Origin of the sequence: Anatilimnocola aggregata (assembly GCF_007747655.1) — a bacterium.
Classification (GTDB): domain Bacteria; phylum Planctomycetota; class Planctomycetia; order Pirellulales; family Pirellulaceae; genus Anatilimnocola; species Anatilimnocola aggregata.
In genome coordinates, this window is record NZ_CP036274.1 from 2,248,412 (window position 1) to 2,306,082 (window position 57,671).

At 56.0% G+C, this 57,671-nt stretch carries 47 protein-coding genes (2 of these 47 running past the window's edge); 13 read left to right on the forward strand and 34 right to left on the reverse strand.

Annotated elements, in window-relative coordinates; all coding sequences use genetic code 11:
• The 4 genes from ETAA8_RS08610 to ETAA8_RS08625 all read left to right on the forward strand — a co-directional run.
• Positions 1-2,173 carry the 3' portion of an efflux RND transporter permease subunit gene (locus ETAA8_RS08610; protein ID WP_145087502.1) on the forward strand. 1,034 nt of this gene lie to the left of the window's left edge, so 2,173 of the gene's 3,207 nt are visible here — the last part of the coding sequence; the start codon falls outside the window, past its left edge; its stop codon occupies positions 2,171-2,173.
• Positions 2,174-2,209: 36 nt separating this feature from the next.
• Complete coding sequence (locus ETAA8_RS08615; RefSeq protein WP_145087504.1) at positions 2,210-2,710, forward strand: hypothetical protein; 501 nt, start codon at positions 2,210-2,212, stop codon at positions 2,708-2,710.
• A gap of 306 nt (positions 2,711-3,016) precedes the next feature.
• Positions 3,017-3,694, forward strand: a complete 678-nt coding sequence (locus ETAA8_RS08620; protein ID WP_145087506.1) for a hypothetical protein — start codon at positions 3,017-3,019, stop codon at positions 3,692-3,694.
• 81 nt (positions 3,695-3,775) lie between these two features.
• Positions 3,776-5,557: a serine/threonine protein kinase gene (locus ETAA8_RS08625; RefSeq protein WP_145087508.1), complete on the forward strand. Its 1,782-nt coding sequence runs from the start codon at positions 3,776-3,778 to the stop codon at positions 5,555-5,557.
• A 175-nt stretch (positions 5,558-5,732) separates the two neighbouring features.
• Here the strand turns inward: ETAA8_RS08625 and ETAA8_RS08630 are convergent, their stop codons facing one another.
• From ETAA8_RS08630 to ETAA8_RS08640, 3 genes are all read right to left on the reverse strand, one after another.
• Complete coding sequence (locus ETAA8_RS08630; protein ID WP_145087511.1) at positions 5,733-6,029, reverse strand: sulfur globule protein precursor; 297 nt, start codon at positions 6,027-6,029, stop codon at positions 5,733-5,735.
• A gap of 2,005 nt (positions 6,030-8,034) precedes the next feature.
• Entirely contained in the window at positions 8,035-9,480 is a 1,446-nt protein-coding gene (locus ETAA8_RS08635; RefSeq protein WP_145087513.1) for a beta clamp domain-containing protein, read from the reverse strand.
• A 93-nt stretch (positions 9,481-9,573) separates the two neighbouring features.
• Positions 9,574-9,762 (reverse strand): hypothetical protein, encoded by a 189-nt coding sequence (locus ETAA8_RS08640; RefSeq protein ID WP_145087515.1) that lies wholly within the window; start codon positions 9,760-9,762, stop codon positions 9,574-9,576.
• Positions 9,763-10,415: 653 nt separating this feature from the next.
• Between ETAA8_RS08640 and ETAA8_RS08645 the strand changes: the two genes are divergently transcribed.
• Positions 10,416-13,778, forward strand: a complete 3,363-nt coding sequence (locus tag ETAA8_RS08645) for a serine/threonine-protein kinase (protein ID WP_145087517.1) — start codon at positions 10,416-10,418, stop codon at positions 13,776-13,778.
• A 1,113-nt stretch (positions 13,779-14,891) separates the two neighbouring features.
• On the opposite strand, the gene ETAA8_RS08650 is transcribed toward ETAA8_RS08645, so the two are convergent.
• From ETAA8_RS08650 to ETAA8_RS08670, 5 genes are all read right to left on the reverse strand, one after another.
• Positions 14,892-15,080, reverse strand: coding sequence for a hypothetical protein (locus tag ETAA8_RS08650; RefSeq protein WP_145087519.1), 189 nt, complete (start codon positions 15,078-15,080; stop codon positions 14,892-14,894).
• 99 nt (positions 15,081-15,179) lie between these two features.
• Entirely contained in the window at positions 15,180-15,425 is a 246-nt protein-coding gene (locus ETAA8_RS08655; RefSeq protein WP_145087521.1) for a hypothetical protein, read from the reverse strand.
• 12 nt (positions 15,426-15,437) lie between these two features.
• Positions 15,438-16,382 (reverse strand): hypothetical protein, encoded by a 945-nt coding sequence (locus ETAA8_RS08660; protein WP_145087523.1) that lies wholly within the window; start codon positions 16,380-16,382, stop codon positions 15,438-15,440.
• A gap of 285 nt (positions 16,383-16,667) precedes the next feature.
• Positions 16,668-17,165 (reverse strand): zinc-ribbon domain-containing protein, encoded by a 498-nt coding sequence (locus tag ETAA8_RS08665; protein ID WP_145087525.1) that lies wholly within the window; start codon positions 17,163-17,165, stop codon positions 16,668-16,670.
• A 40-nt stretch (positions 17,166-17,205) separates the two neighbouring features.
• A complete protein-coding gene (locus ETAA8_RS08670) occupies positions 17,206-17,916 on the reverse strand; it encodes a hypothetical protein (protein ID WP_145087526.1) in 711 nt (236 codons plus the stop codon).
• A 162-nt stretch (positions 17,917-18,078) separates the two neighbouring features.
• On the opposite strand from ETAA8_RS08670, the gene ETAA8_RS08675 reads away from it, so the two are divergent.
• Positions 18,079-18,300 carry a helix-turn-helix domain-containing protein gene (locus ETAA8_RS08675; RefSeq protein WP_145087528.1) on the forward strand — a complete coding sequence of 74 codons (222 nt, stop codon included), beginning with the start codon at positions 18,079-18,081 and terminating at the stop codon, positions 18,298-18,300.
• An 81-nt stretch (positions 18,301-18,381) separates the two neighbouring features.
• Here the strand turns inward: ETAA8_RS08675 and ETAA8_RS08680 are convergent, their stop codons facing one another.
• The 22 genes from ETAA8_RS08680 to ETAA8_RS34480 form a co-directional block, all read right to left on the reverse strand.
• Positions 18,382-19,863, reverse strand: coding sequence for an AAA family ATPase (locus tag ETAA8_RS08680; RefSeq protein ID WP_145087530.1), 1,482 nt, complete (start codon positions 19,861-19,863; stop codon positions 18,382-18,384).
• Positions 19,864-19,955: 92 nt separating this feature from the next.
• Positions 19,956-20,090 (reverse strand): hypothetical protein, encoded by a 135-nt coding sequence (locus tag ETAA8_RS35570; protein WP_261343625.1) that lies wholly within the window; start codon positions 20,088-20,090, stop codon positions 19,956-19,958.
• A gap of 63 nt (positions 20,091-20,153) precedes the next feature.
• Positions 20,154-20,351: a DUF2997 domain-containing protein gene (locus ETAA8_RS08685; RefSeq protein ID WP_145087532.1), complete on the reverse strand. Its 198-nt coding sequence runs from the start codon at positions 20,349-20,351 to the stop codon at positions 20,154-20,156.
• A complete protein-coding gene (locus ETAA8_RS08690) occupies positions 20,348-20,614 on the reverse strand; it encodes a hypothetical protein (RefSeq protein ID WP_315851587.1) in 267 nt (88 codons plus the stop codon). Before ETAA8_RS08690 ends, ETAA8_RS08685 begins: the two co-directional genes overlap by 4 nt.
• Before the next feature lie 188 nt (positions 20,615-20,802).
• A complete protein-coding gene (locus ETAA8_RS08695; RefSeq protein ID WP_145087535.1) occupies positions 20,803-21,372 on the reverse strand; it encodes an efflux RND transporter periplasmic adaptor subunit in 570 nt (189 codons plus the stop codon).
• A gap of 423 nt (positions 21,373-21,795) precedes the next feature.
• Positions 21,796-23,751: a recombinase family protein gene (locus ETAA8_RS08700; RefSeq protein WP_145087537.1), complete on the reverse strand. Its 1,956-nt coding sequence runs from the start codon at positions 23,749-23,751 to the stop codon at positions 21,796-21,798.
• A 404-nt stretch (positions 23,752-24,155) separates the two neighbouring features.
• Entirely contained in the window at positions 24,156-24,818 is a 663-nt protein-coding gene (locus ETAA8_RS08705) for a tyrosine-type recombinase/integrase (protein WP_145087539.1), read from the reverse strand.
• A 471-nt stretch (positions 24,819-25,289) separates the two neighbouring features.
• Entirely contained in the window at positions 25,290-25,988 is a 699-nt protein-coding gene (locus ETAA8_RS08710; protein ID WP_145087541.1) for a response regulator, read from the reverse strand.
• Positions 25,985-28,696: a sensor histidine kinase gene (locus tag ETAA8_RS08715; RefSeq protein WP_145087543.1), complete on the reverse strand. Its 2,712-nt coding sequence runs from the start codon at positions 28,694-28,696 to the stop codon at positions 25,985-25,987. Before ETAA8_RS08715 ends, ETAA8_RS08710 begins: the two co-directional genes overlap by 4 nt.
• A 47-nt stretch (positions 28,697-28,743) precedes the next feature.
• Positions 28,744-29,325, reverse strand: a complete 582-nt coding sequence (gene kdpC, locus ETAA8_RS08720) for a potassium-transporting ATPase subunit KdpC (RefSeq protein ID WP_145087545.1) — start codon at positions 29,323-29,325, stop codon at positions 28,744-28,746.
• Between the two features lie 18 nt (positions 29,326-29,343).
• Positions 29,344-31,410 (reverse strand): potassium-transporting ATPase subunit KdpB, encoded by a 2,067-nt coding sequence (gene kdpB / locus ETAA8_RS08725; protein ID WP_145087547.1) that lies wholly within the window; start codon positions 31,408-31,410, stop codon positions 29,344-29,346.
• Positions 31,411-31,437: 27 nt separating this feature from the next.
• Positions 31,438-33,186, reverse strand: a complete 1,749-nt coding sequence (gene kdpA, locus ETAA8_RS08730; protein WP_145087548.1) for a potassium-transporting ATPase subunit KdpA — start codon at positions 33,184-33,186, stop codon at positions 31,438-31,440.
• Entirely contained in the window at positions 33,183-33,275 is a 93-nt protein-coding gene (gene kdpF, locus ETAA8_RS08735) for a K(+)-transporting ATPase subunit F (RefSeq protein ID WP_145087550.1), read from the reverse strand. Before kdpF ends, kdpA begins: the two co-directional genes overlap by 4 nt.
• Before the next feature lie 346 nt (positions 33,276-33,621).
• Entirely contained in the window at positions 33,622-34,671 is a 1,050-nt protein-coding gene (locus ETAA8_RS08740) for a TerC family protein (protein ID WP_145087552.1), read from the reverse strand.
• Between the two features lie 331 nt (positions 34,672-35,002).
• Positions 35,003-36,040 (reverse strand): universal stress protein, encoded by a 1,038-nt coding sequence (locus ETAA8_RS08745; RefSeq protein WP_145087554.1) that lies wholly within the window; start codon positions 36,038-36,040, stop codon positions 35,003-35,005.
• Between the two features lie 151 nt (positions 36,041-36,191).
• Positions 36,192-37,544 (reverse strand): magnesium transporter, encoded by a 1,353-nt coding sequence (gene mgtE / locus ETAA8_RS08750; protein WP_145087556.1) that lies wholly within the window; start codon positions 37,542-37,544, stop codon positions 36,192-36,194.
• Positions 37,545-37,717: 173 nt separating this feature from the next.
• Positions 37,718-37,897, reverse strand: a complete 180-nt coding sequence (locus tag ETAA8_RS08755) for a hypothetical protein (protein ID WP_145087558.1) — start codon at positions 37,895-37,897, stop codon at positions 37,718-37,720.
• 213 nt (positions 37,898-38,110) lie between these two features.
• Positions 38,111-38,722, reverse strand: coding sequence for a hypothetical protein (locus ETAA8_RS08760; protein ID WP_145087560.1), 612 nt, complete (start codon positions 38,720-38,722; stop codon positions 38,111-38,113).
• A 460-nt stretch (positions 38,723-39,182) separates the two neighbouring features.
• Complete coding sequence (locus tag ETAA8_RS08765) at positions 39,183-39,545, reverse strand: hypothetical protein (RefSeq protein ID WP_145087562.1); 363 nt, start codon at positions 39,543-39,545, stop codon at positions 39,183-39,185.
• Between the two features lie 351 nt (positions 39,546-39,896).
• Positions 39,897-40,325, reverse strand: a complete 429-nt coding sequence (locus ETAA8_RS08770) for a GreA/GreB family elongation factor (RefSeq protein WP_145087564.1) — start codon at positions 40,323-40,325, stop codon at positions 39,897-39,899.
• A gap of 58 nt (positions 40,326-40,383) precedes the next feature.
• Positions 40,384-40,878 (reverse strand): CBS domain-containing protein, encoded by a 495-nt coding sequence (locus ETAA8_RS08775; RefSeq protein WP_145087566.1) that lies wholly within the window; start codon positions 40,876-40,878, stop codon positions 40,384-40,386.
• A 180-nt stretch (positions 40,879-41,058) separates the two neighbouring features.
• Positions 41,059-41,208: a hypothetical protein gene (locus ETAA8_RS34480; protein ID WP_202921690.1), complete on the reverse strand. Its 150-nt coding sequence runs from the start codon at positions 41,206-41,208 to the stop codon at positions 41,059-41,061.
• Between the two features lie 375 nt (positions 41,209-41,583).
• Between ETAA8_RS34480 and ETAA8_RS08780 the strand changes: the two genes are divergently transcribed.
• Complete coding sequence (locus tag ETAA8_RS08780) at positions 41,584-42,813, forward strand: GAF domain-containing sensor histidine kinase (protein ID WP_145087568.1); 1,230 nt, start codon at positions 41,584-41,586, stop codon at positions 42,811-42,813.
• A gap of 8 nt (positions 42,814-42,821) precedes the next feature.
• On the forward strand, positions 42,822-44,267 hold the full coding sequence (locus ETAA8_RS08785; protein WP_145087570.1) for a sigma-54-dependent transcriptional regulator: 1,446 nt from the start codon (positions 42,822-42,824) through the stop codon (positions 44,265-44,267).
• A 118-nt stretch (positions 44,268-44,385) separates the two neighbouring features.
• On the opposite strand, the gene ETAA8_RS08790 is transcribed toward ETAA8_RS08785, so the two are convergent.
• Positions 44,386-46,320: a DUF4914 family protein gene (locus ETAA8_RS08790; protein WP_145087573.1), complete on the reverse strand. Its 1,935-nt coding sequence runs from the start codon at positions 46,318-46,320 to the stop codon at positions 44,386-44,388.
• Between the two features lie 574 nt (positions 46,321-46,894).
• Between ETAA8_RS08790 and glgX the strand changes: the two genes are divergently transcribed.
• Genes glgX through ETAA8_RS08805 form a run of 3 tightly spaced genes read left to right on the forward strand, consistent with a single transcriptional unit; the run spans position 46,895 to position 51,496 of the window.
• A complete protein-coding gene (glgX, locus tag ETAA8_RS08795; RefSeq protein ID WP_145087575.1) occupies positions 46,895-48,976 on the forward strand; it encodes a glycogen debranching protein GlgX in 2,082 nt (693 codons plus the stop codon).
• A gap of 4 nt (positions 48,977-48,980) precedes the next feature.
• A complete protein-coding gene (locus ETAA8_RS08800) occupies positions 48,981-49,787 on the forward strand; it encodes a hypothetical protein (protein WP_145087577.1) in 807 nt (268 codons plus the stop codon).
• A gap of 23 nt (positions 49,788-49,810) precedes the next feature.
• Positions 49,811-51,496, forward strand: coding sequence for a SulP family inorganic anion transporter (locus tag ETAA8_RS08805; RefSeq protein WP_145087580.1), 1,686 nt, complete (start codon positions 49,811-49,813; stop codon positions 51,494-51,496).
• Between the two features lies 1 nt (position 51,497).
• Here ETAA8_RS08805 and ETAA8_RS08810 read toward each other — a convergent pair whose 3' ends face one another.
• Complete coding sequence (locus ETAA8_RS08810) at positions 51,498-52,358, reverse strand: hypothetical protein (protein ID WP_145087582.1); 861 nt, start codon at positions 52,356-52,358, stop codon at positions 51,498-51,500.
• A 222-nt stretch (positions 52,359-52,580) separates the two neighbouring features.
• Here ETAA8_RS08810 and ETAA8_RS08815 point away from each other — a divergent pair, with 222 nt between their 5' ends.
• Both ETAA8_RS08815 and ETAA8_RS08820 read left to right on the forward strand, forming a co-directional pair.
• Complete coding sequence (locus ETAA8_RS08815; protein ID WP_145087584.1) at positions 52,581-53,660, forward strand: 6-phosphofructokinase; 1,080 nt, start codon at positions 52,581-52,583, stop codon at positions 53,658-53,660.
• A gap of 328 nt (positions 53,661-53,988) precedes the next feature.
• Entirely contained in the window at positions 53,989-54,366 is a 378-nt protein-coding gene (locus ETAA8_RS08820) for a hypothetical protein (RefSeq protein WP_145087586.1), read from the forward strand.
• A gap of 342 nt (positions 54,367-54,708) precedes the next feature.
• Here the strand turns inward: ETAA8_RS08820 and ETAA8_RS08825 are convergent, their stop codons facing one another.
• Positions 54,709-57,198: a DUF4838 domain-containing protein gene (locus tag ETAA8_RS08825; protein ID WP_145087588.1), complete on the reverse strand. Its 2,490-nt coding sequence runs from the start codon at positions 57,196-57,198 to the stop codon at positions 54,709-54,711.
• Positions 57,195-57,671, reverse strand: partial view of a sialidase family protein gene (locus ETAA8_RS08830; RefSeq protein ID WP_145087590.1) — the final stretch only. The gene runs 690 nt beyond the window's last position; 477 of the gene's 1,167 nt are visible here — the last part of the coding sequence; its start codon lies off the right edge, out of view — the gene reads right to left on this strand; the stop codon is at positions 57,195-57,197. The genes ETAA8_RS08825 and ETAA8_RS08830 overlap by 4 nt, the downstream gene beginning before the upstream one ends.

Consider the following 57,671-nt stretch of genomic DNA (forward strand, 5'->3'; position numbering starts at 1 on the left):
TGTGTTGGTGGTGATCATCTTATTTGTATTCCTGCTCAACTTTCGCACTACGTTCATCACCCTGACCGCAATCCCACTTTCGATGGTCGTGACTGGCCTGATCTTCAAGTGGTTTGGCCTCTCGATTAACACGATGACTCTCGGTGGTCTGGCGGTAGCCATCGGCGAACTGGTTGATGATGCGATTGTCGATGTGGAAAACATTTTTCGCCGCTTGCGCGAAAATAAACATAGTCCGAACCCGAAGTCGGCGCTGCGAGTCGTGTACGAAGCCAGCAGCGAAGTCCGCAATTCAATTGTCTTCAGCACCATTCTGGTTGTGCTGGTCTTCATTCCGCTGTTCGCGCTCGGCGGCATGGAAGGGCGACTTTTCACTCCGCTGGGCGTCGCCTATATCGTCTCCATCATTGCGTCACTCTTCGTATCGCTCACTGTCACTCCCGTACTGTCCTATTGGTTGCTGCCGAACGCAAAATTCATGGACCACGAGCAAGATGGCCTGCTATTGCGCGTGCTCAAGTGGGTCGCTGGTTTTGCTATTCGAATAAGCGTTAAGCATCCCTGGCCGATTCTGGGAACAGTTGCCGTGGCCGTTGCCATCAGCATATTCACCGTGACGCAACTCGGCCGGGATTTTCTCCCACCGTTCAACGAAGGGAGCGTACAAGTCAATGTGCTGCTCCCGCCGGGCACTTCGTTGGCCACTTCAGATCGCATAGCGAAGATGGTTGACGATCGAATCGGCAAAATCGAAGGAGTGCTGGCCTATGGCCGCCGCACCGGCCGCGCGGAGTTGGATGAACACGCAGAAGGGGTGAACGTATCGGAGATCATCATCAGCTTCGATCCGAAAGCACACCGGGGCCGCGAGGAAGTTCTGGCCGAGTTGCGCGAAGAACTGACCCAAGTGCCGGGGGTTGTTATTGCCGTTGAGCAACCGCTAGCTCACTTGATCTCACACATGCTCTCGGGGGTTAAGGCACAGGTAGGTATCAAGCTCTATGGCGAGGATTTGGAGGTTCTGCGTCGTACTGCGGAGGAGATGAAAGCGGCAATGACAGATGTCCCTGGTGTGAAGGATCTAATGGTCGAGCAGCAAATCGAAATTCCGCAATTGCAAATCGAACTCAATCGCGATCAACTCGCCCGTTACGGTCTGACGCCGGACTATGTCAATGAGTTCATCGAAACGGCGATGAACGGACGAACCGTCTCCGAGATCGTGCTCGGCGAACGGAAATTCGATCTCGTCGTGCGGTTAGACGACGAGCACCGTCAGAACTTGAATGAGATCGGTCGCCTATCGCTCAACTTGCCGGCGGGTGGGCGCATTCAACTTAGCCAGGTGGCCACGATTCGCCGCGGCAGCGGTCCCAATACGATCAATCGCGAGAACGTGCGACGACGAATCATCATTCAGTGCAACACGGCCGATCGCGATCTGAATAGCGTGGTAACGGATATTCAAAAGAAGCTGGCTCCCATTCAGACCCGGCTGGCGAAGGACCACCCCGGTTATCTCATTGAATACGGCGGTCAGTTCGAGAGCCAACGCAATGCGACGCGGATGATTGGCTTGCTGAGCCTCATTTCACTCGCGGCGATGTTCCTGGCACTCTATACGCTCTTCGGTTCCACAAACCTTGCACTGCAGGTTCTATCCGCCTTGCCGATGGCTGCAATCGGCGCAGTCGCGGCACTGGTGATTACCGGTCAATCTCTGACCGTCGCCAGCATGGTTGGTTTCATTTCACTATCGGGTATCGCTTCGCGTAACGGCATCTTGTTGATCGCGCACTATTTACATCTAGTCGAGCACGAAGGGGAACAGTTCACCCCGGAAATGATCGAGCGGGCGGGCAAGGAACGCCTTGCGCCGATGCTTATGACGGCACTGACCGCGGGAATTGCGCTCGTGCCACTGGTGCTCGCCGCGGGTGAGCCCGGCAAAGAGATTTTGTATCCCGTGGCGACGGTCATTATGGGTGGATTGATCAGTTCGACATTGCTCGACTTTTTTGTCCATCCCGCGCTCTTCTGGTGCTTTGGTCGCAAAGAAGCAGAGCAACATTTGCACGATTCTGACGAAGATGAACTCGATTCTGACGACCACACCGTACCGGTTACTTCTCCCGCTTCATCTGTCGCTGCTGGAACAGCCGTTCACACTTGATTTTCAGTTTTTGTTACCCGTTTTCAGGAGATTCTCATGATTCAGCGTTGTTTTCACCCGGCTTGGATGTTGGTTTTTGGCTTGGCGTTCACCTTAACGGGTTGCCCTGCAAAGCCGGCTGCACCGCCCGCCGCCGGACCAAAAGCCGAGGCGCATGCCGAAGAAGGCCCGCACAAAGGACATTTGATCGAACTCGGCGAAGAAGAGTATCACGCCGAATTGATCCATGAAGATGCGACCAAGACCGTGGCCATCTATCTGCTGGGCGCTGATGCTAAGACCGCCGTCTCAATTCCCGATACCGAGATCATGCTGAATCTGGTCGTTGCTGGCACACCAATGCAGGCCAAGCTGACTGCGGAAAAGCAACCGGGCGACCCCGAAGGGCAGGCCTCGAAGTTCGCGATCGTCGATGAAAAGGTCCTCGAAGCTCTGGAAGCCCCCAAGACCACTGGCCGCCTCAACGTGACGATTGCCGGCAAGAGCTACAGCGGCAACGTCGAACACGAAGGGGACCACGGGCACGATAAGAAGTAGGTCGAAGCATTAGGGACGCCTCGCGCATGGTGCCGCGCTCCGCTCCTCTCGCTAGGGTGGCCGCCCGCCAAAAGGCGTCAAAACAAAGACGGTATTCAGCATTCGATTCTGGTTTGCTCAAGGCGAGAAATGGAGTTCTCGCTTTATCATGCGGGGTTTGCTTTGGTCGAGAAGTCAAATCGCAGGGGCATCGACAGCGAGATTCTCATCGATTCGCAATCGGAGCGATGCCACTGCACCTCGTCTACGATGCACGTTTCACAGTCGTTGCTGTGAGGCGAGGATCATCGGACTCCCGAGTGACAAATGAAGATTGACAACACAAAACTTCGTTTTGGCAACTACCGCTCTCCACCTTTCAGGTATGGCGAAAGGGTCGACTGCCTCGCCCGCGGCGAAGTCACCATTTGGGGGCAATCTGACGGACGTATTCCCTGGCCGATTGGAAAGAAGGTTTCAGCACTTTCATTAGTTCTTTTCGGTGACCTGGCGAAAGCAGTTCGACGCGAGGCGGCTGTTGCCGTTCGCTATTGGTGGGGAGTAGGAAATCGGACTGTATGGATTTGGCGAAGAGCACTCGGCGTCACGCAGACTGAAGGTGATCGCAACTTAAGACAAGAGTACATGACGCCGAAGCACAATCGTCGGATGACAGCTGCAGCTACCGCAGTTGCTGATGCACCGGAACGCCGTCAGAAAATCGCGAAATCAAGGCGTGGCAAGCCATGTCCGCCAGAAGTTATTGCGAAACTACGGAAAGCTAATAAAGGCAAGAAAATGTCGCATGCCGTGAGAACGAAAATGTCAGAAGTTCACAAGCTTCGAGGTACACATCCGCCAGCAGCAGGAGTGCCGTGGACTGCAGAAGAAATTGAGTTGCTGCGCACACTGCGCCCGTCCGAGGTAGCAAATCGCACTCATCGCACAATGACGGCGGTTTACGCAGCACGACGAAAATTCGGTTTGGTGCGCAAAACCGACTGAAGCCAACACATCGATCGGCATTTCAATGTCGTATCGCCGAATCGCCTGGTAATAGACTGGCCCAACTCGTTCGGAGCCGACATGACAAGCATAATTGCGACTTCCAACGAGGATTTTTGCGGCTCGCCTGCGACGCCTCAGCAAGAAAACCCAACGGTTGACTTTGATTCTCGCAACTTCCCCTCGGCAGGCGAGCTTGCAATTGACTTTGAAGCTGTGCATACCGAAAGCCTAATCGGTGGCAAGTATGCGTTGTGTGAGAGAATCGGAGAGGGCGGTATGGGTACCGTCTGGCTGGCCGAACAGCAGATGCCAATTCAGAGAAAAGTAGCGATCAAATTCTTGCGGCCCGATAGACTGTCGGCCCCTGTTATTGCTCGCTTCGCGACCGAATATCAGGCGCTCGCACACATGAACCACCCGCACATCGCAAGAGTGTTCGATGGCGGTAGTACGGCAAATGGTCTACCGTATTTGGTCATGGAGTTCCTCCCTGGATTGTCACTAATAGCACATTGTGATGAACATCGTTGCCCCATCAAACAACGACTAAGACTCTTCGCCAAAGTCTGTTCAGCAGTCGAGCATGCCCATCAGAGAGGCATCATCCACCGAGACTTAAAGCCCTCCAACATCCTCGTGGCTGTGGACAATTGCATTCCCATTCCCAAAGTGATCGACTTTGGCTTGGCCAAGCCCTTACCTTGGTCGGAATGCGCCGCGGGGGAATCCGGACAAACGGTTCCAGGTGTTGCGGTCGGCACGCCCGCTTACATGGCTCCAGAGCAAATCATTGCGGGCACCCAAGTCGTAGACACGCGAGTCGATGTTTACGCTTTGGGTGTCATCCTCTACGAACTTGTGACAGGCACGCTACCATTCGAATTCGAGACTCGCGGCGATGGTTGGCTCGAAGCATATCGGAGGATTCTGCAGGAAGATCCCGATCGGCCAAGCCGACGGCTAAAAACGCTCAGAAACGGGGCACTGACTGCCAGCAACCGTCAAATTGAATTAGCTGGGCTCCAGAGAATTACACGCGGCGACCTTGATTGGATCATCCTGCATTCGCTGCAAAAACAGCCCGAACAGCGGTACGAAAGCGTTGCGAGTTTGCGACTCGACATTGAACGGTTTCTCAGCAACCGCCCCACTGAAGCCCACCCACCATCGCATATTTACAACATTGGAAAATTCATAAAACGGCATTCACTGGCAGTTGGCAGTGTCTGCGTGGTTATGCTGGCAATATGCCTTGGGCTGATTGGCACAACCTGGGGCTTTCTGCGTGCTTGCAAGGCGGAAAGTGAAACCCGTGCCGTCTTGACTGCGGAGTCAGAAGCAAAGGATCAGGCACGGCGCGCACTAGCGGCGTTAGCTGAGACTATCATTGAGTCCTCCCGAATCGACGGCTCGCGTGGTCATTCGCAAGAAGAGCCCGACTTACTTCGCCAGGCAATAAGTCTCCACGACGCGGCCGCAACTCGCGCATCATCGCAAATACATAACCGCTTGCGGCAGCTTCCTACTCCTGACCGAAAGGACGGACCGAAGGAAGAGAAACTCATCCAGGTTGTCGTCGTGCTTGAACACTTAGTTACAGAGCACCCCAGTAGCTTACACAGATCCGTTTTAACGAAAGTGCGGGCAAGGCTGGCCAGCACACTTGAAGACGTGGGACGACTGGGTGACGCCGAAGCGGAGTATCGAAAATGCATCATTGCACTTCAACAACTCCGCATTGAGGAACCGAGTGCTCCAGCGCACCGCCTACAAGAAGCTGAAACTTCTGAACGACTTCACCAATTGGTAGCCAAACGCCACACGATCGAAGGGAAGCGGCATGACTCGTGGGTTCGCTGACGATTGTCTTGAAAAATCGAAACTAAACGACGAAACATACGACTTCTAACCTTCGCCCAACTCTCTAATTTGGTGACTTCAAATTCACGGAGATCAGCAAGTGCGGGAGATTTGACCGCCCGCACTTTGTCGAAAACGAATTGCAAGGCGGAATCGCTGGAGCAACTTTGCGGGCTTAGAATCCAATTCGCACTCCGAAATTGCTACCGCGGAGGTACACGCCGTTCTGCTGATATTGATTGGGGTAACCCCCGTATCCGTAACCTCCACTGTAAGTTGGGTAGTTACCGCCGTGGTTGTGCTGACCGCCATGATTCTGGTTGCCATGTATATTGTGGCCGTGCCCACTTTTGTGACCATGGCCGCCATAATGGCCACCGTATCCGCCGCCAGCAGCCACAGCCGAAGTGGTAAACAGGCCACCGACTGAGAGGGCAGTGATAGCAAACAGGGTGCAGAGGAGACTTTTCATCGCAGATGTTCCTAAAACAGTGAGAACCATTTGATTTGCAAGAGCGAAGTGCTCCAAGGCAACGGATCACTAATAAAGCAGAGTGTGTGCCAGAAATCTTGGTTTTGCAGCAACCTGCTGCTGCTTCGAGACTTGCGTGATCCCACTTTTACGCGACCTGCAACAGACCGCCAATATCTGCCATCACATTGACGACAGACGGTTGTCGCTTTGATTGGAACGACATTCACGGAGGGGGTCCGGCTAATTAAGCCTGCAACTTGAACATTACGGAATCGTAAGCTATGCTTCCAACATGACGCGGTACACATCAGCTGGGATTGTCACATTTTGCCTGGGAATTCCGGCCCTATACGCACTCTCAGCTGGTCCTGTGGTGTACTTGAAGGCATCCGACCGGCTATTTCTGGACAATCAAGGTTTTGAGACGATTTACTATCCGTTGGTTGTCGCGGAACACCACATTCCGCCCTTCGGTGATTTGATGCACCGATACATCGAATTGTGGAATTGCGATCACGATCAAGAATTGACGCCAACAGACCTCGGGGCCGAGAGCTCTGAACAATCCGCCAGCTAGATGGCAATCATTTTTGGTGGGAGTTTGCCACCAACGATGCGGCGAATTGCTCCCGCTCGTACCATCTCATGCATTTCAAAGGGCGTTTTGCACTGGGGAACGTTTACGGTGCGGCCTAATTCCACTGATGTGAGAATAGTCCTGATAGCTACCTCTGAACGTGTCAACGGTGTGCGCTTCGTTGGCAGTCGGATTTGCTAGAATGCGGTGGTCCGGTGAAGCGGAGTCAGGCTCTGCGGGGACGCAACCTGGCGAGGAATAGCCGACGGTGCGCCGAAGCGCACGCACCCCTGGGCGACCAGTTCGTTCAGGGGTCGCTTTGTTTCCCACCCTTCGGACACCGGAGCCATGCCTCCAAAAATCCCGAGGGCGTAGCCCTCGCACCGTGTTACCAGGTCGGGATACCTAAGAAAAAGGCAGGCCGGGCCGCCCCGAAGGGCGGCCCGATTATTTCTCGATTTGGTCTGTTTGCTGATTGGTTGATACAGCCCTTCGATGAAAGGCATGCAGCGGGGCAGGGCAATTCGGCATTTACCTCTTCGAGCTCGCAGCTCAGCCGGGTGGGCCGCGGGGTGGCCAGTTAAAAAGCCGGGCTCAAGGCCCATAGATATGCGCGGCCAGCCCCCGAGATGAACAGCCCGCCAACATGCAACCAGTAAATTGAACTTCGACGACTCATCTCGGACCCGAGTTCCGGCAATCGCCAGTAAACCGCGCCGAGACGTGAATCGCAACTCGCGGCATCCAGTGGATTGCCGCCTCATACACGTTCATACCAGTTAAAAAAGAGAAGGAGCGCGGAGGCCTTCGCCCCGTTGCCACTCCGCTAAGAAGCATCAGATCACTTTGGCCGGCCGGATTGAACGTAGCTGTGAGTTACCGTGCTGCCCGCCATCACTTGGCCACCAATTTGGAATCGGCGTAATTTGTGACAGCAGGCAGCGCAAATTCGCTCAGCCAGCATTTCTTCGTCCGCGTGCTCGCTGCTGTTGACACCGGGATTCATCGACTAGATCACGCTTTTCCAAGGAGTTGAAGAACGACAGCAGGTAATACAAGGAAACGACCGCTCCTAGCAATCCCCACCAGCCAACAGCCGCGGCCGCAAGTAGCGTTGCGGCGGCGATGACGATCGCTACCTGGCCAAAATGACGGGCACCGTCAAAAGGCATGTGATCACCGTCTTCGTGGCACGAGTGACCGGATAATCTGCGCCAGTGTTTTCAAGATCCCCTCCAGGCAGTCCTCCAGCCACTGGAGCTGCGGAACCGGCTGTTTTTTCAGTCGCTTGCGGTGCATAAAATCTCCGTTCATCCAAGTGAAAAAGGAAAAAGACTCGCGCCATGATCCGCGGGACCAACTCCAGCACGGAGCGACCGGCGGCGAACTCGATGCGAGGAGCGCGAATACGGTTGGACAACTTTCTTAAGCCACGTCTTGCAGCTGCTTGATTGACTCCATGGCGCGCTTCAAAGACTTGCGGCTTCGCTTTTCGGTTTTGATCGTGCGGATCAGTTCGTTCACGGCCGCGAGCGTCGTTCGCAGTTGGCTACGAATTGAGATTGCGCAGTCCGTGGCCGAAGGCGTTTGCTTCGTTGCAGACGCTGGACTCAAACGAGCAGCCCGCTGCTTCGTCGCCGGTTGCGAATGTTCTGCGGTTGCGGACTGGGGTGGCGGCAAATCAACCGTGGACGAAATCTGCTTGAGTGGCGACTCCCTGCGCCGCGCAACTGACGGTGCGTCATTGCGAGTGCTAAAGGGCGACTCGATTCTGAGGGAGTCCTCGCTTGACTTCAGTGCCTCTTTGGGATCAAGCAACATCCACACGAACGTGCGACTCGCGTCGCTGGCGATCGCCGGTGAAGCGGTATCCGGAAAATGTATATCCGAAAAACCCATCGCCGCGGCTCGCGCCAGGAACTTCCGATCTGTGCAAATGCGGACGTCATCTCCCTGCTTGCTGGAATTTCGCAAGAACATCTCCGCCGGTCGGGGCGTGCTGGGAGAAGCCGCTCGCAAAATAACCTTTCCATTCAGATCGACGGTTAGTTCGCGATGCGTTTCACCGTTTGGAAGTCGGTGCAGATTGTCCACCATAAATTTGGCATCCGCGGATGCCAGCTTGAGCGTCGCCGTGCTGTAGTGCGTGGATGGTATCGAGCGGTCAATGTCGGGGAACCGGCCTTCCGTTAACACACTCAGCCAGTAGGTCCAGGGGCCGATTTGAAACACTACCCTTTCATCGGTCTTGCCGACGAGAACTGGCTGATCGTGAGGCAGTTCTTTGCTCGCAAAGAACTTCGTGTGCTCCAACAGCAATTCTTCAGCGAAGCCGAATGTGAAGCCCGATTGCTTCAGCAACTGCCGGCCATCGGTAGCTGCGATAATTCCATCGCTGCCACGAATTTGGATACTCGCGAGCGCATATCGTTTGCTTTCGACATCCGTCGTTTCATAAGCGTCACGCAGGGCGAGGAGCAACTCGGCTGAATTTTCGACGAACTGAGTGGGCAGGGCGGGAAAAGACTGCGCATCCGAAGCTGGTTCCGGGGCATCGTACTCCAGGTCTTGGAAGACGCCTTTTTCTTGCCAACTGGCGCCGAGCACGCCCGCCCGACGGCAATTCAAAAACACCGGTTCTGCTTTCGAGCCCTGGACATCGTCGAGGACGCTGAGCGGAACAAACAAGAGCTCAGAGTCTTGCGGCCGAGGATCATGGAATTGAAGGGCCTGATTGGTTCCCTGTACTTCCACAAACAGACCAGCATCGCCGGTGCGAAATGTCAGCACAATTTGCGCGGCCTGGCGAGGGAGAGTCCTCTTCACAATCGAGCGGATGGTCTTGGCTAACAATCGAGTAATCTGAATCAACGCAAAGTCTCCCTGGAGAAATGGTGAAGACAAAAAGGGCGGTACCCAAACTGGCTACCATGCGAGGCGATTCGGTGCATCAAGCGAAGGTGTTTAGGCAGCACTGCGCCCTTGGTCGCGTTCCAGCGCATCCCAATCGACAAAGCTCGGAAACGCATCGTCATCTTGGTCTGGGTTGAATGCTTGGAGCGGCGTAAACACGCTGAAGCCACGGCGACGGATGGTGCGCAATGATTCTCCCGTGGCATCGGCCACGGCTTCATTCAGTTCAGATTGGGTCACAGACAAACTCCTTGGAAATAAGAACAACGAGAAAGGCCTACGGTGTGCGCATGCGCGCACCGCAGGCCGACGATTTTGAAATAAGGGAAGAAAACGCAGATGCTCAGGCGGTCGGCAGCAACCAGTGCTGAGATAGCTAAACTGTCCGCTCCCGAAAAGTTCGGACTTGGAACGAGGTAAAAGAGCCGTCCGCATTCAACGTAACTTTTCCGGTTGCTGCAAAATGGGCGGCAGGAGGTCACCGTCTACATCCGTCATTGGCGAGTACTCCCGTGACATATCGTGCCGCTGAATTCAAAAGTCGGCCTCTAAGGCCGATTCCCCCGGCGCGATTGCAGCCCAATGGGGTGGAGGCGAATTGCCTACCCAGGTAACTGAATCATGAATTCCTTTCGAGCAATGTTTTGGTGGATCTAACGGCCGCGGGAACCGCAGCCTAAGAGTTACACAACAAACCCCCAACCCGCGAAAACGGCATGACGGTCTAATAGTCAAGCAACTGAATTTCATCGCCGGAGAATCGAGGCCGACTCTGCTCTAGGTGCCTTCAAGAGCAACCGGTGAATGCGACCTCGCACGAGGCTGTATTTGCCATAGCCTGCCAGATAGAATCCTCGATGTGTGACATTCAGCCGCATCGGACGCAATAAGCGATGAACGATCCCAATAACACCCACGACGGTCCTAAAGGGGACCTATATGCAACCCGGTCGCTGGACACTTCGCTGGCCAGCAAGGACAAAACTGACTGCAACCTGGTTGAAGGCAAAGTCGTTCCAGACAAACCGGCAGCATCGCCGAGCCACATTCAATCCATCGGTCGTTACCGGATTGACCGGGTGTTGGGTAAAGGCGGCTTCGGGCTCGTGTACTTGGCCCATGATGAGCAGCTGCAGCGGCATGTCGCCATCAAAGTCGCTCACCGCGAACGAGTCTTAACTGCGTCAGATGCCGAAGCCTATTTGATCGAGGCTCGCACTGTTGCGAACCTCGATCATCCGCACATTGTGCCAGTTCACGATGTTGGCAGCACCAGTGAATTCCCGTGTTTCATCGTTTCGAAGTTTATCGAAGGGAGCACACTTGCAGCCAGGATTCAAAGCGATCGGCCGAAACCGAACGCGGCTGCGGAACTGATCGCCACGGTTGCGGAAGCGCTGCATTACGCTCATCGCAAAGGGCTGGTGCATCGAGACATCAAGCCCGGCAACATCCTGATCGACGCCAGTGGCAAACCCTTTGTCGTCGATTTTGGACTAGCACTCAAAGAAGAGAACATCGGACGCGGTCCCAAGTATGCAGGCACGCCAGCTTATATGAGTCCAGAGCAAGCGCGTGGTGAAGGACATCGTGTTGATGGTCGGTCAGATATTTTCAGTCTGGGAACCGTATTCTATGAATTGCTCATTGGGCGGCGGCCCTTCCAAGGTGACTCGCAAGCGGAACTTCTGGATCAGATCTCGACCTTTGAGCCTCGCCCGCCACGCCAGTATGACGATAGCATCCCGAAGGAACTCGAACGAATCTGTCTCAAGACCTTGTCTAAACGAGCGTCTGATCGGTATTCAACTGCCAAGGACTTGGCCGAAGATTTGCGCCATTTTGTGATTCAGCAATCTGGCCCCGTGACGAACAGCAGAGGTGCAGCGGGTGCGCCCGTTTGGCAACCTCCGTCTTCTGCTCGAATTACTGCTACGCCCGCTGCTCACACAACGCAAGGCTCCAACAGTCAGTTTACTAAGATCGTTCCCAAGGGACTGCGATCTTTCGATGCTCATGATGCGGACTTTTTCCTGGAACTTCTTCCTGGTCCACGCGATCGCGACGGCTTGCCGAATACCATTCGGTTTTGGAAGAACCGGATCGAAGAACAAGATACTGACAAAACATTCGCGGTGGGCCTCATTTACGGACCATCGGGTTGCGGCAAATCTTCGCTGGTGAAGGCAGGACTTTTGCCGCGTTTATCTGAACACGTGACCGCCGTCTACATCGAAGCTGCTGCATACGAGACTGAATCCCGGCTGCTCAACGGGCTTCGCAAGCATTGTCCGGCTTTGGACAACAATTTGTCTCTTAAAGAGACATTAGTTGCGCTGCGACGCGGACAGGGACTTCCCGCGGGTAAGAAGGTGCTGCTCGTGCTCGATCAGTTTGAGCAATGGTTGCACGCCAATACGGAGGAGCAGAACACCGAGCTAGTGCAATCGCTGCGGCAGTGTGACGGCGGTCGGTTGCAATGTGTTGTCATGGTGCGGGACGATTTCTGGATGGCAGCGACTCGGTTCATGCGGGAGTTGGAAGTTCGCCTGGTCGAAGCTGAGAATTCCGCCGCGGTCGATCTCTTCCCGATCCGTCACGCTGAGAAAGTGCTCGCTGCGTTTGGTCGGGCCTTCGGCGTTCTCCCCGAGGTTACAAGCGACGCGAGCGAGGAGCAGCAGCAATTTCTGAAGCAGGCGACAGCCAGTTTGGCTCAGGAAGGCAAAGTCATCTCCGTTCGTCTGGCACTTTTCGCGGAGATGATGAAAGGCAGAAACTGGACACCTGCGACGCTCAAGGCAGTGGGGGGGACAGAAGGGGTCGGTGTGACGTTTCTGGAAGAGACGTTTAGTGCGGCAACCGCACCGCCCGAACATCGTTACCACCAGAAAGCGGCCCGCAACGTCCTGAAGTCACTCCTGCCGGAATCGGGAACGGACATCAAGGGACACATGCTGTCGGCGGCGGGACTACTGGACGCGTCCGGTTATCAAACTCGGACCCAGGACTTCGCTGACTTGCTACGTGTGCTGGATAGCGAAATCCGCCTCATTACGCCGACCGATCCCGAGGGACAAGACCATGAGGCTGCGGAAACCCAGTCAATGATTCAGGCCGGGCAAAAGTATTACCAACTTACGCACGACTATCTGGTGCCGTCATTGCGTGAATGGCTGACACGCAAACAAAAAGAAACCCGACGAGGTCGCGCAGAATTACTGCTCGCGGAACGAGCAGCACTCTGGATGAATAAAGCTGAGAACCGGCATTTGCCTTCGTTTTTGGAATACTTGGCGATCACCTTCAGGACCAACCGTGCCAGTTGGAATCCCGCCCAGACGGTGATGTTGAAAAAGGCGAGCCGCCAGTTCCTTCTGCGAGCGGCGATGCTGTTGGCTTTGGCAGCTTTAATGGCCGGAGTCACGATTTCATTGGTGAAGGGATTTGCCAAACAGCGAGACGTTGATCTCGCCACGGCAACCGTTTTGCAAATCCGGGATGCCGTTCCCACGGACGTACCGAAGATAGTGAGGCAGTCCGCAGTATCAGCTAGTCAGCTCGAGCAATCGTTGACGAGTCAATTCGACGGCTTCACTGAAACGTCTCGCTTCAAATTTCGCGATCGGGGCGAAGATTACCCTGACGAACAACTTAGTTCTGCTGACGATTTGCTTCGCAAACGATTTAATATTCGATTCGCTTTCCAGTTGATGCGTGAGCGGGAAGCGCCGGGCCAACCTCAACGCGAGAACGAAACTGCACTCGCGGAGCTGGTTTGCTTTTCGAGCGCCAAAGACTTTTCCGATATGATGGCGGTCCTAAAGCCGTATCGCTCTCGCCTGCAGGACAACTTCTGGAAGATTCTGGAAAGCGACCGAAGTTCCGAGGAGCAGCGTTTCCGGGCAGCTTGTGCGTTTGCGCAATGCGTCGATCAGAACAGCTTCGCGAAGAAATATGTATGGGATCAATCCTCCGCATCGTATGTGAAGTACGGAGACTGGATCGCGGCTAAACTAATTCCGAGAAATGAAAGATACTGGCATACTTGGCGTGATGCACTTGAGCCGGCAAATACAGAGCTCATGGCTGGGCTCCAACGGCAGATAGATACTAACCACAATTTGCGAGAAGCGAACCTCGCGCGGGCCAAGTACCTGGCGGAGCACTACCGCGTCATGTCGTTGCCAATTAGTGCAGCCGAGAAGGAACTGATCCTGGAATCAAATTTTGACCCCCATGCGGGTCATGCGCATTGAGCTGGCACTTTGCGAATGGGCGGAAAACCCGTAGGAACATGATGACGGCAAGGTGGCTGTGGGAGTTGGTCAAATACTCGGAGAGTTCGGATGAGATTCTGCGAAATCTGGCCGCTGCCTTGCGAAGACACGTCGCGGCGTGGCGTTCCTGCGCTTACGCGGCGGTGGCAGAACTTCCGACCTTGGTCAGACAGTGCCCAATGGTAAAGGAACAACTCACATTGCGTTACCTCGCCAACTCAAGTTTCCGCAGAAGATACTCTTGCACTTTGACCGTCGGGCAATTGGTCCGAGCCACTTTGTCGCCATGTCGCGCAGCATTGACGCACTCCACTATTAGATGCAGTGCAACACGGTTGCCTATCGCGCGGAGAAGACTGAAAGGAAATGACGAAGAGTTCAGTCCGTTTCTAGAGCGGTTTCGTGTGTCTACCTAGTGAACTTGCGGCGACAGGACGTCAAACCGCTCCATCTTTTCGTCGAGTTCGAGCATTTCGAGCAGCCCGGTTACCGTCGCTGATTCGATCGGCACCGGTTCTTGGCAAAGTGCATGGCATCAATGCCGTGCTGATTGTGTTCCGCACGCGACTCACATCGAGGCGAGTAAGGCGGGAGTTGAGCGTCATGGGGATCTCGGTTGCATTTTGAAATCGGGTGGTGGTGTTGAGCGGAGATTTGGCTCTACAGGGAGACATCGTACGGAGAAATAGGTTTATGAGAAAGTCCAGAGCGCGACTTGCAGGCTGGGTTTTCGGCGCTCTCTGGTTAGTAAATGAGACCCGATCAGCACCCTCGACCGAACGAACCCGTTAACCACATTCCAGTCAAAAACAAACTAGAGTTCAGAGTCTTGCGGCATGGGATCGTGGAATTGAAGGGCCTGATTGGTTCCCTGTACTTCCGCAAACAGACCAGCATCGCCGGAGCGAAATGTCAGCACAATCTGCGCGGCCTGGCGAGGAGGGTCCTCTTCACAATCGAGCGGATGTGCTTGGCTAACAATCGGGTAATTTGAATCAACGCAAAGTCTCCCTAGGGAAATGATGAAGACAAGAAGGGTGGCAGCCACACTGGCTGCCACCCGAAGCGATTCGTTGCATCAGGTGATAGCGTTTAAGCAGCGCTGCGCCTTTGGTCGCGTTCCAATGCATCCCAATCGACAACGCTCGGAAGCGCATCGTCATCTTGGTCTGGATTGAATGCTTGGAGCGGCGTAAGCACGCTGAAGCCCCGGCGACGGATGGTGCGTAACGATTCTCCCGTGGCATCAGCCACGGCTTCATTCAGTTCAGTTTGGGTCACAGACAAACTCCTTCGAAATAAGAACTACAAGAAAGGCCTGCGGTGCGCATGCGCACCGCAGGCCGACGATTTTGAAATGAGGGAAGAAAACGCAGGTGCTCAGGCGGTTGGCAGCAACCAGTGCTGAGATAGCCACGCCACTTCGGCGGTGAGCGCTTCGCTACGAGAAACAAAGGGACCGAGCGTCGGTCCCGAAACTGGTGAGAGATCGCAAACCCATTGACCACGTTCGTCGGGTTCGACGTGCGAACCGCGGCAAATGGTCAATGTGCCCAGCTGTGCCAAATTGATGGTCTCACCGTAAATACAGCGGGCCCGCCCTCCAAGTTCGATCAGCAGTTCCATAGCGGATGCGCCTCACTTGCTGCGGCGCAGGATATTGCGGCGTGGGCGGTCGACGAGCAGGCCATCGAGCACCGATTGCACTCCCGACAGCTGCGAAGCAACTTGCTGCCGAAGCGCTTGGTTGTCGCGCAATTGTTGCGGCTCGACGCCGCGCACCACGCGTTGCGCTTGCCCCACCAACTCATCGAGCTGTTCATTCGAGCGAATGTTAAGATGCCGAAACCGCTCGAAGAATTCGCGCAGATTCTCAACGACAGAATCGCGAAAGACTTTGGGTTTGCCATCCTCGGCACCACCCAAACGCTCGGTAAGGTGGGAAACGAGCTTCGCCAGTTCTTCAGTGAAGGCCTGTTCAGCCAGTTCAACTGCCTCGTCAAACCGGGCGGCCACCCGGGCAGCTTCTTGCTGGTAAAGCTGTGGTGACAACTGGCGCAAATATTCCGGCGGTTCCACGCTGGGAAAATCATAGGTCACATCAAACCACCCGCGGAGTGTCGCCGGATAATCCCCCGCGTTATACAGAGAGCCGAGCCGGCGACGGGCGGCCGATCTCAATTCGTCGTAGCGCTCATCGAGCTTGATGACCGCGTCGTCGAGTTCGGCTTTGAGAGAGGTCAACTGCACTGTGAAGGCACCAATGTCATCCTGTCGGATCAAGCGAATGCCGCTTTCTGGGTACGGGAGGGAAACCCCTTTCCAGTAGGCAATCACGCGATGCCGCACAGCGGTCACTGCTTTGAAGGCGGGATGCGATGTATCCAGCAGCTTTTTGCCAGCAGACAGATAGGCCCGCTCGGCCCCGAACGTGTCGGCCGCCTGGGATTTTTGTTCCTGCGTTAACGTCTTCCGGCTACCGAGCCAAGTAAACATCACGCGGACTGCGGCCATGGTGGTTCGCAGTCGATCGGCGGGCGCGCTTTGATTTTGCGCAGCCGGTAGGTCTAATAAGGCGGTCATAGAAGTCTCCAAGAGAATCGAAGAAGTAACTAAACGCGATGCCAGGCAGAAGCACTCCAGAAATCAGCCTTACAGTGGAAGGCCGCATGAAACTCGGCGAGCAGCGGGTGCCTGATCAGATTGGGCCAAAGAAGCCCCCGGCGGCAACAAGAACACTCCAGCCACCCGATCTCTGGCGCGCCACTCCGTTCGGTTCGATCCGCTCTGAAATGTGGCGGGTGACACGCGACGATGTGGACGCCGTTGCTCGTTTGACAGAAGTCCGAATGACTCGTTGGCCTTACGCTAAGGGACAGTGTCCAGGTTCGCCCCCAAGAGACCAACCTTGATCCCCGCCTTCTGCAAGGCCGATGTAGCGCGATTGGTGAAAACGTACATTGCAGCCAAACTGATACAGGGGAAGAACAGTCCCACTGCAAAAAACGCAATGATGGGGACAGACATCTCCAGCGCCCGTCCCAGCTTAAAGAAGCACCAGACCCCAAACGCCGCGTTAGCGAGGAATCCCAGTATTCCCAACGGCCAAAGCCAAGTTGTTTGAAAACAATACCAGATCGGCAGTTGGCTGAGGATGTTGATCAGCAGAGCGTAAAGCAACAGTTTTTGTCGATAAGCAATCTCCTGGAGCGGCGAAGGTTCAGACCCTAGGGAAACACGGGTGGCCACTGGGGGTGGCACGACGGTCTGCGGCAAGCGAACGGCCAGCGGAAAGCCGCATTGCGGACATGCGGGTGCTTGGTCGCTTACCTGACGCTGACATTCCGGGCAGGCAATTAATGGCATAGTCTTCTTTCTGTGAATGCGAGTGGTATTTTCAGTTCAACTATTTGCTCCGCGGCGGAAACCGAATGCTGGCTGTGATGTCGCGTAGTTCCTGCTGGCGGATTGCAAAATTCTCCGCCGTCGTGAAGGCGCGGATTTGATAATACGTGTGCGGTGTGTCCACCACCGTGTGTAGAAATATGACACGCGTGCCGTCTTGGCTGGCTTCAATTCGGCTCTGGACTGCCGGATGTCCGCCGACCGTCAAAGGCACAGCGGGCGTCTGCGTGCCGTCCTGTAATTCATTCACCAGCAATTCGCGTAGAGCGGCACCATAGGCGCCGAGCTTGTGGAAAGCGCTCGCCACGGCTGCCTTATCTTCCGCAAAGACCACGACTCCCACGTCGTGCGCTGGATGCTGAATGAACAGAAGGCTCTCGGGGATTATGGCAGGATCGCTCGACCAATCCGAAGTGGCGAATATTTGCACGCGTCCCTGTACATCGGCAAAGGTCTTGAGAACCGGTACGGAAGTTGGCTGAACGCGCGGCGCCGGCTGTCCCACGGATTGTGCGGGAAGCGCCAAAACAATCACGTTTAGCAGCAACAAACAAATGACGGTGCCGTTGAGCAGCCACCAGATGGCCGGCGTTGTGCTAAAACGCGCTCGGGAAACTGGGAACGGTCCCGACCTTTCGCCCCCACAGAAAGGACAATTTCCGTCTCCAGGCGGAACCGAACGTCCGCAGACCTGGCAGGTTCGTTGGGTCATTAAAGTATCTCCATTTCGTGATTTGGGAATTCTGGTGAAGTTGGAACAAGCTTTTCGCGTAGGACTAAGTGGCGCTGTGTTTCGGCAGTGTAGCCAGCGCGGAACTGAAAAGATACTCATAGTCCGTCGACCGATAGACATCTCTATAACCATGATCCGGAGATGGCAAAGACGGCCGACATCTTGGAGAACTTCGGTCAGCGGGTACGGTCCCTACGCACTGCCAAAGGCTTGTCACAAGAAGACTTTGCCCATGAGTGCCAGCTCGATCGAACATATATGGGCGGAATTGAGCGCGGCGAACGAAATGTCGCCTTGAGGAATATCGAGCGCATCGCCAACGCCCTAGGGATTTCGATTGCCGAGTTGATGAAGGGCTTATGAGTGTGAACGCTCTGAAACTCCGAGCGAACATACTGCATCAGCCGGTGAACGCGTCTGTTCAAGTTGCTTAACGCCCCCGTTTTAATTCTGCGACGATTCACGGGCTACTTTGCGCCGCGGCGGAGTTCCCCGTTGGAATATGCCTGTTCGATTCGCACTCAAGCAGCGGCCACTGGCCCAGTTTCTCAGCTTTTCAATTGCTTCGCCGGCTGTGCGAGCGATCGGCACCACATGTTGGGCGGCGGCGTTCAACGGCAGGTCCAGAAGGGCAGCTAGTCGACAACAGGCGCGGATTTCGGCGCCGGTCCACTCGTCGTCGTTGGGGATTTGCTGGGCAGGATTCAAATGGAATTTAGCGAGGTACATTTCCCAAATCCTTCTCCGTTGCGATTGATCCGGTAGATCAATGAACGTCACGGCGTCAAAACGCTCAGCCCGCGCAAATTCCGGCGGCAAGCGAGAAATGTCATTGCAGGTCCCTACGAAGAAGACGTCGCTCGTGCGGTCGTTCAACCAAGTGAGCAATTGACCGAAAATCCGCGACGCAACGCCGGAATCTCCTGCGTTGCCACTGACTCCCGCCAGTCCTTTCTCCAATTCATCCGCGAACAGCACGCACGGTGCCATCGCGTCGACGATTCGCAGCGTTTGACGCATGTTCCGTTCGCTCTCACCCACGAGGCTTCCCAGTAGGTTGCCAATTTCAAGGGTTAACGTCGGCCGGCCGGTTTCGTTTCCGAGGCTTTTGGCAAATGCGCTCTTGCCGCAGCCGGGCGGCGACAGCAGCAACACGCCGCGTGGGCGCAATAGTGGGTTTGCTTCACCTTGTCGGCGCATCGCCCGCAAGCAGAACGCCTTGAGTGCATCCAATCCGCCGATGTCGGCGAAGGTCTCGTTGCCGCGGTGTAGAGAGATTAGGCCACTCTTCTTCAGCATCTGGGATTTTTGTTCCCAGAGCACGTCCGCGCGTAACTTACCGTGCCGCACGAGCGACAAGCTGAAGGCCCCTTCAGCTTCGTACCGTGTCAACCCTGTTGCGGCGTCGATGACGCGATCGAACTCCGCCGGGACGGGCAACTCGTCGCGCTCGGTGGCAATGCCGCGGGCAATCTCTGACAGCTGCTCGCGCCCGGGCAGATCGTGCTCGATCACCACAAACTGCTTTTCCAATTCGGCCGGTACTTGGACGATTGGCGATAAGATGACGACGAACGTGCGGTTCTGTTTGCCGTGGGCAATCTGCTTGGCGAGTGCCTGCACGATCTCGCCACTCTGCAGGAACCGATGAAAATTCACCAGTACGAGCAGCGCGGGCTGATCCGAAGCCGCGAGTGCGGAGAGTGCGCGAATGGCGGCCAGGGGATCATTGGTACCTGTATCCGCACCGGCGTCTTGGCCCTGCATTCTGAGCCCTTCTTCAATATCCCACGTGGCGAGCCGCCATTCTTCGCTACGGCACAGCATGCCGACCTCCGCTAACGCATCTTCATGCTCGTGCGATTCAATCCACAGGCCAGTGAAACAGGCCCGAACCAATTCGGATAATCGCTCGGTGAGCGACATAGGCATTCTCCTGGAAAACGAAAAATGGCCGGTGCGCACTCCCTTGGGGATGCGCATCGGCCGTAGGATTTGAAACATGTCTGGAATTGCCGTTAGCGGGCGAGATGGCGCTGCAAGCGGGCGATGCGAGCGTGCAGCCGATCCACCTTGCTGAAGGCCCGCTTGAGCTTGGTCGTCCGTCGCCGCAGCGTCACTCGATGGGCTTCAAGCTGTTCTTGTTGGCGCATTCGGCGATGAGATTGGCATGGAGGGTTCGGGTACATGGCGCAGGACACGCCGACGGACCTGACTCACGCCTGGCCCTCTTTAATCGTCTGGTCACGAGCCTGATGTTGGTGGAACTCCGCCGTGAGCTTTTCGCGCACTTGAGCACCCAAGGCTTGCTCGATAAAACGACTTGCCTGACGACATTCGCCGCCGACAATTCCCTTGGTTTCAATTTTCGCTTCGCCCTTGGGCGATACAATGACTTCGATGATCTGCTTCATACGGCACCTCTAGTCACCTGGATGGTGAGTTTGATCGAACCGTCGGCAAGCATTTGCTCGCTGACCGTGTGACCCTTCTTGCGGGCCGCGATTTTCGCTAGTTCACACGCATATGCTTGCAGAAACCGATCCAGTTCCTGCTGTTTTCCCCAACGGCCGTTGAAGTTATCAAATTGCAGCTGGCCGGTACTCAGATCGCAGACAACCGGGTAATTCCAACCGGGCAGGTTGATGCCCAGACCAGACGCCGCTGAGTTGAACAACTTGTGTTGGCCACTTACTGGTGGGGATAGACCGAGACGCTTACAGGCTGCGAGAATCGCAGCAGCATCACGTAGTTCAGTCTTTATCAAAACGATATGGGAAATGATCAGCTCCTTTCGAAAATATTGAAATTGGTTTTCTGTCGACTGAATGCGGTGAAGACAACGTCAACAGACTGCGAGTTGCTTCAAGCGCGGTGGCCGTCGGCATCCGATCCCTGGATACGCAATTCGCCGGTGGCGTTTTGCACCAATCGAGGAATTGGAGGCACCTGGTCGGCGATGAGTTCCCGGGTCAGTTCTTCAATCAGTACGTGCCCTTCTTCTTCTCGGCTCGGTTCTCGCCACAGTCCCACCAGTGAAATCCCTGCCAGTACCAGTGGCGCGATGGCGGCGATTAGTACTCCGACGGCGATGATGCAATTAGCCACCTGCGAATCGGTAAGCCGGTCCTCGGCGACTTCGGCGCGCGCAATTTCGAGCGCGTCGCGCTGCTTCGCAAGCTCGGCCTGGTCTTGCCGCAGCCCATTCTGCATTTGAATGAGTTCACGGCGGGCCTTGGCGTCAGCGTCGATCAATTGCTGACTACCTTGTGCGATCCTCTGGGTCGATTCCGCCATCCGTTGGTTCTGCGCCGCCTGTTCGTGCGTGACCTGTTGCGCAAGGTCTCCGAGTCGGGAGTCGCTGCTACATCCGACCATCAGGATGAGCACGCTCGCGATCGGGATGCTCACGATCAAGATGTGTCGTTGTTTCATTGGACTTCATTCTCCTTGTGGAAAGAATTCTGCGCAGCAGCCGGCGAGTTGCGCGAAGCATTCGCGTCTGCCACACGAGTGCTACTGCTAAAACAGCTAGTGCGACTGCAAAGCAGCCAATCAGCGTATTGATTTGCTAGTCTCCTTCTCGTAGTGAAAGGGGTTCAGTCTGTACTTGCTCATTGGTTTCTACGGCCCTTGCATTGTCCAATTTCCTGTCGCGAATTTGCGTGGCAACTGCCGTCGCTATTAGAGTGAGCACGCGATGTAGCACAGTGTTTGGAGGAATCGGACCGTCCTTCAGATTCTGTGGCGTCTTGCCGTGTCGTAATTGAATTGTCACGAACAAACTCCTCGAACAAGAAACGAAAAGACCCCGGCGTTCGGCCAGGGTCAAAACTGTATACGGTTGACTTTCCTTAGCTATAGTTCCGGCGGAATGTAGCCTTTCAAAACTTCAAACCGATACTGCGGATGCCGATGGCGACGCAGTTTGGGATAATCGTCCGGAGGAGCCGATATGAGCTGGTAAGGAGTTGCGACTTGCAATGACTTCATTCGGCGGTGTAGTTCAAGCGAGTTCCATACCGCCGTTTGAGTTGGCTTCTCTGCGAGCTGAAGAGCGATCTCCCGCTGTTCGAGACCTTCTGCCGTCAACCGCACCACGTCATTGCAAATTCGAACTCTCTGTGGAGGTTCGAACGAGTCAATCGTGATGTCGGCGGAAAGCAACGCCCTTAGGCCTGGAACTAGCTCCCCATCCGGAAAGTTTCCGAGAAGATCCAAACGACACTTGGCGCGAGGCAAGAGATGCCCCCCATCGCAAAGCCGAACGAGATAGATGTGCATGTCCGGTACGAGTTGCCGGACGAGTTCGCCGAACTCAAGCGAGTTTACAGCGAGCTTCTCGAACTCTGCTGTAAGCGATTGCCGCAATTCGCAAGGTGACATGGGAATATCAAGCGATCGTTCCCGGGCGGATTCCAAAAAACGGCGCTCAGCGGCTTGCAGTTTTTCGAGCTTGTCGATTTCCGCAAGCATCTCCGCAATGGTCGTGGAAACTCCAAAGGCGAGAAGTGCTTCCTTAACCTTTTCCTTCTTGCGAATGAGATTCACTTCGTCTCGCTCCAGATTCTTCCAGCGAGCCGTAAGCCCCTCCTTCCCCCCAGAAGTCGCTTGGCGAACGAGTTCTCGAAACTGGTCGTCAACACCATCAATTTCGAACAACTTCCGAGTAATAATTTTGACGAGTTCCTTAGCCGCAAGAATTCCTGGAAAGCCGATCGAGTTCCAACATTTCCGTTCTCTCGCGCCCGAACACATCAGATTGTCAGTGATGCCATTGCCGCCCCAAACATAATGGCGTCCACAATACCAGCAGCGGGCATGCTGCCCGAATGATCGTGTTCGCTTTCTGGGAACTTCGAGGCGAGGATCACCTCCATTTCCGGTTTTTCTCCGGAAGTGTTTGTTCCTGTCGGCAAGCAGAATGACAAGCTCGTCGAACTCAACTTGGTCAAAAAAAGCCAAGTGAGGAGCGTGATAATAGTTTGGCCCTTTGGGATTCTTTCTCGACGTGCGCTTGCCACTGGCATGGTGCTTTACCGTTGCCGTTCTTCCTCGTTGCGGAAAGCCCTTGAGCAACGTGTTTCGATAGTAGCGGAGCACCATCGTTCCGTTCCAGTTTTGGTTCCGAGCATAGGGCCCTACGGGTACCCCGCTTGCGCGAAAGTAAGCTGCCACGGCCTCGCCGTTTAGAGTTTCCCGCAAGATCCGCGATCCTTCGCGGATCACCGCCTCTCGTTGCGGATCCTTTTGCCAATCCGCATACGTCTTGGCACCTTCTGGCACAATGTAGCCCATGATTGCGCGGTTGCCCGTAGCTCCGAACTTCTTGAAGCGATTCATCGTTTTCTGTTTGATCCGCATCGAGGTTCGCTGATTGTGGGCCACGTTTTCCCCGCAAGCGTTCAAGGCATCCTGCTCCCAAGTTTCCTCTACAGTATCGATGCCATCGTTGATGCAAATTGATCGTGTGCCGTTATCGACGCCGACGCCGAGCAGGCGAGCCGCCTCTCCACCGCGAATAAGGCGACTGAGGTCGTCAAAGATGAAAACATCGTACTTTCGGGATTTGTACGCGGCCGCAATCTGTTCGAGTTCCGGCCGCTCCAGGTTCTCACCTTTGCCTTTGGTGGCGATCACGCGATATTCCGCCGGGCCCGAGTAAAGCTCTCCGATCAATTGCTTTCCGTTATCTTCCTGATCTTCGAGGCTCAGCTCCTTTTGCTTTACGCAGCCGGAAATCCGGCAGACAATTGCGACGACCAACGACATGCCGTTGCGAGGGGCAAGACCATTATCAGATTTCCTCAGCATCTCTGGACGCCTTTATTTCGAGGCGTCGGAAACAACCTTCTACGCTTGTCCCAGTGGGACAAGAGAGTTGACAACAGGTGAGAACCCCTGACTGGAAACGAGAACAAGCGAGAATGAACAAGTCTTTGCCGGCCCAGGAGTTAAAGTCATAAGCCGTTCTCGCTTCATGACTTGTAGTTTTAGGTCGGCGGAATCCTGTCCTCTCCGTTGAACTTACCGATGCCTGTCGCAAGTTGTTGTTAGGCAGCAACTTGCGACAGGCGTTTTTTATTAGTCCCAGTGACTGGGACTAATACTGGGACTAACTCAACGGATCGCACCCTCCCCTTAGGCGGGTTTGCTATCTTTCGTCCGTCTGGGCCGCGTCTGGCCGGCACCTCCAATAATTGATCGGGAATTGGTAATTAGGCTGTCTCGCTCTGTCCCGGATTCAGGTCGAGCAGCCGCATCGAACTCATCAACTTCTTGGAATCATCAGGTCGAAGATGGCGGTAGTGAGCAACCATCTTCGAGTCCCGGTGCCCCAGCCATTCGAGCAACTGGGCCTCAGTGGCACCGTTGCGGAAACTCTCGCTACAGAAGTAATGTCGCAGTGAGTGGACTCGGCCATGTTCGAAGCCAATTTCGCCCGGCGGCGTCGGGTATTTCGATTTCAGATTTTCGATGACGTAATCTTTGAGGTTACGTAGTACTGTCGAATCCTGCAGCTTCGAACCGAGCGGTCCGTGGAAAATCAGCCCGTCCAAAGTTTTGGAAAGCCGAGCCAAAACCTTCAGTAATTCGGGGTGAATCGGCAGACACCGAGTACGCTTTCCCTTGGTGTGTCGCGCGGACCCAAGCTTGATTCGACGATAGCTCCAACGTTCATCGGTAAGTCGTAGTACTCCCGCCTTCACGTCAACGTCGCTCCAGCGCAGGGAAGCAAGTTCGTTGATTCGTAGCCCCGTGCAAGCAAGCCCAATCAGCACGTCGGCGAGCCAGCCAAGTTCATTGGCGATGCAGTACAGGACCATATCGGTGACCTGCTCGAAGGTGTAACAATAGGCATCGCAACCCTCAGGCTTCACCAGTAAGAGATCGATACGATTCTCTGGGGCTAATCGCTTCTGGCTGATGAGCCAATTGACGACTGTCTTTGGTTCGGAAACCGCAATGTTCTCGACGAAATCCCCGTTCGAGCTGCGATCGTCTGTAGATCCATTTCCCACCCGCTACCTATTATGCCCAGATGAGGCAATGGTAGCCTGCTCCGTCTGGGGCGATGAGGGGGACTCGCCATTCTGGCGCCGTAAGATTTCAGCGGCGTGCGCTGCAATTATCTCCAGCAGACGGTTTTGCGCCTGCACGCTTCGCTGCCTTTCGTCTGCAAGTTTGCCTTCGATATTTTCCAGTTTACCTCCCAAGCTGAGTACGAATTCACGAAGTCTCTGACCTCTGATATTCCAGCGGCTTTTTTTACCTGATTTGACGCACCTTCTATCCGACTTAGGGCCGCTACGGCCTCAGGGCGTAAAGTGCTTCGGACGATGTGTCCTACGCTAGTTGGAGTCGGTCACATTCAATCGGTAGCCGACGCCAACTTCGGTGATGATGATTCGGGGGCGGGCAGGTTCGGATTCGATTTTGGATCGCAATTTTGCCATGGCGACGCGCAAGTAATGGCCTTCTTGGGCATGGCCGGGGCCCCAGACTTCCTTGAGCAAATAGGATTGCGTCAAGACCTTGCCAGCGTCGCGGATCAACGTCGTTAGCAGACGATATTCCGTTGGTGTGAGGTGAACTTCCTGGCCCTGCACCCAGACTCGTCGCGCGGTCAAGTCAACTTTCAGCTCGCCGGTGGCGAAGACCGGCTCGGCGGGCATTTTGCAAGCCAGACGCAGTGCGACCCGAATGCGCGCAAACAGTTCGCCGACCCCGAAGGGCTTGGTCAGATAGTCATTCGCTCCCAAGTCCAGGGCCGTTACTTTGTCGTGCTCCTGGCCGCGCGCGGAGACGATGATGATGGGGACCGAGGACCAGTCGCGAATCTGCCGCAACACCTCCAAGCCATTCTGATCGGGCAAGCCCAGATCGAGTACGATCAAATCCGGCGGTTGCGACGCTGCCAAACGCAGGCCGTCCTGAGCCGATTCGGCTTCATTGAACCGGTAGCCTTGCTCCGAGAGGGAGGCCCGCAGGAAGCGGCGAATCGGCGCTTCGTCTTCGATGATGAGGATGAGTGGAGCTTCGTGGGTCATACGAGGCCTGCCGCCTGTGGCGATTTTGATTCGGATGCCGTGGGCGGTTCTTTACTGGCTGGCAAGGTGAACGTGAAGCAGGCGCCGCCACCCGGGCGATTATGCGCATGAATCTCGCCGCCGTGGGTTTCCACGATGGCTTTGCAAATCGCGAGGCCCAGACCGGAACCGCGCTGCTGAGCGCGTGAGTCAGGCGAGCCGGCGCGGTAGAACTTTTCGAAGATGAGTCGTTCGTCTCCCGCCGCAATTCCGACACCGTGATCAGCAACGGAGATGCTCAGCCAGCCCGCCGAGTGAGAAACGTTGATTTCAAGCGGCGAGTCCGGCGGCGTGTATTTGATCGCATTATCGAGCAGGTTCACGAGCACTTGCTCGATTAGCAGGCCATCCATCTCGATCATCGGCAGTTCGGGGGGAACGCTCGTGGTGATCGTGCGAGCCGCCAGCGCCGAATCAAGCCGATGCAACGCGGCGCCAATGATCTCCTCGACGACCTCCCACTGGCGGTGAACCTGCAGGCCGGCAGCTTCGATCTTGGTCATTTCCAGCAGATTATCCACCAACCTGCTCATGCGATGCGACTCATCGTAAATGGATTGCAGCAGTTCCCGCCTCGAATGCTCGGTCGGAGAGGTCGATTGCAGCAAGGTGCTGCTGGCGCCGGCGATGCAAGATAAAGGAGTGCGAAGATCATGCGACACGCTGCTAAGCAGTGAGCTACGCAGCCGCTCGGTTTCTGCCTGCAGCAAAACCTGACTGGCTTCAAGTGACAATTGATCTCGCTCCAAGGCGAGCGCGAGCTGTCCCGCGCAGGCTTCCAGCATTTGACGCTGCCCCGGCAGTTGCAGCAGGTCTTGATCCTGGGGCCGCACGGCCAGGACACCGAGCGTCGACTGTGTGCCAATGAGCGGAACAAATATCCCACCCGTCTGTGGCAAAGTTTCCGTGCCTGCCCCTGCCGGCTGATCATTGGCAACGACCCACTGAGCCACACCCAAGCTGTTGGCATGTCTCGCCAGCTCGGTGTTCTGCCCCACGCGCAGTTGCAGTTCCCGGTGTTGATCGTGCAGATACACCGCCACTTCACCATGAAACAGTTCGCCAACTTGCGCTGCCGCGAGAGTCACGAGGAAGTCACTGCCTGAAACCGCAGCCAGTTGTTTGCTGAGTCGATACAACGTCTCCGCGCGTCGCTGCTGTTGACGGGCTGTGAGGACCTGCCCTCGAATCTGCGCCGTTAGCGCACTGATCCCCACAGAAATGCCGAGCATCACCGAAAACGTGATCAAATACTGCGCATCCGAAACCGCAAACGTCCACCGCGGCGGAACAAAGCAGAAATCGAAGACGAGCACGCTCACGACCGAAGCATAGATGCCTGGCCAACGACCGAACCAGGCTGCCGAGAGGACCACTCCCAGCAACAGAATCATCGCAATGTTGGCCTCGGCGAATTGCAGCCAGTACATGCCCGCGCCCAGGGCAGTGCAGATCGCGACGATCAAAGTCGCCCAGCCATACGGTTGCCAGTTGAACGACCGCGTAGGTGGAGGTGCTTTGACCGTAGGAGCTTCGCCCATGCCGCGGATGACATACACGTCAATGTCGCCGCTCAGGCGCAGCAATGAGTCCAAGAACGAACCAAACAGGAAAGAATGCCAACGGGGGAAATCGGTTTTGCCGGCGATGATTTTGGTCACATTGCGATCGCGCGCGTAAGTGACAATTTCATCCGCTGCATTGTTGCCCGTCAGCGTGACGGTTTCTGCGCCGAGTTGCTCGGCAAGTCGCAAATTGTTGACTAGTTGATGTTGAGCTTTCGTTGGCAAATCTTGCGCGGTTTCCACATGGACCGCGATCCAGTCGGCATGGAGTGCGCTGGCCATTCGCCGGGCAGTGCGAATGAGCTTGGCAGATTGCGGACTGGGACTGACACAGACGAGCAACCTGTCGGTGGTGGGCCAGGTCTTTCGCTCACCGCGGATGTTACGTTCGGTTTGCACATCGGCACCGACGCGATCGGCCGACCGGCGCAAGGAAATTTCGCGGAGGGCCACCAGATTGGCACGCTGAAAAAAACTTTGAATCGCCCGCTGTGCCTGCTCGGGTAAATAAACCTTGCCGGCCCGCAGTCGCTCGACCAGTTGCTCAGGCGTGATGTCGATTAGCTCGATCTCGTCAGCGCGGTCGAATACATCGTCCGGCACCGTCTCATGGACTTCGATGCCCGTGATCTGGGCAATCACATCGTTCAAACTCTCGATGTGCTGCACGTTGACCGTGGTGTAGACATCAATGTCTGCGGCCAGTAACTCTTCGACATCCTGCCAACGCTTGGCATGCCGCAGACCCTCGGCATTGGTGTGAGCCAGTTCATCAACCAGGATCAATTGCGGCTTGCGCACGAGCGCTGCATCGAGATCGAACTCGCGCAGTTTCAAATCGCGATACGGAACCTCGCGAAAGGGCAAGGCTTCGAGGCCTGCGAGCAACAACTCCGTTTCTTTGCGGCCATGTGGTTCGACATAACCGACCACCACATCGACGCCGGCTGCTTTGCGGCGCTGCGCTGCTTGCAGCATGGCATAGGTCTTTCCTACGCCGGCTGCGTAGCCAAAGAAGATGCGGAGTTGACCACGATGTTCCTTAGCCAACTCCGACTCGACGCGGCTGAGCAACATATCAGGATCAGGCCGCGCGTCAGTCATCGAAGTGCATCTCAAAGGGGTAATTGCGTTTATTATACTCGCGCGAGCTATTTCGCGTGCAGGCCGTCGAGCTCACGATTGAGCAGCAGCACATTCACGCGAGGCTCGCCCAGAATGTCCAGTTGCCTCGCTGCGCTGTGCTTTGCTACGAGTTCCTGCACCTTCTCAATCGAAAGGCTTCGCTCCTGGGCTACACGCCTCACTTGCACCGCAGCCGCTACGGGACTGATATGCGGATCGAGGCCGCTGCCGGACGAGGTGAGCAAATCGACGGGAATTTCTTTAATTCCCGGATCATACTTGCGCAGTTCCGCGGCGCGAGCTGCCGCGGCGCTTTGCACGGCCGGGTTCAGCGGTCCCAGATTAGAACCGCTCGACGATGCCGAGTTATACGGAAACGGCCCAGTTGCCGACAGCCTGCCCCAAAAATACTGCGGCTCGCTGAACTGCTGCCCCAATAGCTCGGAGCCTTGTATTTTGCCGTGTTTCACAATCAGGCTACCATTCGACTGATGCGGAAAGAACAACGCAGCGATTCCGGTGACGGCCACTGGATAGAGGATGCCAGTCAGCACGGTTAGCAACAGCAGCATGGCGATCGCTGACCAGGTTTGTTTTAGAATTTGCATGGGAAAGTCCTTTCTTATTTACGCCAGACCGCTGATGACCAGCAGCAGGTCGATCAGCTTGATGAAAATGAACGGCACGACCAGGCCACCCAGTCCGTAGATCAGCAGATTGTCGCGCAGGATTTGGGCAGCACCGACGGGGCGGTATTTCACCCCGCGTAGCGCGAGTGGAATCAGTGCGATGATCACCAGGGCGTTGAAAATGACGGCGGACAGGATTGCGCTGTTCGCGGAATGGAGCTGCATGACATCGAGCCGTTTTAGGGCTGGGTAGGTCGAAGCAAACGCGGCCGGTATGATCGCGAAGTACTTGGCGACATCGTTGGCGATGCTGAAGGTCGTCAGCGCACCGCGGGTCATCAGCAGTTGCTTGCCGATGTTGACGATCTCGATCAGCTTGGTGGGATTCGAGTCGAGATCGACCATGTTCCCTGCTTCTTTTGCGGCTTGGGTGCCGGAGTTCATGGCCACGGCGACGTCGGCCTGCGCGAGCGCTGGCGCGTCGTTGGTGCCGTCGCCGGTCATCGCCACCAGGCGGCCCCCCTGTTGATACTCGCGAATCAGTTTCAGCTTCGCTTCCGGAGTCGCTTCTGCGAGAAAGTCATCCACGCCCGCTTCGGCCGCGATGCTGGCGGCGGTCAGCGGATTGTCGCCAGTGATCATCACCGTTCTGATACCCATCTGTCGCAGCTCGGCGAAGCGTTCGCGGATGCCACCCTTCACGATGTCCTTGAGTTGAATGACTCCCAGAGCGCGGTTCTTCTCCGCGACCACGAGCGGAGTGCCACCGCTGTGGGAGATCTGCTCGACCTGTGTCCGCAATGACTTGGGAAACTCGCCCCCATACTGTTGCATGTACTTGGCAATAGCATCCGCTGAACCCTTGCGAATCTCTTTGCCGGCGAAATCGACTCCGCTCATCCGCGTGCTGGCCGAGAACGGAATGAACGTCGCATGCAGCTTGTCGAGCTCGCGGCCGCGCAGACCGAAGTCGCGCTTCGCCAGCACGACGATGCTCCGCCCTTCCGGCGTTTCATCGGCCAGGGACGATAGCTGCGCGGCATCGGCCAGTTCCGCTGGAGTGACGCCATCGGCGGGCAGGAATGCCGTCGCTTGGCGATTGCCGAGCGTGATCGTGCCGGTCTTGTCGAGCAGCAAGACATCAATGTCTCCCGCGGCTTCCACCGCACGGCCGGACATCGCGATGACATTTGCTTGGCTGAGGCGATTCATTCCCGCGATGCCGATCGCTGAGAGGAGCGCGCCGATGGTCGTGGGAATCAAACAGACGAGCAAGGCGACGAGCTTGGTGATCGAGATGGGCGTTCCCAGTTTCGCGACTTCGACGCTATACATCGAGAACGGCAACAGTGTGGCTACGACCAGCAGGAAGATGATCGTGAACCCCGCCAGCAGAATCGCCAGAGCAATTTCATTCGGCGTCTTTTGCCGCTTGGCTCCTTCCACCATGGCAATCATCCGGTCGATGAAACTCTCGCCGGGCATGGTGGTGACGCGGATGATCAGTTGATCGGAAACGACTCGCGTCCCGCCGGTGACCGAGCTGCGGTCACCGCCGCTTTCACGTACGACCGGCGCGCTTTCGCCGGTGATGGCGCTTTCGTCGACGGAAGCAACCCCTTCAACCACTTCGCCGTCGGCGGGAATGAGTTCGCCCGCGCGGACCAGCACTTCATCTCCGGGCCGCAGGTTCGGCGCCGGGGTCTGGGCGATGAGCATTTTCGCGCGGTCATAGATTTTGTGCGCGGTGACTTGCTGCCGGGATTTGCGGAGTGTGTCGGCCTGGGCCTTGCCATGTCCTTCGGCGATCGCCTCGGCAAAGTTAGCGAAGAGGACGGTGAACCAGAGCCACAACGCAATTCCACCGACGAACCAAGCCGACTCCGCGGCGCTGGTTCGCAGCGTGTGAAAGAACAGAATGGAGGTCAACAGGCTGCCGATAAACACGACAAACATGACCGGGTTCTTGACCTGCACCCGAGGGTCTAGTTTTATCAGGGCAGCCCACAGGGCTTCGCGCACCATTTGCGAACTGCCGAAGAGCGAACGATTTTTGGTGGACATGGAAAATACTCGGTTGAATTGGATTGTTCAGGATTGCCACATCGTCAATTGCTCGACGATCGGCCCCAGCGCTAACGCGGGAATGAAGCTCAAGGCACCGACGACGATCACGACGCCGATGAGCAGAATCACAAACAGCGGCGTATGCGTCGGCAGCGTGCCCGCTGTAGCTGCGGCCTTCTTCTTGGCCGCCACCGAGCCAGCGATCGCCAGGACGGGGAGCATCACCCAGAACCGCCCGATGAGCATCGCGATGCCCAGCAGCACGTTGTAAAACGGCGTATTCGCTCCCAGACCGGCAAACGCGCTGCCGTTGTTATTGCTGGCCGACGACAGGACATAGAGCACTTCGCTGTAGCCATGCGCGCCGGGGTTGAAGATGGTGGACTTGCCTTGGGCCGACATCAGCGCGATCGCGGTGCCGATCAAGACCGACGCGCACGGGAGCAAGATGGCCAGGGAAGCCATCTTCATTTCAAAGGCTTCGATTCGTTTTCCCAGGTATTCCGGCGTGCGGCCGACCATGAGTCCCGAGACGAAGACCGCGACGATCACAAACACGAGCATGCCATACAAGCCGGAGCCGACGCCACCGAAGATGACTTCGCCCAGTTGCATGAGCCACATCGGCACCAGGCCGCCGAGGGGCGTGTACGAATCGTGCATCGAGTTGACGCTGCCATTCGAGGCAGCCGTGGTCGCGGTCGCCCAAAGCGCGGAATTGACGATGCCAAAGCGAGTTTCCTTCCCCTCCATGTTGCCCACGGGCTGGATGTCTTCCAGAGCCTGGGCTGGGTCCGCACACGCTCTTGCCAGCACCGGCGTCCCTTGCTGTTCGCTGTAGACGCAAACGCCCAGCAGCACGACGAACACAATCGTCATCGCGGCGAGCAGCGCCCAGCCTTGCCGCGTGTCGGCGATCATCTTGCCGAACGTGTAACACCAAGCCGCGGCCAGTGCGAGAATCGAGATCATCTGCACGAAGTTAGAAAGGGGCGTTGGATTTTCAAACGGATGAGCGGAGTTCACGTTAAAGAACCCGCCGCCATTCGTCCCCAATTGCTTGATGGCAATCTGCGAAGCGGCGGGACCGAGCGGGATTTTTACTTCCGTGACTGCTTGTCCTTCCGCATTCGTCGTCGGCTGCAAGAGCTGCGCTGTTTCGTAGGGGCGAAATGTCTGCACGACGCCCTGCGAAACGAGCACCAGCGCGACCACCAGCGACATCGGCAGCAGGATGTATGTCGTTCCTCGGAATAGATCGACCCAGAAGTTGCCGATCGTCGTAGCCTGCACGCGAACGAAGCTACGCGCGAGCGCAGCCATCACCGCCATACCCGCCGCGGCCGAAACAAAGTTCTGCACGGTTAGGCCGAGCATCTGCGTCAGATAGCTCAGCGTGGTCTCGCCGCCGTAGCCCTGCCAGTTCGTATTCGTGACAAAGCTGATCGACGTATTGAACGAAGAGTCAGCCGACACCGCCGGCAACTGCTCCGGATTGAGCGGCAACATCCCTTGCATCCGCTGCAGCACATACAGCAGCACGAAGCCGACCGTGCTGAAGTTCAGCACGGCGAAGGCATACTGCTGCCAGGTCATTTCGTCATCGGGGTCAATGCCGCATAGCTGATACAGCCGCCGCTCGAAGGAAACGAGCTGGCGCTGCAGCCAGGTGCTCCCTTCATAGACCCAGGCCATGTACAGCCCCAGCGGTTTCGCTAGCGCCAAAAGCACAACCAGGTACAAACCCGATTGCAAATATCCATTGAGTGTCATGCGAACAACTCCGGTTTGAGCAGGGCCACGATCAAATACGCGGCCAATCCCAAAGCAGTCACAGCGGCCAGACCAAGCGTCCAGTCCATTTCAGTTCCCTTGATTCAAGAGGGGGAAGAACAACACGAGGGCCACACACAGTGCGAAGAAGCCGATGCCCACGGCGAGCAAGTTGAAATCCACAGCAGAACTCCCTCAGGGGCATCCCTGACCTGACAACCGAGTCAGTCAGCAACCCACTGCTGGAAGTATCGAAGAAGACGCATCAAAACGGTGTCAAGATTTGCGTAGAGCGCGCTAAGAAAGTATCAACAGCGACCGCCGCTCACTTGTTGCCTGGTGCTGTCCTAATACCGGTTGCTAGTTTAGGCGGGATTCGTTAGGCAACCAATAAAGCGAATTCGCGAAGCGAGTGTATTTGAAGGCCAATCCGAATTACGATGATCGGCCATGGATCTCGGCTTCTTCCTTTGGGCGGCGAACGACAATGGACGCCACCACTCCAATTGCGAGAATCGAAATGATCAATCCTAACAGGTAAAAGTTGAAGTGCTTTCCCAGCGATTCTTTCAGCCATTCCGCGAAGAACATTTTCAAACCAACGACTAGCAGGATCAACGCCAGCGACACCTTTAAATAGCGGAACTTGTCGATCAGGCCTGCCAATGCGAAGTACAGCGAGCGGAGTCCGAGGATCGCGAAAACATTACTCGTAAAAACCAGGAATGGATCAGCCGTAATGGCAAAGATCGCAGGTATGGAATCCACGGCGAAGATGACGTCGGTCGACTCGACGAGGATGAGTGCGAGAGCCAAGGGGGTAAGCATCAGCGTGCCGGGGCGAATCCGATTTGCATCCTCATCGGCAGTATCTTCCCCCGCGCGCACGACGAAGTGCTCGCCATGAAACTTGTCCGTCACCGGAAAAAAGCGGCGAGTAAGTCGAACAATCCAGTTCAAGTTCGGTGCACCGTGTTCGGTCTTGAAGACCAACATCTTGAGCGCCGTGAGAATCAGGAAAGCACCGAACAAATACAGCACCCAGTGAAACTGAGTGATAAGTACATTGCCAACGGCGATCATCGCGCCGCGCATGACCAGTGCGCCCAGGATCCCCCAAAATAGCACCCGATGCTGATAGATCGTGGGAACAGCAAAGAAACCGAAGATCATCGCGATCACGAAGACGTTGTCTACGCTCAGTGACTTCTCGACGATGTAACCCGTCAGATACTTCTCGACTGCGGTCGCTCCGTCATTCAGAAGTCCGTCTGCGATGTCGACCTGCGTCCCCAAGCCGAACCAGCGACCCTCGTAGGCAAAATAGACAAACACCGCGAAAGTGAGTCCGAGTGTGACCCACACGGCTGTCCAAGCGATCGCTTCCTTGATCGAAATCACGTGGGCCTGACGGTGAAACACACCAAGATCCAACGCGAGCATTAGGAGAACAAAGCAAACGAAACCAACCCAGAGCCAAATCATGCGAAGTTCCTCAAATCCAGGCGTCCAAAGAAGACAAGTCACCATTCAGACTCGGTCTTAGGGGCGAAAGGACGGGTTCAATCGCATCAGTGTAGGAAGCCCGTAAGTGCTAATCGTTTTCGTGCGGTGGACCCACGCTAGTGAAGATGGAGCGCAGCGATTTAGAGACGCAACGCGGCAGACCAATCCAGCAAATCTTAGTTTCGGGGTGTGTATCATTCATCGCCTTTATTGCGATCAGTGTGCCGTGCGTTTAAGGGTTCCCCAGCGCGCGACCAAATTTGATGGCCATGCGCTCGGGACTCTACACTCGTTGAGAGAGGTATGGGCATTAAGAAACTCTGGTGAGTTCCGGACGCTTCGCCGCGTCGGGAATGTTCTGCAGAAGAACCGGGATCTTCGTATGCCGCAACAGATAATCGGCCACGCTCCCGCGCACGAGGCGTGACAGACCGCCGTCGCCACGAGTTGCGATCGCAATCAGGTCAACATCGTGCGAAACCGCATAGGTCGCAATAGCCTGGCCAGGATCGCGCGAGGTCGTGAAGATCTGAGCCTCGGCCGCAATGCCTTGCTCATGCAATTGTTGACTTACCGAAAGGAGATAGCTTCTCGGGTTCGTGTGATCAAAGAGCCCAAGGGACCACTGTTCGTTTTGCACGTTCAGTAGCGTCAACGAGCCACCGGAATAGCGCGACAGTTGAGCGGCACTGTCGAGGACACCTTGTCCAAGTAGCGAGCCGTTCAGGGGTAACAGGATGCGACTGGACCGGGGATTGGCGGTCAAATCCACCGGTGCCAAGTAGCCCGACGTCAATAGCAACGGAATCGATAACCGCCGACGCAATTGGTCGACGGTATTGTTCCACCACAACCGCGAGGCGAAACGGCGGCGACGTGAACCGATGACGACTAGATCGGAACCTGCTGCGCCGTTCACGAGCGCATCCACCGTATTGAAACTATCAATCAGGACAGTTTCCGGTTGCAAGCCATCGATCCGGTCGATCTTCCGGGCAATCCTTGCTAGGTAATCCTTCTTCTCATACTTGCTGGAGTTAAGACTGGCAGATGCTTGAGACAGTTGCCAAGGATCGATGTCGTCCAGGTGAGAATAGACTCGAACCAGCCGCAAAGAGGCTCCCGATTTACGAGCGATAGCTAGTGCATGGGGCAAAGCGTGCTCGGCGTGGGCCGAGCCATCCAGCAGTACGACGATCGTCCGAATATCCTTCTCCCACGGCCTACGTTGCAGGGTCTGCGACGGCGCAGGATCGGTGCCTCGCTGATAACGACCTGGTACAGGTAGCCACGTGGAACGGAAGGCGTTGACAGCGATCCCGACTGCAGTGTTATTCTCGACGTTCATGTTTGCCTCCTGTGGCTAAGCTAGGTCGCTTTGATGAAGTAAGACACTGGACGTATAAGCGATTATCGTGCCGGGCGACGTTTTACGATCGAAACGCCAGATGAGGCAAAATTGCCTGGTTTTCGCTGGTTGAAACGCGCCGAGCGGGCAACTATTGACCACCGCGCGGCAAAAGATTGTCCGCCAGGAGCAGGGCTACCAAAAAGCCGCAGAGATCCGTGATCGCGGCCAGAATGGGGCCCGAGGCCAGCGCGGGATCGAGTTTCCACCGCTTCAGCGCAAGCGGGAGAATTCCACCAAGGCAAGCCGCGACCAGCGTATTGACGATGATCGCGACGCCGACCACCACGCTTAACAGCAGATTGCGCTGCCAGATCAAACAAACGCTCGCAATCGCGATTCCCAGAATGACGCCATTGACGATGCCGACGATGGCTTCTTTGCGAACCACCCACAAGAATTCACGAGGCTGCACCAACCCGAGTGACAACTCGCGAATGCTAACCGCGAGCGCTTGATTGCCAGAGTTGCCGCCCATGCCAGAAATGACGGGCAGGAACACCGCCAGCGCGATGGCCGCCGTCAATGTTTCTTCATACCAGCCGATTACGCTGGCCGCGACGAGGCTGAGAAGTAGACTTACGGCCAGCCAAGGGAAGCGCCGCATCACTCGGTTGGTCCAATTCATGCTGCGGTATTCCTCACCGCTCCAGACACCGCTGGCCAGCAGCATCCGACGATCCAAGCTTTCCGACAACGCTTCTTCAACATCCGTGGCAAGCACAACGCCTAACAGCCGGTCCACTGAGTCCACAACTGGCAAACCAAAATACGGATGGCGGTCAAACAATCGCAGCAAATCATCGAGCGGCATATCGGCAGGCACCCGCAGAGGGCTGCGAGTCATTATCTCTCGCAAGGGGATAGTACGCTCCACTAATAGGAGGTCTCGCAAGCGTAACACTCCCGTCAGGCGCTGCTCCGCATCAACGACGTAGGTGTATTGCGCATGGAACCGCGAATACATGACTGCGTTCAGGCGCAAATCTTCAATAACATCCTCAACGAGCGTGGACTCAGCAAAGGCTAGGAACTCGGCGATCATCAGACCGCCCGCCGTATCCGCGTGATACTGACTCAATTTCAGCACACTCTGGGCAACATCACGTGGCAGCGCGGCCAGGATTGGGGCGGCAGCGGATTTTAGCTCAGCAATTAAATCTGCCTGCTCATTGCTCGGAAACGTACCCAGCAGTTCCGCCGCCCGTTCGACCTGTAAGTGCAATAGCACTTCAGCAGCTTGAACAATCGCCATCTCGTGCAGCAGTTGCGCAGCATCGCCAAGTGGCAGCAGCGTGAAGAGTTGTCCCTGGGCATTGGCCTCCAAGCGAGTCGCAAGTCGCTTGGCCTCGCCAGGGGGTAGGTTCGCGAGGAATTCAGTGAGATCTGATGCAACTTGTCTCCGCAGCAGGTCGTCGAACTGTGCCAAATTAGAGTCGCTCATGGGAGTTGCTTTATTGCCGCTCAAGATTGCGAAACGCTCAACTATAGCAGCGATGCTTGTGCGCGGCGTGTTTGGTCTTGGAGTGAGTTCACCGGGACCCGCGACATCCCTCGATTAGATGAGCGAGAATCAATTCGTGGCATGCGATGCCTGATGCACAACGGGCGTGGTAGTCAGCGTTGGTAGCGCGATTGGAAAGCGCGGAGCCTCGCCTGATACTCTTGCTTGAGTAATGGATTGCAAGCAAGCCATTCATCCAGCGAGTTCTTCGGCAAGCCGTAAATTGGCTCGTACCTTTCAAGTTCCTTTTCGTCAGCGGCAGCTGTACGAGTGCGATAAAGTGAATTGATCATCGGAGCTCCCTTCAACGTTCTATTGGAAAACAAATGGCAATGCGGCAAATGTTGCGTATGTTCACGAACTTCGAGGTGTGGCAATAGTTCGTTCAACGCAATGCTTACCACGTGGAGACTGCTGTCTTGTATCCACGCAGCCGCCCTCATTCTCCCACCGGAGTAACGCAAGCTTGTCACATGCAAATTGACTGGCATTCATGTCGTGTTCCTTCACGAGACAACTGATACTCCCGAGATCTCACGGTGCCGTAGGCGTCTTCGATCGGATGCTGATGACCCAGATGCTGTCGCACGACGCGGCTTCCATTGGCCTCCAATCAAACTAGGAAGCTTCTGGCTGACAATGCGGTTCACAATTTCCGTGATTTCCTGCGGCGATAATGCACTCCCGTGGTGTCGAGGGCTACCACCGACAAGATTGCCTCCGCCCCATCTGCCGCGCCGGAAATCCTCCGTCACGTTGAATTCGTACAAGATGGCCGGTACATCGAATGGTACAAACGGAGAAACCCGCCCGATCGCATACGACCAGGCGCCGTTCGCCAAAGGCCGGACGGAAACATATGCTCGAATTCCATCCGCCACCATGCCCGCTCGTGACTGGGGGCCGATCTCGTGTACTAGTGCCCAGCCTTTGCCACCGCCGATCCGCTCGTAACGAGTGTCGAGTGGAAGCAACTGCCCCTTGCCAGCCAGATGGTCGCCAATTCGTTGTCCCACTTGATCGATGATCGAACGCTGTAAAGCCGCCTGGGGCTGATCAAGTGTTCCCTCTAACTTGGCCTGCCGATAGGGCGCGAAAACCCACGCGAGTTCGCTCATAAGTTGTCCATCCAGTGGTTGCAGATTGGCACCCCCTGTCGTGTCAAGCAGATCCACGGACTGAACCAACTTCACCAGTCTCGCGTTGGAAGGATGGCAGACAAGTTGTGGATTTTGAAGCAAGAACCAAGACAGGCATACATCCTCGTCGCAATCATTGGCATAAACCTGAGCGCGAGGTCCTTCACGGTCTCGAAACGCCTCGAACAACCCCTGTCGGATACACAACCAGACTTGCGAACACGTGGCGCGGGTGGCGAGTCGGTCTACGTCGGCGTGATGGTCAAGATTGAGCCACGGCCCCCGAGCGTCATACTGTGAGCCTCCGTTTACATAGCCGTCGAGCGCGATTGAATACGGCGGATGGATTTGGCGGAACTTGCACCACGAAAGAGCTTCCGCGCCGGGACACAAAGTTAAGGCAAACCTGTTCATAGCAGCTCCCTTATTACGTTCTTGTTCACTCCACTAAGCCAGTCAGCCAGCGGCTGAGTTGATGATGCCCGAGGCGGCGAGATTGGCTGCCACGTTTGTGCAGTTGGCGACGCGCAGCGTGCCGAGCTCGCAGTGCAGCTGTTTGAACTGCCGAGCGAATCGTGTCTGCCGCATCCCGAACCACGACCGACCCCAGCAATGACGACCAGAGCTTTAGATGGCACGAAAATCCAGTTTCGCCGCCACCAACCTTGGTCGGTCCGATGGTCAGCACGCAGCTGGCGATTTTCTCCTGTTCGCGTTGAAAGGTGCGACGGATAAAAGCTTCCACATTGCGTCGCTGGCGAGGACTGAGCGTTGTGCTTTTCGTACGAATGGTGATCCACATTGTTTCCTCCAGATATTCAAGTAGTTGTTAACGTGGGAGAGCCGCGGGCCGGCAAGCCCTGCAAGCGAATAACTGCATACGATCTACGGCGTCATTCAGTGCCTACCCCCGCTGGGTGTCCGTTAACCGGAGTAATCGGCGGGTGTATATGCGGCGGCAATTGAGCGACAGGAAATCCAGGGCACAGAATCAGCCTTTTCTCTCCCTGTTTGATCGCAAACTGCCACAATCGCCCGCGCAAGTGAGGTTCCACGTCACTGGCAATCGGCGCAAACTCAAAGGGGGACGTAAGGGGAAAATTGCATTCATGCGTAACTCCTTCCGCGGAAATCTGCGCACAAGTGGACTCGACTACACGAGCAATCCCTCCGTGTCTGCCTCGCAACCGACTTTCGCTTGGGAGACCTTAACGATTTCCAGCCGCGATTTTCCCTGGGGAACGGGCCACTCGATGATGTCACGCAGGCGGTATCCAAGGATCGCCGTGCCGATTGGAGCCAAAACCGAGATGCGCTGCCGGACCACATCGGCTTCGTGCGGAAGAACGAGCATGTATCGCTCGAGTTCCTCGGTATCGAGATCGCGAAGCCAGACAGTCGAATTTAGCGCGACCACACTGCGAGGTAGCTCTTCGGGCGAGGTAATCGTGGCGCGCACCAGTTCGCGTTCAAGAGCTTCGATGTTTTGCCACGCGATGCGGCGATCGAGGCGGGCCGAATCGATCAGCTTGAGCAATCGATCGCGATCCGTCGACGAGATGATGATGTTCTGCGAGCGCATGAGGAGAGACTCCGATCCAAAAAGGAAAAGTAGCGGGAACACTTGGGCAGAGGGCCGATTAGCAAGAACAGGCGGGTTCGGCGCTGCGCGGGTGACCAGATTTAGTCAGGTGGAGCAGCACATCGGGCATGCTGATCACTCCGACTAGTTCATTCCGATCGTTGATTACGTAGAGCCGCCGTACTGGCCCCTGCATAAGACGATTCACGACCTCGTGGACGGGAGTCGTACGGCGGGTGCTTTCCACAGCTGGGTGGGCAATCTCGGTCACCGAGGTCCAGTCGTGCGATTGCTCCACGAAGCTCTGAGGCGAAGAACGCAGCGTGAATTCATCCCAGGCCGCGCACGCCGCCAGTGTCACTACGCCCGCCAGCCGGCCGAGTTCATCCACTACCGGTGCTGCCTCCAGTGCATGCAGCTGGAGTAGCGCACTGGCTTTCTGAATTGGCGTGTACTTATCAAACGACAGCGGATCATGCGTCATCAGATCGGCTGCCGTTAACGGGCGAAGCATCATGGCCTGTGTTGCGATTGTCGACGCAAAAGTGGTCATGGGAGGCTCCTTTTCCGGGGCAAGATGACGGACGAAAGTTGTTGCTACTGCAATACCGATATAGCAATCGTCATGCCGCTCCAGCGATATTGAAACCTGGCCCCAGTTACTGGACCTAAATCCGGCGTCTTGCGCAGACAGAACGACATAACTTGCTGTTTCAACCCCGAACTGAGCGCGTCAAGAATTCTTCGGTGGAGTATCGGCAATGCCCTCGGTCGCGTCTTCGGCAAGTTTTCGCCCACGCCTGGCAAAACTTTGCGCGATACTTGCAAGTTCATCGCCGAGGGCAGGAGCGACCAGCAGCGGGCCAATCTCAAGGAGTTTCACAACGAAAACACCGCGGCTTTTTTCGAAAGTTATCCGGACAGCATCTTGCGCCTGTACGATTCGCAGCTTGATTCGTTCACCTCGCAAAAAGATGGGGCAGTCAGGTGGCACGTAGAATACTTTTAGCCCGATTGGAAGCAGGACAGCGATCTCCCGTCCCAGTGTGTCCACGCTCTGGACCGTTCCCTCAAGGCACTCAGAACAGTTAATTGCCGTCGCAGACCTCGCGAACTTCGGATTTCTAAGTTGCTGGCTCCTCATGCAATGCAGCTAATACAAACGCTGTGCCACAGCCTAAACCAAGTCAAGGTAAAGGCGACTACAATGCGTAGCACCTCGATTCGCGCCAGTCGTCACTCTTGAACTGACAGTTTAATGACACCCGATTCTCACACGCGAATGGAAGTAGCAGCGGAAATCGGCCGCTGGGCAGTTACCGACTACGACTTCGAGTCCCTGCTCGCACAGATGGCTGAGGCGATTTGCGAACACTTGCACGTGGAATTCAGCAGCTTTCTGCAGCTAATGCCCGACGGTAATGTAGTTTTCCAAGCTGGCGCGGGCTGGAAGGAGGGAATCATCGGCCGTGCGACCATCGAGATGGGTAGTGAAACAGCGGCCGGTTATGTCATCCGCACGTTAACGCCTCTGGCCATCAGCGATTTGCGCAGCGATGACCGCTTTGTCGTTTCGCCGTTGTTGCACGAACACGGCGTGGTGAGCACTTTGACCGTTCCGTTGTTAGGCCAAGATCGTCCGCTCGGCGTGTTGGGCGCACACAGTTGCCAGCCTCGGTTGTTCACTTCTGAAGAAACAGCCTGGTTGCAGGTGATTGCCAGCTTTCTTTCGGCACGCATTGAGCGCTCGCGCCTAAGTCAGGGTGAGAGCAACGAGAAAATGCTTCGCGCTGAGCAAATGATGGCCATCGGCCAGGTCGCGGCTGGGGTAGCCCATGAACTCCGAAATCCACTGACGTCGATTAAGGGGCTGATTCAGGTGAATCTGCGGGAGCTAGTGGCGCGTGGCCTCCCAGCGGATGACTTGGCGATCATCGAGCATGAGATTCGCCGGATGGAAATGACATTGCAAACATTTCTCGACTTTGCCCGCCCGCCGCAACCTGACCGCCGTCGCCAGGAAATTGGCCCCATCGTCGGCAGAGTTTTGGCACTTGTCGGCGGTCGTTCGCGTAAGCAACACGTTGAGCTAAAGTTTCAGCAGCACGAGCCGACTGCTCAAGCGGAGATAGATGCCGATCAGATTCAGCAGTTGTTACTCAATCTAGTGCTTAACGCGCTAGACGCGATGCCCCAGGGCGGCGCTTTAGAAGTCGAGCTAAGCCCGCCGCGAGATGGTCACCTGGAAGTCTATGTCCGAGACACTGGACACGGCATCGCTCCGCAAATTTTGCCTAAGGTGTTCGAGACGTTTGTCAGCAGCAAGGAAACAGGCGTCGGCCTGGGATTGCCTTTATCGCGTCGGATTGCCGAGGAACACGGTGGGGCACTGACGGCCTACAATCTTCCCCTTGAGGGAGCTTGCTTTTTATTGCGCCTGCCTGTTGCTCCCAGTGAACGTCCCGATCACACAGCTGATTGTCGATAGGGGAAACCGTGCCAACTCTGCTTGTTGTTGACGACGAACCGTCGATCTTGCATTTCTTTCGACGTGCCTTTCCGGCCGACGAGGTGAACTTGATCACAGCATCGTCTGCCGCCGAAGGACTTGCCCAAGTTCAAGCCGCCAATCCGGATGTGACCATCCTCGATGTCGATTTGGCCGGACAGTCAGGCCTGGAGTTGTTTCGCCAGATTAAGGAGCTCGATTCACGCGTCCCGGTCATCTTCATCACGGGGCATGGGACGACAGCCACTGCCATCGAGGCGATGCAACTCGGAGCCTATGAATACTTGCTCAAGCCGTTGGAGCTCGATCAACTGCTGGACTTGGTCGACCGAGCGTTTGAAATCAGCCGGTTGATGAAGATTCCGCCGGTGATTGCCGAGGGGCCCGAACACACTGATGCACCAGACGCATTGGTGGGACGATGCCCCGCCATGCAAACGGTTTACAAAGCCATTGGACGCGTTGCCTCGCAAGATGTCACGGTGCTCATTTTGGGTGAAAGCGGCACCGGGAAGGAACTGGTTGCTCGGGCGATCTACCATTACAGCAGACGTGCGAAGGGGCCGTTCCTGGCGATCAATTGCGCGGCGATTCCCGACGCCCTGCTGGAAAGCGAGTTGTTCGGGCATGAAAAAGGAGCATTTACCGGGGCAGATCGGCGGCGAATCGGCAAGTTCGAGCAATGCAACGGCGGTACGCTGTTTCTGGATGAAATTGGCGATATGTCTCCGCTGACGCAAACCAAGATCTTGCGGGTTCTCCAAGGGCAGGAGTTCGAACGTGTCGGCGGGAACGAGGTTATCCGATCCAATGTTCGTGTTGTCGCGGCGACGAATCGCGATCTGGAAAAGATGGTTGCGGAAGGAACCTTTCGCGGCGATCTCTTTTATCGGCTGAACGTCTTCACGATTCGGCTACCAGCGCTCCGGGAACGCGGAGACGATGTGCCCCTGCTCGCACAGCATTTTATGTATCGCTTCGCGAAGGAATTAAATACGAATGTGCAAAGTGTCGCAGAAGAGACCATGAAGTTGTTGACGCAGTATCCGTGGCCGGGCAACGTCCGCGAATTCCAGAGCGTGATCAAACAGGCACTACTCCAGGCAACTGGTCCTGTTTTGTTACCAGAGTTTCTTCCCAGTGCAGTGCGCAACCGGCCGGACGCTTCGGACCAGTCAGCTTCCTCGAAGATGGACTTGACCGCCTTGTCCACGTTCATCCAGCAGCGGTTAAGCGCCGAGTCCACATCTCTGTATGCCGAATTCCAAGCGATTACGGATTGTCACCTGCTGAAGCTCGTACTCGAACACGCCGGTGGAAACCTCTCGAAAGCTGCCAGGATATTGGGGATCACGCGGGCAACATTGCGATCAAAGCTGCAATCACTCGGGCTGTCAGGTGATCAAACTCGCGCATCAACGGAAGGCCTCTGACACGAACAGACCTCCTTCGCTCGGGCGGGCATGCTTTGGAAATATATCGTGCTGATATGGGCGCTCCAAATGGCTCCTGCTTCTTTTCGCTTTGGCGCATCGACTCACCTGCCTGTGGTTAAGCCGGCTTGGTCAGTGCTTCGTACTGCTCAATCGAAGCCCCGTCTAAGCACGCGGTAATCATTTGATGCCCCAACGGATCAAGCTCGGGATTGCGGAATTGTGCGAGTTGTTCGTGGAAGAACTGGGTAAGCTGCTGAGCGCCAATATCGTAGGCCTCCACCCCGACCTCGGGCTGAACAGACACGTCGAAAAACTGGGGGGCCATCATTTGCCCCTCTAATTCCAGGCTGCGAGGATGGTGTCCCAACAGGGGACAACGCGAGGCAATCAAATTATCCTTCGGAATCGTGGTTCGCTTCGCGCGAGCGCGGGCAAGGCACTCGCGGGCAATCCATTGAGGTGCAAAACCAACCTTCCACGAGCCGATGTGCTGATTAGGAATCAGCGCGAACAGTGTGGAAGATGTATCCACGATCTGGTGCAACAGGATGTTCGCTTGATCGACGCGACGTCCCGTGGCAAAGGGCCAATACGAGCCGACCCCTTCCGACTGCATCCCTTCCTGCGAGACGATCGACGGATTGCCGTGACCGCGCGGGGCCACCAATCGCCACAACCAAGCCAGCGCCGGGGGCAGCACGTGAAACATGCCGACGATGCCGTATGTGGGTTTCTCGCGGGTGCAGGGTGGACATCGAATGCCGAAGCTCCGAATATCGACGGTTACTGCTTCTTTCACCACTCCTGGAATATAGTCTCGAGAAACTACCAGCCGGGGATTCGGACAGCGGACGCCCGGCTTGTCTTCAATGTGTTCCCAAATCAGCGTGGTAGCCCCTGGCTTGGCTTCCATGTTCAAGAACAGCAGCGGTCCTGGCGGATGAACGGTTAAGCTCTCTAGCGCCGGATCGGTGCCGTAGTTTTGGATGTGGTTGACGCGAACAAACCATCCCTGTTCCGCATCGACCAAAGACAACTTGCGATCGGTGCCATCCTGCTTCTGCAAATCGGGATGACAAAGCGCCATGTCGTCGGTTACGGGTCGCAAATCACACCCTTGCGGAAGAGTGACATATTGGGTTTCGTTGTTGACGAGATTGGTTCCCAATCGCAGCCGGCCATCAGGGTCGCGATGCACGGCTTCCAACATCTCGCTCTTGCCGCTGCCTGATGCCCCCTCGTGCATGATTACGGTGACATGCTTGTCGGGCGTTGTCGCGAGAACGGTCGAGCAGTGCGCCGTGGTCCACGGGATTTCTCCTCGTTCACCTGCGGTCAACAGCATGCCATAAACACCCTTTTTGGCGGAAGGCCCTGGATAGAGGTTGTAACTGAACAACTCGTGCAAACCGGCTTCCTCGAAGCGTCGATTGTGTACGACGATTTGCTTGCCATTGAAATGCGTATGACGAAAGACTGGTGCGGTATAAAGGACGGCATGGTGGTGGTAGTCGGCGCCCAATTGCCGAATCCGTTCCAAGGGGACGATCCCTTGCAGCATGGCCAACCCGAGAGCGAAGAAGCCTGCGTTGGCTGGACAGATCGCAACTGCGTTCATGGCCCGACCGGGCAGACCCGACTCGAAGAAAAAGCAAGCGATAGGCTGCGTCTTCAACCAGTCCAGTGTCTCTTGTCGCAGGGGCGCAAATTCTTTTCCAAAACGCTCGCTATACGTCGGCTTGTCGGTTGGACCTTTGTCGCCAATCACCATGCAATCGGAATCTCGCCGGCGCATGTATGGCTCCGGATAATTGGCAGCGATGCCATTACGCACGCGGCAAACCCGCGCCTCGGCAACAAAGCCAGTGCCGGGAACGTCGTAGCCGACGGTGTAGTATTCTTGTGAGTCACATTTTTCCTTGGGAACGGCGAGTGCCACCAATTCTTCAACCGACCCGACGAGAGTCAAGCGGTTTTCCTGATCCGCCGCCTCAAGCACGGATAATGCCGAATGCGAGAGTGTGATCTGGGGCAAATGCTTCAAGGACATATTGATCGCTCTGTAGGGGGTTTGGTGTCAGTTTTTATTTAGCACGACAAGCTTTTTAACGGGAGAACGTCTAGCGATCGCGAATTGTCACGCTGACGCGCGCGACCCGCCAGCTAAGCGTCACCAATCGGTGCGAGTTTGGATTCGGTGTACTCGACGGAGATTCGATTCTCGATCTCCACGCCCTTGGCACAGGTTCTTAACAGTTCTTGTGCCAGTTGCTGGTGGCAAAAGAAGCAACGTAGGCGGAAGAGCACTCGTAATTTCTCACAGGCTTCGGCCGAACTCAATCTCTCGAAGAGACACCGAGTTGGCCCAAACACGCCGCAGAATTGACTTCACTTTTCGCTGAGATAAGCTGCAGGGGGTTTTCTGCGATAGACGTCGAGCCGTGAACAAACACCACGGTCGTTTTCTCTCGACAACCGCTCTCGGCGACGGCTCGCGGCCGTTTGTTTCGTGTTGAGTAGCCAAGTTGCCGCGCTGATCCGCTGTGCCGACGGTCAAACGCAGCAGTGGCTTATGCTGCAACTCGAAGAATCGATCAGGCCTAGAAAGTGGCCCAAAGGAACCGATGAGCAAGTCAATAGCGCATGCACCCGGAAGCACTTGGCCGCTTGGAGCAACAGTTCAACACAAAGGAGTCAATTTTTGTCTTTTTTCACGACAGGCTACGGCGGTCGAGCTGTTACTTTTTGATGATGTTGACGATGTAACTCCGCGTCACATTCTGCCTCTCGATCCGGTTACTCAGCGAGCGTATTACTACTGGCACTGCTTCGTGCCGCGGCTGAAATCTAGTCAGCTCTATGCCTACCGAGTTCAGGGCCCCGACTTGCCTGACCGCGGCCTGCGATTTGATCCGCATAAGGTGCTACTCGATCCTTACGGTAAAGGGGTGGTCGTTCCCGCTGACTATTCCCGCGGCGCTGCGACTCAATCTGGCCAATGTCCCACCCCCTCGATGAAGAGTGTTGTCGTCGACCCCAGCAAGTACGACTGGGAAGATGACCGCCCACTACGGCGCCCTGCCGCGCAAACAATCATTTATGAAATGCACGTGCGTGGATTCACCCGCAATCCAAATTCCGGAATTGCGGCAGATGTGCTGGGCACATATGCCGGTTTAATCAAAAAGATTCCGTACTTGAAGCAACTGGGAATCACGGCCGTCGAGCTACTTCCTGTCTTTCACTTCGATGCTCAAGATTGCCCGCCAGGCAAGACCAACTACTGGGGCTATGCGCCACTCTCGTTCTTTGCGCCGCATCCAGCCTATAGCTCGCGACACGATCCGCTTGGACCCATTGATGAATTTCGCGACATGGTCAAAGCGCTGCATCGAGCGAATATCGAAGTAATTCTCGATGTTGTGTTCAACCATACAGCAGAAGGAAACGAATGCGGCCCGACGCTTAGTTTTCGCGGTATCGATAACCCGACCTATTACATGCTGGAACACGGCGGCAGGCATTACGCCAACTACACGGGCTGCGGCAACACGCTCAACGCAAATCAGCCGATTGTCCGTCGGATGATCGTTGACAGCCTACGGTACTGGGTCGAGGAAATGCACGTCGATGGTTTTCGCTTCGATCTGGCCTCCATTCTCACGCGCGATCCGCTGGGCCAGCCTTTGCCTAATGCACCGGTCCTGTGGGACATCGAATCCGAGCCGGCGCTGGCTGGCACCAAGTTGCTGGCGGAAGCTTGGGATGCTGCCGGGTTGTATCAAGTAGGCAGCTTTGTCGGTGATGCGTGGAAAGAATGGAACGGCCGTTTTCGCGATGATGTGCGGGACTTTTTTCGTGGGGAACCAGGGGCGGTCCGCTCGGTCGCCGATCGGATTGTGGGCAGTCCCGAGGTTTACGGGCACAAGGAGCGAGAAGCCGAGCAGAGCATCAATTTTGTCACCTGCCACGATGGTTTCACGCTCAATGACCTGGTGTCCTACAACGACAAACACAATGAGGCCAATGGCGAGCACAATCGCGATGGTGCAAATGACAATCGCAGTTGGAACTGTGGCGTCGAAGGACCGACGGCAGATGCCACAATCGAACGGCATCGCAATCGGCAGGTGAAAAATTTTCTTGCCGTAAACATGCTCTCACTAGGTGTACCGATGATCCTCATGGGAGACGAGATAAGGCAAACGCAGCACGGCAACAACAATGCGTATTGCCAGGACAATGAACTCAGTTGGCTGGACTGGTCGCTGCTCGACAAGCACGCCGATGTGCATCGTTTTTTCAGTTTACTTTGTGCAAGGCGCTCCCTGCGAAGTGTCGAGCATGAGCAAAAACGCCTGAGTGTCAACGCGATGCTGCGCGAAGCCACCAAGTCCTGGCATGGCGTCAAGTTGCATCAGCCCGACTGGAGCGATGCTTCGCGAAGCATCGCTCTCAGTGGCGAACTTCGGCAGGAAGGCTTGCAGTTCTATCTCATCTTGAATGCTTATTGGGAGTCGCTGGAGTTCGAGTTGCCCGTTCTGGAAAAGTCGGTGTGGCGACGCTGGATCGACACGGGCCTCGATTCTCCACTCGACATTTGTCCGTGGCAGGAATCTCCGGCGCATTTAGGGGGCTCCTATTCGGCAGCCTCTCGTTCCGTCGTCATGCTGTTTGCGTACAACTCTGAATCGGATGCGGTCTGACCTTATGCGCAGTCATTTAGTTACCAAAGACGCGGTTACCGAAGACGCGCTGGACTGGTTCATTCGTGGCTTTACCGCCCGCGATCTGGCAGAGCCGCTCTTGTCGGTAGATGAAGGAGCCGCGATTGCCACCGCGCAGCAACTCGTTGTTTCGCGCAGCGCGAATGTGCTGGGGTTTCGCCGCGACGGCCTGATCGCGCAATGGATCACAGCTGCAGATCTTAATACCATTTTGGATTTGCACAACTGCGCTGAGTTCGCAAGCGCTAAGGTTGTCGCCGCGGATGCACCGCTCAGTGATGTTGTTTGTTTGCTCAACTCGGAAGAACGGTTATTCGTTCGAACCTTTGGTCAGGTGGCGGGAGTGATCCCGCGCGCTGCCATTGAAAAGCCACCACTGCGGATGTGGCTCTTTGGTTTGATCACCATCAGCGAGCAACGCGTTACTTATTTGATCGACGAGTTGTTTCCAGGTGAGACTTGGCTGGATCAGCTTTCCGCCGGTCGTCTAGCCAAGGCTCGTGAACTCCAGGCTTTGCGGCAAAGCCGCGGACAGCGGCCTTCGCTCTTGGATTGCCTGCAATTCGCCGACAAAGGACAAATCGTAGCTCGCAACGAGAGGCTACGCGAACGGACGCGATTTCACTCGCGGTCTGAAGTCGAACGCTTTGTGCAGGCCTTGCAAGACCTGCGGAACAACCTGGCCCATGCTCAAGATATTTCCGGCAACTGGGACGTCATCTGCGAACTGGCCGCCAAAGTACATCGCATTATTTGCGGACCCAGCGGTGTTGCAGCTGATGGCAGGTAGCCTGACCGCCGCGGAGTAATCCGATGAATGTCCGCAACCTCCTGCCGATCACCGACTGGCTACCACGGTACGACCGTGCGTGGATCAGTGCCGATCTTATCGCGGGGATCACTCTGGCCGCTTATGCAATTCCGGTGTCGCTAGCTTATGCCGCCCTGGCCGGGTTGCCGCCACAGATGGGCCTATATTGTTATCTGGCGGGTGGAATAGGTTATCTGGTGTTTGGATCGTCGCGACATGTTGCGATCGGTCCTACGTCGGCGATCTCTTTACTTCTGGGCGTATCACTGCTGGAACTCGACCCGAGTGATCAGCAGAAATTGGCCGTGTTGGCATCGCTCACGGCCGTTGCGATGGCCTGCGTGTTCTCAGTCGCTTGGCTATTGCGCCTCAGTGTGCTCGTAAATTTCATATCCGAGAGCATTCTCACAGGATTCAAGGCCGGTGCTGCGCTGGTGATTGCCGCCACACAACTGCCAAAGCTACTCGGCGTAAAGGGTGGTGGAGACGATTTCTTCGAGCGGGTCTGGATACTGATTCAGCAGGCAGACGCTACTCATTGGTTGACGCTGGCAGTAGGAGTTTGCGCGATTGCCTTTTTACTCGCCGGGGAACGACTCTTGCCGAGGCGACCGATTGCGCTCTTTGTCGTACTCGTCTCCATCGTGGCGGTTTGGTTCTGGCAACTCGATCAGCGCGGTGTAAAGATTGTGGGATTTATACCCGCGGGACTTCCTTCGTTTCAGTGGCGAGCGTTCGATGTTTCGCAGTTGACGCTGCTTGAAGGCAAGCAAATTGTCCGCCTGGCCTCGGCTTGCTTTCTGCTTTCGTATATCGAAAGCGTCTCGGCGGCGAGGACATTTGCCCTCAAGCATAAATACGATGTGAACCCTCGTCAGGAGCTGCTGGGTCTGGGCGCGGCGAGTCTGTTGGCAGGACTGTTTCAAGGCTATCCGATTGCTGGTGGCCTGTCGCAATCGGCGGTCAATGAGCGTGCTGGTGCAAGAACGCAGTTGTCTCTGCTCTTCGCCTCACTGTCGATTGGCATCGTGCTGGTTTTTCTGACGGCGTTTTTTCGGACACTACCCGATGCAGTGCTGGCCGCAGTCGTACTCGTCGCAGTCAAGGGACTTATCAACGTACCGGAGTTGCTGCACCTTTGGCGGACGAGCCGGCTGGATTTTGCAGCCGCAAGTGTTGCCTTTAGCGGCGTCCTGCTGATGGGCGTATTGGATGGTGTGCTGGTCGCCGTGCTCGCCTCCATTCTGATGTTGCTGGGAAGAGTCTCGCGGCCATACATTGCATTTCTCGGCAGAATTCCGGGTACGCCCCGCTTCTCCGACTTGGCTCGTCACTCGAAGAACGAACCAATTCAAGGCGCGATTGTGTTCCGCGTTCAATCGTCTTTGCTGTACTTCAACGTCGACCATGTATTAGAGGTGGTGCGTCAGCGGGCCCAATCGACCGAAGGGTTGCAGCGGGTCATTTGCGACCTGTCAAATGTCCCGTATGTCGACATCGCCGGCGCTCGCATGCTGCTCCGCATGTACGATGAATTTGACTCCCGCGGTGTGATCTTTCGAGTGGTAGAGGCCCATGGCCCAGTGAGGGAAATGCTCCGGGCCGAGGGTTTAGAAGCGAAGAGCGGACCGATTACCCGATTGGAGTCGCTTGCAGATTTGCTCTCGGAGAAGAGGCCTGCCAGCTAATCTACCCATGTTTTGGTGAATTTGTCGCGTCCTTCAACTGACAGATGAGCGAGTGCTCATCGTCTCGATTGACTCGATAACGATCCTCGTAGCCTGGGTCGTTGTGATGCCAATGACAGTACATATTGTGATACCGGCAGGCCCAGCCGAATTTCGGCAGCACGTCGTGACGGGTGGTGCTCGAAAGCGACAACAGCACGCTTTGCTTATGCTGTTCGATCAGGCTCCAATCAACGCGCTGGTTGCTTTCGGCGGCTTGCAAGTAGTTGACGAACCACCAACCGTCCACGTCGCGGCACAGGGCGTTGCCAACTTCTGGGTCGCCGCTGCCATTTGCAACTTCTTGAGCGCTGAGGATAATTCGACTCAGTGATTCGGATAGCAGAACGCGTGGGACAATCGCCGTTCGTTCTTCCAGATGGTAGGACTCAATGAGGGCTTTGCCAAACACGATCTCATCGGTCAGGCAAACGGGGCCGAGTGTCAAGCCGCCCCGGAGAAACAGACCGTTCAATGCCATGCGCAATTGGTATCGCTGCGCACAGCGAATCACAAACCACGCCGCGGCAGCAGGGGCGAGCCCCGAGTCTTCATATGCGTAGGCCAGCACCAGATTGTCGCTGAAGAATTTGATCGCCCAGCCAGCAGGAGTCGCTTGCGACTCACTTCCGAGAATCTGCCGTACATAAGCTCGCGAATCTTGGATGGCGTTACAAATCTTATCGAGCAACGGCTGCGAATCTTCATCAGCAGCCGTCGTCACCGACTGCGAGAATCCAAGCAAGTCCAAAAAGCCAACGATGGACGACCGCAGTTTCGGTCTTCCGTGGTCGTCGAGGTAAGCAGATGTATTATCCTTCACGATGTCCTTTCGAAATTCGGCACCCCAATCGGTGTGGAAGGCTTCATTGTAGTACCCGTCGAGGGGACATCCGCAAGCAAGTGCACGCACTTTTGGAAGCACGCGAGTTCGGCATGGTTATGACGCACATAAGCCAATGTGAATGACTTTACTATCGCTTCGACATCGGTCATGCTCTTGGGCTAGTCTCACCAGGCGGACCGCACTTGCGAAATTCTCATCATGTCCAAAATTGGAATCGTCACCGGGGGCGGAGATTGCCCAGGATTGAACGCTGTCATCAGGGCCGTAGCCAAAGCCGCTCATCGTCGCGGCTGGGAGGCTGTCGGCATCGTGGGTGGTTACGAAGGGTTGCTGGCTCCACAGAAGACGAAAGCGCTCGTCGGAGATACACTCAATGGTTTGCTGGTTCGTGGTGGGACCATTCTGGGCACTGCGAACCAAGGGAAGTTTTCGGCAAAGGTCGGTCATGGCAAGCTGCGGCAATTACCAACCGACTTGCTTGAGGAAACCAAACGTGGATGCGAGCAACTGGGATTGATCGGGCTTGTTTCGATCGGAGGCGATGGTTCGCTGTCGATCGCTCAGCAGATGTTCGAGTATGGCATTCCCGTGGTTGGAGTCCCCAAGACCATCGACAACGATCTCGCTGCCACGACCATGACGTTCGGTTTTGACTCCGCTGTTGCCTGTGCGACGGATGCGCTTGATCGACTCCATAGCACGGCTGAAAGTCACCAGCGTGTAATGGTTCTGGAGGTGATGGGCAGGTATGCAGGCTGGATCGGCATCTACGCTGGCATCGCGGGTGGGGCCGATGTCATCCTAATTCCGGAAATACGTTTCAGCTACGGAAGCATCTGCGCGAAGGTCAAGGAACGCGAGGCTCGCGGCAAGATGTTTAGTATCGTGGTGGTTGCTGAAGGTGCTCGTGAGGCTGGCACCGACTTTGTCACGTCCGGCAGTTCATCAGAACCTCGCGAAGCGCGATTGGGCGGAATTGGCGCCCAAGTCACTGCTCAGATTCAAGAGCGCACTGGTAAGGAGACTCGCTGCGTCGTGCTTGGACATTTGCAACGGGGTGGCAGCCCGACCAATATGGACCGCGCACTGTGCTCGATCTTTGGCGCGAAGGCAGTCGACCTGATCGCAGAAAAGAAGTTCGGTCAAATGGTGTCCTATACAGGCACCGGTGTCACGAGTGTCTCATTAGCCGAGGCAACAAGGGAACTGCGAACCGTTCCCTTGGACGGTGGATTTGTCACTGCAGCCCGCTCACTCGGTATTTGCTTGGGAGACTAGCTTAGCGGCAGCTAAACTCGCGAACCTTAGCCAACAGGTTGCAAGGTTGCACCTTCGCTTCTGCGCCCCGGCGAAGTGATCGAGTTTTAGACTACGATGACTCTCCTAGGTTCGACTGGATTTTCAGAATCTCACAAACCCTCCCCGCGGGACACACCATCGGGTTGGTCCCGATCGTTTGCGCGCCGGGAGTGGCGCTCGGCAGCATTCAGGATCGCCGCATACCTCTGCCGATCATTCTCCCGCAGCGACCGATACAACTTTCGCATCTGCCCTGCTCAATCTCCGGCTCGTGGCAATCCATCGATCATCCTCCCCTTTGAAAAGAATGGCGGAAGTCTTTGGCGGAGCGGGGACAGAGACCGCTTACCCTTCGCGAACTTCGACCGCCCTGGCCGTCTTACCCGCGATCGCAGCACAAAGCATCGAGCCCTTTGTCGCCAACGCCCTGTTGGCTGAAGGAACTGATTCGCAGTCTTTCCTTGCAGGACTGGTCAGCCAGGCGTTCGCCGTTCCGATTGATTCGGTCTTAGCCTACTTCGAGGGCGTGTTCGCTGGCGGCGAGCGTCTATATTTCCCGGCAAACCGTAAGCTATTTGATGACGCCTACCAACTCATTGTAGATGCCGGGCCGTTCATATTGGCGACGTCCCTAATGCCGATAGTGAAGAAGGACATCGCCGGCAGCATGGCGGCGGTCCTTTGAGACAAAGACACGAACTTTCAGTTTTTAGCGAGCCTTGCCACGAAGGCCAACAATTCTCCCCGCGGGCTCGATCTGGTCAAACCGTTCTTGCAGGGCGTTGCTTCACGCTTCACCGTAGAAGTTCTGGGCAGCGCAAATCGAACCACCGGCGAATTGTTGAATCGGTCCGCACTCTGCGGCACTGCGTGAAGCGCCGATGGCGTGATGATCGCGACTAGCAAAGTGACGAGAGGTGAGAATTTGGACTTCATAATCGTCTCAGAGTTTGGCGTCGGGGAGGCATGCGACGACTTGCTTCAACGATGCCTGCCGCCAAGATTTCAAGAGAGGCACTGGCTGCCGTCATTTGATTTCGAGTTTCCCGAATTTCGCGGGGATGTGCCAAGATCCACCCGTTGGGGAGAAAGCTTGCTGCTCCGGTTTTTCAAGGCCGGCCAATCGCAGCCTCCCAACGTTGAAGAACCACGGGGCCTCTTGCGTGGGCATGGTTCCCGCGACGCGGTGTTTGGGATCGGCCTCGGCCTCGGCTTCGCCCACCGTGGGAATGCGCAATTGCACGCGCCAGAAGTCGGCCCCTTTATCTGCTTTGACGTCGGCGAGTGATTTCCAGTCTCCCGACGGGGCGCCTTCCAACAGTCGACCGTCCGGATTGACCTCCAGGTGGTAGTAAGTGTGATTCGGAGTTTCCATGGAAACTGCCACATAGTCGCCGCTGACCACATCATTGGCGACGACGATTTTCTTCATATCTGGTTCCTTGCAGACGATGTCGAGCAGTAAGAAGTTTTTGTCCCATCCCACTTGGAATGTGGTTTCGGGAACGCCTTTGATATTGCCCCGGTTTGCCTTCAGCGGATAGTGCGGCCTCTCGGAGAGGTTTGCGCCTACGGTACCGACGGCAAGGGGCGCTTTACTGCGCAACTCAGCGAGTTCTTGCTCCTTGGCCTGGTACTTGGCAATGAGCTGCTCCCTCGGCTGCAGGTCTGAGATGACCGCCTCGATCCGTTGTCCGTAGATTGTGTCACCGGCTGCCGTCTTCGCCTTGTCGAGTAAGTCCCTGAACTTAAGCGCAGTGTTCAAGGAAACATTCATCGGGTTCCCTCTACCTCTGCCGCGGCTGACGTCCTTGTAGGCCAAGTTACTCTCAGCGAAGTCAATCGCTTGCTTCATCTCCTTGGCGGCCGGGCCATAGAAAAGCGTGCAGTATTCATCGAGCACTTGATTGACGTCTTGGTCCGCATTCCAGAAAAAACGAGACTGAATGTAGAGGGTGATGTGTTCCAAACCCATCGCTTGCCATTTTGCTCGATATTGGCTGACCTCTCCGGTTCCCAAGAGCGCGACCCCCTTGAGATACTTGAGATCCTTGGCCATCGCCCGCGGGTGAAGCAGCGGATAGGAAATCGCCGCGCCACGGACGCCATCCTCTTTCCCCCAGAGGTGATAGAGGTTGTTTTCGAATCGGAAAATGTTGCCCGGCGCCACTTTCGCTTTCCAGCGATCCATGCGACTCGTGTAGTCGGCCCAGTGCTCCGGGTCGTTCATCTTCGGGCGGCCTGAATTGGAGACCTTGATCGCCACGTTGGGCGTGAACTTTGCGACCTTGTCCGAAGTATCGTTATATGAAGTGTAGGCCCCGCCGGTGATGAGTTTGTCGGGATGCGTTTTGTAGAGTTCTCGACCGACTCGCTCGGTGAAACCCCACACCAACTCGGGAGTGGGCTTCTCCTTGCACATTTCGCAGCCGCAGTGGGAGAGGCCATCTCCCGGCCAAAGGTCTACTGCGGGCATCTGGTAGACGTCGAACATGAACCGGCAGTAGTTTACTGTCTCCTGAAAAAGCCCCTCCGACGAGAAGCACGGTGTGCCGTGGCCGCGGTGCTCGATGTCGCGCTTGCCGCCGAGGAGTGCATAGTATTCGGGATGGGCCTTCTTCATTGCTTCGCCGCTGTGGACATGCGTCAGCCCGTGAGCGCCGCCGGCAAAGCCGAGCTTCTGATAAGGTGAGTTGATCCCGATCCTTCGTGCCCAGAGGACATCGTCGAAGGAAAACTTCGCGTAGTTATTCCACAGCCATGACCGGCCGTGAGTATCGGGAAAGACGGTTTTGTTCATCGCGGTCAGCTCAATGGTTTTTCGTTCCGGCACGACCTCACCCAAGCTGCCAGGCATATACCAGCGGACACCCAGGCCGCGCAAAAACTCGCAGACCGCATTGAGCGATCCGTTTTCATCCTGGTATTCAAATCCGCGGGTCGTATTGCCGCTGGTGAGCCACAGATCGGCCGCATCCTTCCCGTAATACGCAGCTAGCGTCGCTTCGAACTTCGGGGGAATCCACTGACTTTCCACGCCCGATTGAAACGGAAATCCCCACTCCATGTCGGTTTTTTCCGCGACCGCTTTCTTCCAGGCCAGTTCGGGCTCCTTGTCGCTCCGCTTTCTGGCCAGATATGCGGGGGGAACAAAGTTGAAGTCATTCCCCAGCAGCACCAGCCAGTCTTTCCCAGAAACCATCCGAAACGCACCGTATTTCAAATCCTTGTCGGTCACTCCCAGTTTGTCTGTGGCTGGGCTCTTGCCCACATAGATTTTGATCGGCAGGCTCGCATCCGGGCTCGTGACGATCGGTAGCCGCGCTCCGCTTATCGCCTGGATGTGGCGTTGCAGTTCTAGAGCTGCCAGCGTCGCCATTCGGGGGCGATTCTCTGCCGCAATCACGATTTGGGCACGCGGTGCGCCCTGATCGACGAGTAGCGTCTCGGCGGCGTGAAGTAATGGGCGGGAAGCGAACAGAAGCAGGGCGGCGAGGAGTGCTTGTTTCAGGGTCATCTATTTGCCTCTTGATTAGCCGGTTGATTTGTTTGTGGCAGTCGGTCGATCAGTGTTCGCAGCCTTACCTTGTCGGAGACCACTTTCCCGGCACGGACGTCTTCCTCAGTAAAGACGGCGAATAGCACTTCACCATCTGGAGTACGATTGTGGTCGTAGACGACGTAAATCGTTCCGTCTCGTGCTTGAACGCCATCGGGGTAGGTAACATGTTCGCGCTCATCGAGCAGCAGACCGCCTTGCCAGGATTTTCCGTCGTCGTCGGAAAGGAAAGCCATCAGCTTTTCGCGCCCGGCACGTTCATCGAGCGGGCCGTGCTTCACGAGTAGCAGCGCGCCGGTTTGCAACCGCCGCAGAAAAAATCGTGAGGTGCAATGCTTGATCGCGATCCGTTCGACGGGTGTCCAAGTTTTTCCCCCATCACGCGAGATCGTCTCGGCCAGACCCTGCATGCGGACCATCATCCAGAGCGT

Excerpts from the sequence above, each read along its gene's own strand:
- ETAA8_RS08820 (WP_145087586.1), top strand. The coding sequence starts at position 53,989 with ATGGCGGAAGTCTTTGGCGGAGCGGGGACAGAGACCGCTTACCCTTCG.
- ETAA8_RS08615 (WP_145087504.1), top strand. The coding sequence starts at position 2,210 with ATGATTCAGCGTTGTTTTCACCCGGCTTGGATGTTGGTTTTTGGCTTG.
- ETAA8_RS08655 (WP_145087521.1), bottom strand. The coding sequence starts at position 15,425 with ATGGAACTGCTGATCGAACTTGGAGGGCGGGCCCGCTGTATTTACGGT.
- ETAA8_RS08805 (WP_145087580.1), top strand. The coding sequence starts at position 49,811 with ATGAATGTCCGCAACCTCCTGCCGATCACCGACTGGCTACCACGGTAC.
- kdpC (WP_145087545.1), bottom strand. The coding sequence starts at position 29,325 with ATGCAAATTCTAAAACAAACCTGGTCAGCGATCGCCATGCTGCTGTTG.
- ETAA8_RS08620 (WP_145087506.1), top strand. The coding sequence starts at position 3,017 with ATGAAGATTGACAACACAAAACTTCGTTTTGGCAACTACCGCTCTCCA.
- ETAA8_RS08660 (WP_145087523.1), bottom strand. The coding sequence starts at position 16,382 with ATGACCGCCTTATTAGACCTACCGGCTGCGCAAAATCAAAGCGCGCCC.
- mgtE (WP_145087556.1), bottom strand. The coding sequence starts at position 37,544 with ATGAGCGACTCTAATTTGGCACAGTTCGACGACCTGCTGCGGAGACAA.
- kdpF (WP_145087550.1), bottom strand. The coding sequence starts at position 33,275 with ATGGACTGGACGCTTGGTCTGGCCGCTGTGACTGCTTTGGGATTGGCC.
- ETAA8_RS08710 (WP_145087541.1), bottom strand. The coding sequence starts at position 25,988 with ATGACCCACGAAGCTCCACTCATCCTCATCATCGAAGACGAAGCGCCG.
- kdpA (WP_145087548.1), bottom strand. The coding sequence starts at position 33,186 with ATGACACTCAATGGATATTTGCAATCGGGTTTGTACCTGGTTGTGCTT.
- ETAA8_RS08790 (WP_145087573.1), bottom strand. The coding sequence starts at position 46,320 with ATGTCCTTGAAGCATTTGCCCCAGATCACACTCTCGCATTCGGCATTA.
- ETAA8_RS08680 (WP_145087530.1), bottom strand. The coding sequence starts at position 19,863 with ATGTCGCTCACCGAGCGATTATCCGAATTGGTTCGGGCCTGTTTCACT.
- ETAA8_RS08630 (WP_145087511.1), bottom strand. The coding sequence starts at position 6,029 with ATGAAAAGTCTCCTCTGCACCCTGTTTGCTATCACTGCCCTCTCAGTC.
- ETAA8_RS08740 (WP_145087552.1), bottom strand. The coding sequence starts at position 34,671 with ATGATTTGGCTCTGGGTTGGTTTCGTTTGCTTTGTTCTCCTAATGCTC.
- ETAA8_RS08675 (WP_145087528.1), top strand. The coding sequence starts at position 18,079 with ATGGCAAAGACGGCCGACATCTTGGAGAACTTCGGTCAGCGGGTACGG.
- ETAA8_RS08670 (WP_145087526.1), bottom strand. The coding sequence starts at position 17,916 with ATGACCCAACGAACCTGCCAGGTCTGCGGACGTTCGGTTCCGCCTGGA.
- ETAA8_RS08700 (WP_145087537.1), bottom strand. The coding sequence starts at position 23,751 with ATGCTGAGGAAATCTGATAATGGTCTTGCCCCTCGCAACGGCATGTCG.
- ETAA8_RS08760 (WP_145087560.1), bottom strand. The coding sequence starts at position 38,722 with ATGAGCGAACTCGCGTGGGTTTTCGCGCCCTATCGGCAGGCCAAGTTA.
- ETAA8_RS08800 (WP_145087577.1), top strand. The coding sequence starts at position 48,981 with ATGCGCAGTCATTTAGTTACCAAAGACGCGGTTACCGAAGACGCGCTG.
- ETAA8_RS08765 (WP_145087562.1), bottom strand. The coding sequence starts at position 39,545 with ATGTGGATCACCATTCGTACGAAAAGCACAACGCTCAGTCCTCGCCAG.
- ETAA8_RS08685 (WP_145087532.1), bottom strand. The coding sequence starts at position 20,351 with ATGAAGCAGATCATCGAAGTCATTGTATCGCCCAAGGGCGAAGCGAAA.
- ETAA8_RS08625 (WP_145087508.1), top strand. The coding sequence starts at position 3,776 with ATGACAAGCATAATTGCGACTTCCAACGAGGATTTTTGCGGCTCGCCT.
- ETAA8_RS08770 (WP_145087564.1), bottom strand. The coding sequence starts at position 40,325 with ATGCGCTCGCAGAACATCATCATCTCGTCGACGGATCGCGATCGATTG.
- ETAA8_RS08775 (WP_145087566.1), bottom strand. The coding sequence starts at position 40,878 with ATGACCACTTTTGCGTCGACAATCGCAACACAGGCCATGATGCTTCGC.
- ETAA8_RS08695 (WP_145087535.1), bottom strand. The coding sequence starts at position 21,372 with ATGAAACAACGACACATCTTGATCGTGAGCATCCCGATCGCGAGCGTG.
- kdpB (WP_145087547.1), bottom strand. The coding sequence starts at position 31,410 with ATGTCCACCAAAAATCGTTCGCTCTTCGGCAGTTCGCAAATGGTGCGC.
- ETAA8_RS08825 (WP_145087588.1), bottom strand. The coding sequence starts at position 57,198 with ATGACCCTGAAACAAGCACTCCTCGCCGCCCTGCTTCTGTTCGCTTCC.
- ETAA8_RS08745 (WP_145087554.1), bottom strand. The coding sequence starts at position 36,040 with ATGAACGTCGAGAATAACACTGCAGTCGGGATCGCTGTCAACGCCTTC.
- ETAA8_RS08715 (WP_145087543.1), bottom strand. The coding sequence starts at position 28,696 with ATGACTGACGCGCGGCCTGATCCTGATATGTTGCTCAGCCGCGTCGAG.
- ETAA8_RS35570 (WP_261343625.1), bottom strand. The coding sequence starts at position 20,090 with ATGCGCCAACAAGAACAGCTTGAAGCCCATCGAGTGACGCTGCGGCGA.
- ETAA8_RS08815 (WP_145087584.1), top strand. The coding sequence starts at position 52,581 with ATGTCCAAAATTGGAATCGTCACCGGGGGCGGAGATTGCCCAGGATTG.
- glgX (WP_145087575.1), top strand. The coding sequence starts at position 46,895 with ATGAGCAAGTCAATAGCGCATGCACCCGGAAGCACTTGGCCGCTTGGA.
- ETAA8_RS08755 (WP_145087558.1), bottom strand. The coding sequence starts at position 37,897 with ATGATCAATTCACTTTATCGCACTCGTACAGCTGCCGCTGACGAAAAG.
- ETAA8_RS08665 (WP_145087525.1), bottom strand. The coding sequence starts at position 17,165 with ATGCCATTAATTGCCTGCCCGGAATGTCAGCGTCAGGTAAGCGACCAA.
- ETAA8_RS08645 (WP_145087517.1), top strand. The coding sequence starts at position 10,416 with ATGAACGATCCCAATAACACCCACGACGGTCCTAAAGGGGACCTATAT.
- ETAA8_RS08780 (WP_145087568.1), top strand. The coding sequence starts at position 41,584 with ATGACACCCGATTCTCACACGCGAATGGAAGTAGCAGCGGAAATCGGC.